This window comes from Cupriavidus sp. FW306-01-F10A (genome assembly GCF_058782785.1).
Window position 1 is genome coordinate 111841 of sequence record NZ_JBYSYA010000011.1, and the last position, 57671, is coordinate 169511.

The 57671-nt window shown below is 66.4% G+C and carries 45 protein-coding genes and 2 tRNA genes (2 of these 47 only partly in view); 28 read left to right on the forward strand and 19 right to left on the reverse strand.

The genetic code is table 11. The features are described from left to right. Positions 1–449 carry the 5' portion of a 23S rRNA (adenine(2030)-N(6))-methyltransferase RlmJ gene (locus tag AC3WLF_RS17590; RefSeq protein WP_492321397.1) on the reverse strand. The gene continues 409 nt to the left of window position 1, outside the view, so the window shows 449 of its 858 coding nt (coding positions 1–449); its start codon is at positions 447–449; the stop codon falls past the left edge of the window. A 158-nt stretch (positions 450–607) separates the two neighbouring features. Between AC3WLF_RS17590 and mnmC the strand changes: the two genes are divergently transcribed. The 9 genes from mnmC to AC3WLF_RS17635 all read left to right on the forward strand — a co-directional run bounded on the left by mnmC (position 608) and on the right by AC3WLF_RS17635 (position 11989). Next, entirely contained in the window at positions 608–2581 is a 1974-nt protein-coding gene (mnmC, locus tag AC3WLF_RS17595; RefSeq protein WP_492356304.1) for a bifunctional tRNA (5-methylaminomethyl-2-thiouridine)(34)-methyltransferase MnmC2/FAD-dependent 5-carboxymethylaminomethyl-2-thiouridine(34) oxidoreductase MnmC1, read from the forward strand. 229 nt (positions 2582–2810) lie between these two features. Beyond that, a complete protein-coding gene (gene tig / locus AC3WLF_RS17600) occupies positions 2811–4166 on the forward strand; it encodes a trigger factor (RefSeq protein ID WP_492351949.1) in 1356 nt (451 codons plus the stop codon). A 102-nt stretch (positions 4167–4268) separates the two neighbouring features. Continuing rightward, the gene (gene clpP / locus AC3WLF_RS17605) at positions 4269–4919 is read left to right on the forward strand and encodes an ATP-dependent Clp endopeptidase proteolytic subunit ClpP (protein ID WP_011615108.1); all 651 of its coding nucleotides are present in this window, start codon (positions 4269–4271) and stop codon (positions 4917–4919) included. A 230-nt stretch (positions 4920–5149) separates the two neighbouring features. Further along, on the forward strand, positions 5150–6427 hold the full coding sequence (gene clpX / locus AC3WLF_RS17610; protein WP_010810087.1) for an ATP-dependent Clp protease ATP-binding subunit ClpX: 1278 nt from the start codon (positions 5150–5152) through the stop codon (positions 6425–6427). 255 nt (positions 6428–6682) lie between these two features. Continuing rightward, a complete protein-coding gene (gene lon / locus AC3WLF_RS17615) occupies positions 6683–9094 on the forward strand; it encodes an endopeptidase La (protein ID WP_492321400.1) in 2412 nt (803 codons plus the stop codon). 190 nt (positions 9095–9284) lie between these two features. Continuing rightward, a tRNA-Val gene (locus AC3WLF_RS17620) sits at positions 9285–9360 on the forward strand. Between the two features lie 343 nt (positions 9361–9703). Continuing rightward, on the forward strand, positions 9704–10303 hold the full coding sequence (locus AC3WLF_RS17625; protein WP_492321401.1) for a DUF421 domain-containing protein: 600 nt from the start codon (positions 9704–9706) through the stop codon (positions 10301–10303). After that, entirely contained in the window at positions 10300–10866 is a 567-nt protein-coding gene (locus AC3WLF_RS17630) for a CinA family protein (RefSeq protein WP_492321402.1), read from the forward strand. Before AC3WLF_RS17625 ends, AC3WLF_RS17630 begins: the two co-directional genes overlap by 4 nt. Before the next feature lie 52 nt (positions 10867–10918). Beyond that, positions 10919–11989: a DNA topoisomerase IB gene (locus AC3WLF_RS17635; RefSeq protein WP_492351950.1), complete on the forward strand. Its 1071-nt coding sequence runs from the start codon at positions 10919–10921 to the stop codon at positions 11987–11989. 80 nt (positions 11990–12069) lie between these two features. Here AC3WLF_RS17635 and AC3WLF_RS17640 read toward each other — a convergent pair whose 3' ends face one another. Continuing rightward, positions 12070–12867, reverse strand: coding sequence for an SDR family NAD(P)-dependent oxidoreductase (locus tag AC3WLF_RS17640; RefSeq protein WP_492356303.1), 798 nt, complete (start codon positions 12865–12867; stop codon positions 12070–12072). 216 nt (positions 12868–13083) lie between these two features. Further along, positions 13084–13812, reverse strand: a complete 729-nt coding sequence (locus AC3WLF_RS17645; protein WP_492356302.1) for a helix-turn-helix transcriptional regulator — start codon at positions 13810–13812, stop codon at positions 13084–13086. A gap of 616 nt (positions 13813–14428) precedes the next feature. Between AC3WLF_RS17645 and AC3WLF_RS17650 the strand changes: the two genes are divergently transcribed. From AC3WLF_RS17650 to AC3WLF_RS17680, 7 genes are all read left to right on the forward strand, one after another. Next, on the forward strand, positions 14429–15196 hold the full coding sequence (locus tag AC3WLF_RS17650; RefSeq protein WP_492351952.1) for an SDR family NAD(P)-dependent oxidoreductase: 768 nt from the start codon (positions 14429–14431) through the stop codon (positions 15194–15196). Positions 15197–15267: 71 nt separating this feature from the next. Then, the gene (locus tag AC3WLF_RS17655; RefSeq protein ID WP_492351953.1) at positions 15268–16098 is read left to right on the forward strand and encodes an SDR family NAD(P)-dependent oxidoreductase; all 831 of its coding nucleotides are present in this window, start codon (positions 15268–15270) and stop codon (positions 16096–16098) included. Positions 16099–16130: 32 nt separating this feature from the next. Continuing rightward, complete coding sequence (locus AC3WLF_RS17660) at positions 16131–16763, forward strand: nuclear transport factor 2 family protein (RefSeq protein WP_492351954.1); 633 nt, start codon at positions 16131–16133, stop codon at positions 16761–16763. A gap of 33 nt (positions 16764–16796) precedes the next feature. Then, the gene (locus AC3WLF_RS17665; protein ID WP_492358565.1) at positions 16797–17909 is read left to right on the forward strand and encodes an alkene reductase; all 1113 of its coding nucleotides are present in this window, start codon (positions 16797–16799) and stop codon (positions 17907–17909) included. Continuing rightward, the gene (locus tag AC3WLF_RS17670) at positions 17906–19489 is read left to right on the forward strand and encodes a FadD3 family acyl-CoA ligase (RefSeq protein ID WP_492358566.1); all 1584 of its coding nucleotides are present in this window, start codon (positions 17906–17908) and stop codon (positions 19487–19489) included. Before AC3WLF_RS17665 ends, AC3WLF_RS17670 begins: the two co-directional genes overlap by 4 nt. A gap of 237 nt (positions 19490–19726) precedes the next feature. Beyond that, positions 19727–19803: transfer RNA gene (locus AC3WLF_RS17675), tRNA-Asp, on the forward strand. A 132-nt stretch (positions 19804–19935) separates the two neighbouring features. Beyond that, the gene (locus tag AC3WLF_RS17680) at positions 19936–21870 is read left to right on the forward strand and encodes a SurA N-terminal domain-containing protein (protein ID WP_492351957.1); all 1935 of its coding nucleotides are present in this window, start codon (positions 19936–19938) and stop codon (positions 21868–21870) included. A 64-nt stretch (positions 21871–21934) separates the two neighbouring features. Here the strand turns inward: AC3WLF_RS17680 and AC3WLF_RS17685 are convergent, their stop codons facing one another. Further along, positions 21935–22588, reverse strand: coding sequence for an arylesterase (locus AC3WLF_RS17685; RefSeq protein WP_492320144.1), 654 nt, complete (start codon positions 22586–22588; stop codon positions 21935–21937). Between AC3WLF_RS17685 and AC3WLF_RS17690 the strand changes: the two genes are divergently transcribed. Next, on the forward strand, positions 22587–23285 hold the full coding sequence (locus AC3WLF_RS17690; RefSeq protein WP_340526528.1) for an ABC transporter ATP-binding protein: 699 nt from the start codon (positions 22587–22589) through the stop codon (positions 23283–23285). The two genes, AC3WLF_RS17685 and AC3WLF_RS17690, sit on opposite strands and share 2 nt — an antisense overlap. Here the strand turns inward: AC3WLF_RS17690 and pgi are convergent. The 8 genes from pgi to AC3WLF_RS17730 form a co-directional block, all read right to left on the reverse strand. Beyond that, on the reverse strand, positions 23282–24925 hold the full coding sequence (pgi, locus tag AC3WLF_RS17695) for a glucose-6-phosphate isomerase (protein ID WP_492320145.1): 1644 nt from the start codon (positions 24923–24925) through the stop codon (positions 23282–23284). The genes AC3WLF_RS17690 and pgi overlap by 4 nt on opposite strands. Before the next feature lie 143 nt (positions 24926–25068). Next, the gene (locus AC3WLF_RS17700; RefSeq protein ID WP_492351959.1) at positions 25069–26031 is read right to left on the reverse strand and encodes a DMT family transporter; all 963 of its coding nucleotides are present in this window, start codon (positions 26029–26031) and stop codon (positions 25069–25071) included. Next, positions 26028–27614: an NAD(P)H-hydrate dehydratase gene (locus AC3WLF_RS17705; RefSeq protein ID WP_492320147.1), complete on the reverse strand. Its 1587-nt coding sequence runs from the start codon at positions 27612–27614 to the stop codon at positions 26028–26030. Before AC3WLF_RS17705 ends, AC3WLF_RS17700 begins: the two co-directional genes overlap by 4 nt. A 6-nt stretch (positions 27615–27620) precedes the next feature. Beyond that, positions 27621–28919 (reverse strand): D-amino acid dehydrogenase, encoded by a 1299-nt coding sequence (locus tag AC3WLF_RS17710; protein ID WP_492320262.1) that lies wholly within the window; start codon positions 28917–28919, stop codon positions 27621–27623. Between the two features lie 61 nt (positions 28920–28980). Then, the gene (locus tag AC3WLF_RS17715) at positions 28981–30291 is read right to left on the reverse strand and encodes a TRAP transporter large permease (RefSeq protein WP_010810067.1); all 1311 of its coding nucleotides are present in this window, start codon (positions 30289–30291) and stop codon (positions 28981–28983) included. Next, on the reverse strand, positions 30291–30842 hold the full coding sequence (locus AC3WLF_RS17720) for a TRAP transporter small permease subunit (RefSeq protein ID WP_492351961.1): 552 nt from the start codon (positions 30840–30842) through the stop codon (positions 30291–30293). Before AC3WLF_RS17720 ends, AC3WLF_RS17715 begins: the two co-directional genes overlap by 1 nt. Positions 30843–30928: 86 nt before the next feature. Beyond that, positions 30929–31894, reverse strand: coding sequence for a TRAP transporter substrate-binding protein (locus tag AC3WLF_RS17725; RefSeq protein WP_492320149.1), 966 nt, complete (start codon positions 31892–31894; stop codon positions 30929–30931). Positions 31895–32016: 122 nt separating this feature from the next. After that, a complete protein-coding gene (locus AC3WLF_RS17730; RefSeq protein WP_492358567.1) occupies positions 32017–33381 on the reverse strand; it encodes an amidase in 1365 nt (454 codons plus the stop codon). 249 nt (positions 33382–33630) lie between these two features. On the opposite strand from AC3WLF_RS17730, the gene AC3WLF_RS17735 reads away from it, so the two are divergent. After that, positions 33631–34236: a winged helix DNA-binding protein gene (locus tag AC3WLF_RS17735; RefSeq protein ID WP_492320151.1), complete on the forward strand. Its 606-nt coding sequence runs from the start codon at positions 33631–33633 to the stop codon at positions 34234–34236. Between the two features lie 190 nt (positions 34237–34426). Continuing rightward, complete coding sequence (gene purL / locus AC3WLF_RS17740) at positions 34427–38473, forward strand: phosphoribosylformylglycinamidine synthase (protein ID WP_492320152.1); 4047 nt, start codon at positions 34427–34429, stop codon at positions 38471–38473. A gap of 296 nt (positions 38474–38769) precedes the next feature. On the opposite strand, the gene AC3WLF_RS17745 is transcribed toward purL, so the two are convergent. The 6 genes from AC3WLF_RS17745 to AC3WLF_RS17770 all read right to left on the reverse strand — a co-directional run bounded on the left by AC3WLF_RS17745 (position 38770) and on the right by AC3WLF_RS17770 (position 42999). Next, on the reverse strand, positions 38770–39069 hold the full coding sequence (locus AC3WLF_RS17745; RefSeq protein WP_492320153.1) for a hypothetical protein: 300 nt from the start codon (positions 39067–39069) through the stop codon (positions 38770–38772). Positions 39070–39112: 43 nt separating this feature from the next. Then, positions 39113–39907 (reverse strand): peptidylprolyl isomerase, encoded by a 795-nt coding sequence (locus tag AC3WLF_RS17750; protein ID WP_492358568.1) that lies wholly within the window; start codon positions 39905–39907, stop codon positions 39113–39115. Positions 39908–39911: 4 nt separating this feature from the next. Then, positions 39912–40226: a BolA family protein gene (locus AC3WLF_RS17755; RefSeq protein ID WP_010810057.1), complete on the reverse strand. Its 315-nt coding sequence runs from the start codon at positions 40224–40226 to the stop codon at positions 39912–39914. A 42-nt stretch (positions 40227–40268) separates the two neighbouring features. Next, a complete protein-coding gene (locus AC3WLF_RS17760; protein WP_035820219.1) occupies positions 40269–40808 on the reverse strand; it encodes a septation protein A in 540 nt (179 codons plus the stop codon). 38 nt (positions 40809–40846) lie between these two features. After that, positions 40847–41311 (reverse strand): peptide-methionine (R)-S-oxide reductase MsrB, encoded by a 465-nt coding sequence (gene msrB / locus AC3WLF_RS17765; RefSeq protein WP_492358569.1) that lies wholly within the window; start codon positions 41309–41311, stop codon positions 40847–40849. 116 nt (positions 41312–41427) lie between these two features. Beyond that, complete coding sequence (locus tag AC3WLF_RS17770) at positions 41428–42999, reverse strand: protein adenylyltransferase SelO (RefSeq protein ID WP_492320154.1); 1572 nt, start codon at positions 42997–42999, stop codon at positions 41428–41430. Positions 43000–43457: 458 nt separating this feature from the next. Here AC3WLF_RS17770 and AC3WLF_RS17775 point away from each other — a divergent pair, with 458 nt between their 5' ends. The 7 genes from AC3WLF_RS17775 to AC3WLF_RS17805 all read left to right on the forward strand — a co-directional run bounded on the left by AC3WLF_RS17775 (position 43458) and on the right by AC3WLF_RS17805 (position 53155). Then, positions 43458–45083: a 3-(methylthio)propionyl-CoA ligase gene (locus tag AC3WLF_RS17775; protein WP_492358570.1), complete on the forward strand. Its 1626-nt coding sequence runs from the start codon at positions 43458–43460 to the stop codon at positions 45081–45083. A 140-nt stretch (positions 45084–45223) separates the two neighbouring features. Further along, the gene (locus AC3WLF_RS17780; protein ID WP_492320156.1) at positions 45224–46474 is read left to right on the forward strand and encodes a branched-chain amino acid ABC transporter substrate-binding protein; all 1251 of its coding nucleotides are present in this window, start codon (positions 45224–45226) and stop codon (positions 46472–46474) included. Between the two features lie 190 nt (positions 46475–46664). Next, positions 46665–47612: a branched-chain amino acid ABC transporter permease gene (locus tag AC3WLF_RS17785; protein WP_010810051.1), complete on the forward strand. Its 948-nt coding sequence runs from the start codon at positions 46665–46667 to the stop codon at positions 47610–47612. 4 nt (positions 47613–47616) lie between these two features. Further along, entirely contained in the window at positions 47617–48930 is a 1314-nt protein-coding gene (locus AC3WLF_RS17790) for a branched-chain amino acid ABC transporter permease (protein ID WP_492320157.1), read from the forward strand. Further along, on the forward strand, positions 48927–49700 hold the full coding sequence (locus AC3WLF_RS17795; protein ID WP_013956531.1) for an ABC transporter ATP-binding protein: 774 nt from the start codon (positions 48927–48929) through the stop codon (positions 49698–49700). The genes AC3WLF_RS17790 and AC3WLF_RS17795 overlap by 4 nt, the downstream gene beginning before the upstream one ends. Further along, positions 49700–50413: an ABC transporter ATP-binding protein gene (locus tag AC3WLF_RS17800; protein WP_492320158.1), complete on the forward strand. Its 714-nt coding sequence runs from the start codon at positions 49700–49702 to the stop codon at positions 50411–50413. The genes AC3WLF_RS17795 and AC3WLF_RS17800 overlap by 1 nt, the downstream gene beginning before the upstream one ends. 471 nt (positions 50414–50884) lie before the next feature. Further along, positions 50885–53155 carry a TonB-dependent receptor gene (locus AC3WLF_RS17805; protein ID WP_492320159.1) on the forward strand — a complete coding sequence of 757 codons (2271 nt, stop codon included), beginning with the start codon at positions 50885–50887 and terminating at the stop codon, positions 53153–53155. Positions 53156–53261: 106 nt separating this feature from the next. Here AC3WLF_RS17805 and AC3WLF_RS17810 read toward each other — a convergent pair whose 3' ends face one another. Continuing rightward, complete coding sequence (locus AC3WLF_RS17810; RefSeq protein WP_492358571.1) at positions 53262–54827, reverse strand: amino acid permease; 1566 nt, start codon at positions 54825–54827, stop codon at positions 53262–53264. A 490-nt stretch (positions 54828–55317) separates the two neighbouring features. Between AC3WLF_RS17810 and AC3WLF_RS17815 the strand changes: the two genes are divergently transcribed. Both AC3WLF_RS17815 and pncA read left to right on the forward strand, forming a co-directional pair. After that, positions 55318–57399 carry a 3-hydroxyacyl-CoA dehydrogenase NAD-binding domain-containing protein gene (locus AC3WLF_RS17815; RefSeq protein ID WP_492358572.1) on the forward strand — a complete coding sequence of 694 codons (2082 nt, stop codon included), beginning with the start codon at positions 55318–55320 and terminating at the stop codon, positions 57397–57399. Positions 57400–57429: 30 nt separating this feature from the next. Then, a protein-coding gene (gene pncA / locus AC3WLF_RS17820; RefSeq protein ID WP_492358573.1) for a bifunctional nicotinamidase/pyrazinamidase crosses the window boundary here: on the forward strand, positions 57430–57671 show its 5' portion. The gene runs 403 nt beyond the window's last position; the window shows 242 of its 645 coding nt (coding positions 1–242); the start codon lies at positions 57430–57432; its stop codon lies beyond the right edge, outside the window.

The window sequence follows — 57671 nt, forward strand, 5'->3', positions numbered from 1 at the left end:
AAGCCGTCGCCGTCGTACAGCATGACGCGGCGCCCGGCGCCGCGGAAGTTGTCGCGCAGCACCTGGATCTCGGTGCTGTGCAGCTCGAACAGCCGCAGCCGGTCGTGCTCGCGCAGCATCTGCCAGGCCAGCCAGGGCGAGCCGGGGTAGTGGCGCAGGTTGCCGTCCGGGTTGAGCGCGCGCACCTGGTCCAGGTATTCGTCCAGCATCGCCGGCAGCTGGGTGCCGCTGGCGGCGGCGCGCCACAGCGGCGCGATCCCGGTTTCGAATTCGGCCTTCTTTTGCGCGTAGGCGTGGTCCAGCGCATAGAGGCCGGCGCCGGCATGGGTGTCGATATACCAGAACGCCTTGTCCTTCTGCGCCAGGTGCTCGAGCAGTTGCACCACGACGGCGTGTTTGAGGACATCGGCATGGTTGCCGGCGTGGAAGGCGTGACGGTAGCTGAGCATGTGGAGCGGGGGCGCCTGGGCGGCGCAAATCAAGGGGCAGGGCGGTGCGGTCTGCGGGAAGGCCGCTATGCTACCATCCGGCGCGAATTACCAAGCCCGCTCCCACGCCCCGGCGAATCCGCCCGGGCATTTTGCTTTTCGCCGAGTTTCCCTGTCCCATGCCGCGCGCATTAGAGCCCGCCGAGCCGATCCTTTCTGCCGAAGGCATCCCGTATTCGCCCCGCTACGACGACGTCTACCACAGCACCGAAGGCGGGCTGGCGCAGGCCGCCCATGTCTTCCTGGGTGGCAACGGCCTGCCGCAGGCGTGGGCCGGTCAGCGCCAGTTCGTCATCGTCGAGACTGGCTTCGGCCTGGGGCTGAATTTCCTGGCTACCTGGCAGGCGTGGCGCGATGATCCCCAGCGCTGCGGCACGCTGCATTTCGTCTCGATCGAAAAGCACCCGTTCACCCGCGAAGGGCTGGCGCAGTTGCACGCCAGGCTGGACGGGCTGCAGCCGCTGGCGCAGGCGCTGCAGGCGCAATGGCCGCTGGCGCTGCCGGGCCTGCACCGCCTGGCCTTCGACGGCGGGCGCGTGGTGCTGACGCTGGCGCTGGGCGATATCGAGCAGATGCTGCCGCGGCTGGCGGCCGGCGCGGATGCCTTCTACCTGGACGGTTTCGCGCCGGCGCGCAATACGGAGATGTGGTCGCCGCAAGTGTTCCGCGGACTGGCGCGGCTGGCCCGGCCAGGCGCCATGCTGGCTACATGGGCGGCCGCGGGCTTTGTGCGGCGCGGGCTCAAGGAGGTGGGTTTCGAAGTCAGCAGGGCGCCCGGCTTTGGCGGCAAGTGGCAAATGACCGTCGCGCGCTTCCGCCCGCAATGGAAAGCGCGCCGCCATGCGCCGCCACTGCCGGCCCAATGGTCCGAGCGCCATGCCATCGTGATCGGCGCCGGCCTGGCCGGCTGCGCCGTGACCGAGCGGCTGGCCGCGCGCGGCTGGCGCGTGACGCTGTTCGATGGCCACGACGGGCCGGCGCGGCAGACCTCGGCGCATCGCGCGGCGGCCATGCATGCGCATGTGTCCGCCGACGACAGCCTGCTGTCGCGGCTGTCGCGCGCTGGCAACCAGTACGCGCTGCGTGCCTGGGCGGAGTTGGCCGAGGCCGGCCATGCGGTCGGCTGGCATGGCTGCGGCGTGCTGCAGATCGGCGAGGACGAAGCCGAGGGCCAGGCCCAGCGCGCCGCGCTGGCGGCGATGCGCTTGCCGGAAGGATTCGTGCGCTGGATGAGCGCTGAAGAGGCGGCAGCGGCCCACCATGCCGGCGTGCCGCGTGGCGGCCTGTGGTTCCCGCAAGGCGGCTGGGTGGCGCCGCCTGACATCTGCGCGGCGCAGCTGGCGCAAGCGGGCGCTGCGGTGACGGCACGTTTCCGCTGCCGGGTTGCTGCAATCGCGCGCGTCGACGGGCAATGGCAGGCGCTCGGGCAGGACGGCGACGTGCTGGCATCGGCGCCGGTGCTGGTACTGGCCAACGCACATGAGGCGCTGCAACTGCTGCCGCAGCAGCACTGGACCATGCGGCGCGTGCGCGGGCAGCTGACCACGCTGGCATCCGCGCAGGTGGATGCGCTCGGCGGCTGGCCGGATTGCGTGGTGACTGGTGCCGGCTACCTGCTGCCGCGCACCGCGGACGGCGCTGGCCGGGTCGGCTCCAGCTACGACGCCGACGAGGGCCCACTGGTGGAGCAGCCGGCGGTCCACGCGGCCAACCTGGCGCGCCTGACCGGCATGCTGCCGCGCCAGGCCGATGCCGTGGCAGCCATCGATCCCGCGACGCTCTCCGGCTATGTCGGCGTGCGCACGGTCACGCACAACCGGCTGCCGCTGGTCGGCCAGGTGCCTGACGAGGCCGCCGCGCTGGCGCAGGCCGCATCGCTGCGCGGCGCGCACTTGCGTGACCTGCCGCGCATGGCCGGGCTCTACGCCGCCCTTGCATATGGCTCGCGCGGCCTCACCTGGGCAGCGCTGGGCGCGGAACTGCTGGCCAGCCAGATCGAGGGCGAGCCGCTGCCGCTGGAGTCGGACCTGGCCGATGCGATGGATCCGGCACGCCTGCTGCTGCGCGCCCTGCGTCACGGGCACACGGGATAGCGCCGCGGGGCCGGCGGGCGGTTCCAGGCCCGTTCCGGGCAAAATCTGCCGGAAGCGAATGAAAACCGTGCGATAATCCCCGTTTTCCGTTTGCGCGGAGCTTCCCGTTCGCCGGTGCGCCGCCCCGGCCGTCCTGTGGTGACGGCGCCGTGGCGGTAAAGCGGGCGGTACATGCGCAAGCGGTAGCACCTACGAACACAACTACATTTTCTGGATTGGATCTACGACCATGTCGAACGTGATTGAGAACCTCGGCAAGCTGGACCGCAAGGTGACCCTGGCCATCCCCAAGGCCGAAGTGGAGAAGGAAAAGCAGGAGCGCCTGGTTCGCCTGTCGAAGACCGTGAAGATGTCGGGCTTCCGTCCGGGCAAGGTGCCGATGAAGATGGTCGAGAAGCAGTACGGCCAGCAGGTCGAGTTCGAAGTGCGCTTCGACAAGGCCGCACGCAAGTTCTTCGACATCACCAAGGAACAGGACGTCAAGGTTGCCGGCCAGCCCAAGTTCGAGATCAAGAACGAAGGCGTGGGCGAGGACGAAGTCGCATTCGACGCCACCTTCGAGGTGTACCCGGAAGTGACCATCGGCGACCTGTCGGCCGCCGAAGTCACCCGCACCGGCACTGAAATCACCGATGCCGAAGTCGACAAGACCATCGACATCCTGCGCAAGCAGCGCGTGCACTACCACGCCCGCGGCGAAGCCGGCGAGCATGGCGACGGCGGTGCCGACGTCACCGCCCAGAACGGCGACCGCGTGACGCTGGACTTCGTCGGCAAGATCGACGGTGAAGAGTTCGCCGGCGGCAAGGCCGAGGACTTCCCGTTCGTGCTGGGCGAAGGCCGCATGCTGCCCGAGTTCGAGCAGGCCGCGCTGGGCCTGAAGGTCGGCGAAAGCAAGACCTTCCCGCTGGCCTTCCCGGAGGACTACCACGGCAAGGAAGTGGCCGGCAAGACCGCCGAGTTCACCGTGACGCTGAAGAAGATCGAGTGGGCGCACCTGCCGGAAGTCAATGATGCCTTCGCCAAGTCGCTGGGCATCGCCGACGGCAGCGTCGAGAAGATGCGCGCCGACATCCGCGAGAACCTCGAGCGCGAAGTGAAGCGCCGCACGCACTCCATGCTCAAGGACCAGGTCATGGAAGCGCTGCTGAAGGCCAGCGAGCTGGACGTGCCCAAGGCCCTGATCGAGCAGGACCAGGAACGCCTGGTGGAAATGGCCCGCCGCGACCTGGAGCAGCGTGGCATGCCCAACGCCAAGGACATGCCGATCCCGGCCGAGATGTTCGCGCAGCAGGCCGAGCGCCGCGTCAAGCTGGGCCTGATCCTGGCCGAGATCGTCAAGGCCAACGGCCTGGAGGCCAAGGCTGACCAGATCAAGGCCGAGATCGAGGATTTCGCCAAGAGCTACGAAGACCCGAAGGAAGTCATGCGCTGGTACTACGGCGACCAGCAGCGCCTGGCCGAAATGGAAGCCTACGTGCTCGAAAACAACGTGGTAAATTTCGTGTGCGGCAAGGCCAAGGTCACCGACAAGAAGGTGTCCTTCGAGGAACTCACCGCCGAAGGCAACCCGCAGCAAGCCTGAGGCCGGAAGTGACCCGCAGCCCCGTGCCACGGCGCGGGGCGGGGCAGCTTCCCGAGTTACCCCGGATTGCCTTGCGATCCGACGAATCCATGGAGAACATGCATGACCCGCAATGATTTGCTTGACCGTCTCGCCACCACGCAGGCTTCGGCACTGGAAACCCAGGGCCTGGGGCTGGTGCCGATGGTCGTCGAGCAGTCCGGCCGGGGCGAGCGCGCCTATGACATCTACTCGCGCCTGCTGAAGGAGCGCGTGGTGTTCATGGTGGGCGAGGTCAACGACCAGACCGCCAACCTGGTGGTGGCCCAGCTGCTGTTCCTCGAGAGCGAGAACCCCGACAAGGACGTGTCGCTGTACATCAACTCGCCGGGCGGTTCCGTATCGGCGGGGCTGGCGATCTACGACACCATGCAGTTCATCAAGCCGGACGTGTCCACGCTGTGCATGGGCATGGCGGCAAGCATGGGCGCGTTCCTGCTGGCGGCTGGCGCCAAGGGCAAGCGTTCGGCGCTGCCCAACTCGCGCATCATGATCCACCAGCCGCTGGGCGGCGCGCGCGGCCAGGCCTCGGACATCGAGATCCAGGCGCGCGAGATCCTGTACCTGCGCGAGCGGCTCAACACTATCCTGTCCGAGGTGACGGGCCAGCCGGTCGAGAAGATTGCGCGCGATACCGATCGCGACAACTTCATGAGCGGCGACCAGGCAGTTGACTACGGCCTGATCGACAAGGTCCTCGCCCGCCGCGGCTGATGCAGCGGGCCGCCGTGGCGCAATCTGCAGCGGCGGCCGGCCAGGCTGGCACGGGCTCAAATGGCGAAGGCTGCACCGGAACGAGGCCCCGTGCCTCGTTTTTTGCTTTTGCCCCACAGCCGGGGGGAACCGCCGGTGGTGCCAATTGTTTTGGCGTATGATGCGTTTGAAGCGTATCGCTGGGAGCCTGTCGCCCCGCGGTGTGCGCCCTGCATAAGTGACTGATTCCTATGGCGGACAAAAAAGGTTCATCCAGCGAAAAGCTTCTGTACTGCTCCTTCTGCGGCAAGAGCCAGCATGAGGTCAAGAAGCTGATTGCCGGCCCGTCGGTGTTCATTTGCGACGAATGCATCGACCTGTGCAATGAGATCATTCGCGACGAGGCCACGGCATCCGAGAAAGACGCCGCCGCGGCCGCGCGCTCGGACCTCCCCACGCCCCACGAGATCCGCGAAAGCCTGGACCAGTATGTGATTGGCCAGGAACAGGCCAAGAAGATCCTGGCCGTGGCGGTCTACAACCACTACAAGCGCCTCAAGCACCTCGGCAAGAAGGACGATGTCGAGCTGTCCAAGAGCAACATCCTGCTGATCGGGCCGACCGGCTCGGGCAAGACGCTGCTCGCGCAGACGCTGGCGCGCCTGCTCAACGTGCCGTTCGTGATCGCCGACGCGACCACGCTGACCGAAGCCGGCTACGTGGGCGAGGACGTCGAGAACATCATCCAGAAGCTGCTGCAGAACTGCAACTACGAAGTCGAGAAGGCGCAGCGCGGCATCGTCTACATCGATGAGATCGACAAGATCTCGCGCAAGTCCGACAACCCGTCGATCACCCGCGACGTGTCGGGCGAGGGCGTGCAGCAGGCACTGCTCAAGCTGATCGAAGGCACCATGGCATCGGTGCCGCCGCAGGGCGGCCGCAAGCATCCGAACCAGGACTTCCTGCAGGTGGACACGACCAACATCCTGTTCATCTGCGGCGGCGCCTTCGATGGCCTGGAGAAGGTCATCATGCAGCGCTCGGACAAGACCGGCATCGGCTTTGCCGCGCAGGTCAAGAGCAAGGAAGAGCGCGACGCCAGCGAGGTGCTGCCGCAGACCGAGCCGGAAGACCTGATCAAGTTCGGCCTGATCCCCGAACTGATCGGCCGCTTGCCGGTGGTCGCCACGCTGTCCAAGCTGGACGAGGCCGCGCTGATGCAGATCCTGGTCGAGCCCAAGAACGCGCTGGTCAAGCAATACCAGAAGCTGCTGGCGATGGAAGGCGTCGAGCTGGAAATCCGCCCGGGTGCGCTGAGCGCCATCGCCCGCAAGGCGATCCGCCGCAAGACCGGGGCCCGCGGCCTGCGTTCGATCCTGGAGCAGTCGCTGATGGACGTCATGTACGACCTGCCCAACTACAAGGGCGTGCAGAAGGTGGTGATCGATGAAAATACGATCAACGGCGATGCACCTCCGCTGCTGATGTACGAAGAGCAGCAGCCCAAGGTGGCGGGGTCCAACTGACGCGAGGGCTGCCAGACGTGGTAAGTGGTCGGGACCACACCGGCAGCCGGGCGAAAAGGCCGTTCGCGTAGAAGCGAGCGGCTTTTTTTGTTTATTTCTACCGACGAGAGGGAGGAAACGCGGGTATGCTGTTTCAGAGGGGCCAGCAAGTGCAGGGAGCGGCATCTGCCTGCCTTGATGAATCGATTGGCACGTATCTTGTAATCGATTCGGGCGGCCCAATTTACGCCTTAAATGACTGACTTGGGGAAAATGATGTCCGGAACACAACTCCTCCCGGCCGAGCCGATTCGCCTCCCACTGTTGCCGCTGCGCGACGTGGTGGTGTTTCCGCACATGGTGATCCCGCTGTTCGTGGGACGCCCGAAGTCCATCAAGGCGCTTGAGACTGCGATGGAGGCGGGCAAGAGCATCATGCTCGTGGCCCAGAAGACGGCGGCCAAGGACGAGCCGACCGCCGACGACCTGTATGAGGTCGGCTGCATCGCCAATATCCTGCAAATGCTGAAACTGCCCGACGGTACCGTGAAGGTGCTGGTCGAGGGTACCCAGCGCGCGAATATCCGCGAGGTGAGCGAGGACGATGCGCACTTTATGTGCGAAGCCGTGCCCGTGCCGCCCGCACCTGGCGAAAGCGCCGAGACCGAGGCCCTGCGCCGCGCGATCGTGTCGCAGTTCGACCAGTACGTGAAGCTCAACAAGAAGATCCCGCCCGAGATCCTGACCTCGCTGTCGGGCATCGACGAGGCAGGCCGCCTGGCGGACACCATCGCCGCGCACCTGCCGATCAAGCTCGAGCAGAAGCAGAAGATCCTGGAGATGGTCAATGTGACCGAGCGCCTGGAAAGCCTGCTGTCGCAGCTCGAGGGCGAGATCGACATCCTCCAGGTTGAAAAGCGCATTCGTGGCCGCGTCAAGCGCCAGATGGAGAAGAGCCAGCGCGAGTACTACCTGAACGAGCAGGTCAAGGCCATCCAGAAGGAACTGGGCGAGGGCGAAGAAGGCGCCGACCTGGAAGAACTCGACAAGCGCATCAAGGCTGCGCGCATGCCGAAGGAAGCCAAGAAGAAGGCCGACGCCGAATTCAAGAAGCTCAAGCTGATGTCGCCGATGTCGGCCGAAGCCACCGTCGTGCGCAATTACATCGACACGCTGGTGAACCTGCCGTGGCGCAAGAAGAGCAAGGTCAACAACGACCTGGCCAACGCCGAGCGCGTGCTGGAAGAGGACCACTACGGTCTGGAGAAGGTCAAGGAACGTATCCTGGAATACCTCGCAGTGCAGCAGCGCGTGGACAAGCTGAAGGCGCCGATCCTGTGCCTGGTCGGCCCCCCCGGCGTGGGCAAGACCTCGCTCGGCCAGTCGGTGGCGCGCGCCACGAACCGCAAGTTCGTGCGCATGGCGCTGGGTGGCGTGCGCGACGAGGCCGAGATCCGCGGCCACCGCCGTACCTACATCGGCTCGATGCCAGGCAAGATCCTGCAGAGCCTGTCCAAGGTCGGCGTGCGCAATCCGCTCTTCCTGCTCGACGAGATCGACAAGATGGGTGCGGACTTCCGCGGCGATCCGTCGTCAGCGCTGCTCGAGGTGCTGGACCCGGAACAGAACCACACATTCCAGGACCACTACATCGAAGTCGACTTCGACCTGTCCGACGTGATGTTCGTGGCGACGTCGAACTCGCTGAACATCCCGCCGCCGCTGCTCGACCGTATGGAAGTGATCCGCCTGTCGGGTTACACCGAGGACGAGAAGGTCAATATCGCCCAGCGCTACCTGCTGCCCAAGCAGATCAAGAACAATGGTCTGAAGGCAGGCGAGATCGAGGTCGCAGAAGATGCGATCCGCGACATCATCCGCTACTACACGCGTGAAGCAGGCGTGCGTTCGCTGGAACGCGAGGTGTCGAAGATCGCTCGCAAGGTGGTCAAGCTGCTGCTGCTGAAGAAGGAGTCGGGCACGATCAAGGTCGATTCCGAGAACCTGGACAAATTCCTCGGTGTGCGCAAGTACGACTTCGGCCTGGCCGGCAAGGAAAACCAGGTTGGCCAGGTGACCGGGCTGGCGTGGACCGAGGTGGGTGGCGACCTGCTGACCATCGAAGCCGCGATCATGCCGGGCAAGGGCAACATCACCCGCACCGGTTCGCTGGGCGACGTGATGAAGGAGTCGGTCGAGGCTGCCCGTTCGGTGGTGCGTTCGCGGGCACGTCGCCTGGGTATCACGGATGAGATGTTCGAGAAGCGCGACATCCACATCCACGTGCCCGAAGGCGCCACGCCCAAGGACGGCCCGTCGGCAGGCGGTGCGATGACCACCGCGCTGGTGTCGGTGCTGACCGGCATTCCGGTGCGTGCGGATGTGGCCATGACCGGCGAGATCACGTTGCGCGGCGAGGTGCTGCCGATCGGCGGCCTCAAGGAGAAGCTGCTGGCGGCCCACCGGGGCGGCATCAAGCTGGTGCTGATCCCCGAGGATAACGTCAAGGACCTGGCCGAGATCCCGGACAACGTCAAGAACGCCATCGAGATCGTGCCGGTGCGCTGGATCGACAAGGTGCTGGAACTGGCGCTCGAGCGCAAGCCCGAGCCGTTGTCGGAAGAAGATGCCAAGCCCGCCGAAGTGGCGGACAAGGCCGCGGCCAAGGTGGAGCGTTTGCATCACTGACACAGCTTTGGCCGCATGAATGAAACGCCGCGGGGCAGCGATGCCCGGCGGCGTTTTTTTGCGTGCGCAGGCCTTGGCAAACCGAAATCACCTGTATTACACTTGCGCCCTCGCAACGCAAACCACGGCAACTGCCGCGAGGTGTGGAGCGATCAGCAAGTTGCAGGCAGCCAGCCTGTGATGGTCGAGCGGGTGCTTAGCTCAGTTGGTAGAGCGGCGCCCTTACAAGGCGTAGGTCGGGGGTTCGAGCCCCTCAGCACCCACCACGCTTGACTAACAAAATCAAGGACTTAGAGCGATCTAAGTCCTTTTTTGTTGGTATTTTCATCTCCCTCGGCCGAGCCGCGCGCTAAATTGCTGTTCCGCCGTTGCTCGGCATGGCGCTCCCGGCCGGAGTTTTCCCGCATCCCACAGATAAGCGCCATTCGCTCCCGATGTTGCGCGCGCTCTGGGCAGTTTTTTCAGGCCTGGCCCGGCACTGCACGTACGATTTCCCCGCATTCCCGCGCGAATGAGCGCATATGGGACGTGCACAGCAGCACGGCCCAGTGTCGTGAGCCTGGCGCGGAACTTGCTGAACTAGTCAGAAAATCGACTGCGGACACCGACATGGACAGCGTGGAAGTGATCGTCGATGCGATGCGCAAGCTCGTTGGCGAAGGTGACGACCTGGCGTGGTGGCAAGGCGCCGTGCGTGCCGCCATCATCTTCGTCGGCACTTGGGCGATGCTGCGGTTGGCCGGCAGGCGGGCCTTCGCGCAAAAGACATCGTTCGACCTGTGCATCATATTGCTGCTGGGCGCGGTGTTGTCGCGCGCCGTGGTCGGCGCCGCTTCGTTCGCGGTGGCGTTTTCCGCCGGGCTGGCATTGGTGCTTCTGCACCGGGTGGTGGGCTGGCTGTCGAGCCGTTCTCCGGCATTCGACCGCGCCACTGGCGGCCACGCGCTGGACCTGCTGCGCGAAGGGGAACTGGACCGGGAGCGCGTGAGCCACGCAATGCTGACCGAGGAAGACCTCAAGGCCAACCTGCGTGCGACGCTTCAGACCGACAGCTTCGACGACCTTACCCGGGTGGTGCTGGAGCGCGACGGCAAGGTGACGTTCGTGAAGGGGCGCGGCGGAGACGGCCGCGTACCCGCAGCACCGGCCACGCCTGCTGTATCGCGCAGCAACGGAGTGTCTGTGCAGGCGTCGGAGGCGCAGCGATGACGCTTGGGGAAAACAGCAGCGACAACGGCAGCATTGCGCGCTATTTGCTGCGCCACCATTTGCATGTGGTCACGGCGGAATCCTGTACCGCGGGGCTGATCGCCTCGCGCATTGCCGAGGTGCCGGGTTGCGGCGATGTCTTGCACTGCGCCATCGTGGCGTATTCGCCCTCGGCCAAGGAACAGTTGCTGCACGTGCCGCCTGAGACCATCAGGCGTCACGGACTGACCAGCGAGGCGGTCTCGCTGGCGATGGCGCTGGGCGCCATGGAGATCACCGGCGCCGACCTCGCGATCGCCAACACCGGCGTCGCCGATGACGGCGGCGATGGCGATATCCCGGCGGGTACGCAGTGCTTTGCCTGGGTGTTCCGCCGCCACGGCCATGCGGCGCGCGATGTGCTGCGGAGCACCGGGGGTATTGCCGCGTTCACGGAAACGCGGCGCTTTCCGGGGACGCGTAACGCCGTACGCGAAGCCGCTGCCGACTGGGCGCTGGCTCGCATTTGCCATTACCACGAACAGGCGCAGCGCGGGCAAGGCCACTGCGGCGCGCGCGCATAAAGCGCCGGAAGGCCCGGACGGCGCGCTGGCAGCCCCGGAAAGAGACCCAGCCTTGGATAGTGCTCTCCCGACTAATGGTGCCGACAAAGCGTTGCGCACGGTATTGCGCGAGGCCGGGTTGCGTTATGTCGATGACAGTATGCCGGGCATCGGGCGCCGCCGTCAGGGCGGCGGCTTTGCCTACATCGACGCCAATGGCAAGCGCGTGGACGATGCCGCCACGCTGGCACGCATCGCTGCGCTGGCGATTCCTCCTGCCTACGAGGAAGTGTGGATCTGTGCGAACCCTGCGGGCCACCTGCAGGCGACCGGGCGCGATGCGCGCGGCCGCAAGCAGTATGTCTACCACCCTGAGTGGAGCGCGCTGCGCGATTCGGACAAATACGCGCGGTTGCCGGCCTTCGGCAGCGTACTGCCCCGCTTGCGGGCGCGCGTCGCGCGCGACCTGCGCCGCAACGGCATGCCGCGCGAAAAAGTGGTCGCGGCGGTGGTGCAACTGCTCGACGCCACGCTTGTGCGCGTGGGCAGTCCGCAATATGCGAGGCAGAACCGCACCTACGGCCTCACCACGCTGCGCCGCCGCCATGTCACCGTGCGCGGCAGCCGTCTGCGTTTCCAGTTCACTGGCAAGAGCGGCATTACCCACGACGTATCGGTCAACGATCCACGCCTGGCCCGCATCGTGCGCAATTGTGCCGACCTGCCAGGCCAGTGCCTGTTCAAGTATCGCGACAGCGACGGCGAGATCCGCGAGGTCGGATCCGCCGACGTCAACGCCTACCTGCAGCAGGCGACCGGCGGCGACTTCACTGCCAAGGACTTCCGCACCTGGGCGGGCAGCGTGCATGCGCTCGCGCTGCTGCGCGCGACCGGCGCGGACGGCGAAGCAGCGCGCAGGAAGTGCGTGGCCGAGGTCATCAAGTCAGTGGCCCAGCGCCTGCGCAACACCGTGGCGGTGTGCCGCAAGTGCTATGTCCATCCGGCGGTGATCGAGGCCTTCATCGACGACGGATTGCAGGACTGCGCGCGCGTCGCCATCGTCAGCCGCCTGCGTGCCGACGAAGCACGGCTGCTGAAGCTGCTTGCAGAACGGGCCAGGACTGCACAGGGCGTCCCGCGGTGAGCCTAGGGCTGGACGTCCGGCCGGAGGATGGCGACTCAGTATGAGAATAGCCCAGCAGCCACAGGGCAGGGCGCTCCGATTCAGCGCTGCGAAGGAATGTTGCCGCCGTCGACGATGACCTCGGTGCCGGTGACGTAGCTGGCCTCGTCCGACAGAAGGAAACGGACCACTCGCCCGATCTCCGCGGGGGTGCCGAGGCGGCCCAGTTGGATGCGGCGCTCGAAGGTGCCTTCGGGCAGGGCATCGATGGCAGGTTGAAGCATCGGTGTGTGGATCTGTCCGGGAGAGACGGCGTTGATGCGGATGCCGTCGCGGCCCAGGCTGTCCGCGAGCGAGCGCACCAGCGAGAGCAGGCCGCCCTTGGAGGCGGAGTAAGCCGGAATCAGGGCGTTGCCCAGCGTGGCATTGATCGACGCGATGCCGACGACTGCCGCGCCGGGTTGCGCGCGCAGCTCAGGCAGCATGGCCTGCACCAGCAGGGCCATGGCGCGCAGGTTGACATCAAGCACGGCGTCCCAGCGCGCCTGTGTGAGGCCGTCGATCCCGCTCTGGTCCACCACGCCGGCGGCATGCACCATGCCGCCCAGCGCCGGCAGGGCGGCGCGGGTACGGACCAGCGCGTCTTCCAGGCCGGCGGGGGCGCGCAGGTCGATGCCGAGCCCGAAGGTGGGCACGTCATAACGTTCGGCGAGCGCCGCGGCGACGGCACGTGCCTTGTCCTCCTGGATATCCCAGATGGCGACCGGCCGGTTTACCGCGGCCAAGGCCGCCGCGCAAGCCTCGCCAATGCCGGACGCGCCGCCGGTCACCACGACCGCACTGGCCGGCGTGTTGAGGGCCACGCGAAAATCGCCGGTGGCAGGGTGTTGGATCGTCACTGGATGTCTCTCCCGGATGTCATGTTGTTGGCGCAGCCGCGGTAGACGCGGCTGATATGCGCATTGTTTCCGGTCACGCCGGATGCGACATAGTCCAAATGGACCAAAACAACCGCGCCCGAGACGATTTTCCGCCATGGCACCCTGCGGCCGGGGCGATGCGTCTGCTCATCGTGCCGTCAGCTCGCTGAGTGGCGTCGGCACGTCGTATTCACCTCAATCGAGCGGAATGATGCTGTGCAGGACGGTTTGCACCAGCGCCGCCTGGCGGGTCACGCCAGTCTTGGAGAACACGGCACGCAAATGCGCGCGCGCGGTATTGCGGCGGATCTCGAGTTCCTGCGCCGCTTCGTCCAGTGACAGGCCCTGGGTCAGCAACAGTACGAGCGACGCCTCCGTCCGGGTGAAATCGAACATATTGCGCAGTAGTTCGGCCGACCCCAGTGCCTTTTGATCGGGGTCGCGGATAAAGACCGCCACCGCGGGCTGGCGCGGACGCTCGGACCACTTCTGCGAGGCGATGGAACGCACCAGCAGTCCCAGCCGGGCGCGGTCGCCCTTGCGCGGCACCGACAGCCCGAGCGGGATGCCGGGCTGCGCCGAGTCTCGCAAGGCGATGGCCTGGCGGACCAGGGCCTGCAGCTTGCGGTTTTCCTGCGCCGAGTCGGCCATCAACTGGCCGTTGCAAACCACCAGACCATCCTTTTCCGCCAGCAGGGCGTCGGCCATGCCATTTGTGGTAAGGACCTGGCCGGTGTCGTCCAGGATCACCGAGCCGATCAGCAAACTGTCGACCGTGCCGGCGTAGAAGCGCCGCTCCGACTCGGTCGTGTTGAGGTTGGCGTGGATACGTACCGCGCGCTCCAGGTGCGGCACGATGCGCCGGCACAGCGCCTTGTCGGCCTCGGCGAAGCGCTCGCTGCCATGTGGGCGGCAGATTCGCAAGCGGCACTCCACACCATGCTCGGCGCGGATGTGGACGGCGGGCGTAGCACCAGGGTCACGTAGTTAGCGGCCAGCAGGTGTCGCAGCGCATCGAGCAGCGACTGCCATGGGATATCAAGCAGCGGGCCGTCGTACACCAGCCCGATCAGATCGCTGATCTCGTCCATGCCGAGTGCAGGGCGGCCAGGTAGCTGTGCGTCGATCCATTGAAGGCTTGTCATCGGTGCTCTCTCAAATCTGCGGCGCAATGCGGTCGGGGCATTGCGCCAGTCCGGCCGTCGGCGACCGGCGATCGGCTGGAAATGGTATTTGCTTCTCCATGCGGTGGTAGTGGGTGTTTTCCCCGGGCACCGGGCCGGGGACGCCTGTCGTGCTTGCCCAAGGCAATGCCAACCGCGGGCGTAGCGGGTGGGCTGCGGGGCTGTCTGCAGGAACTGCTGCGCTTCCATGTCTCCTCCGTGATGGCTGTTTGCCTGACGGACTAGATTCAACCGTTTCTGGAGCGACATGGAGGAGCGTCCGTGCGCGAATCTAGTCTGTTGGGACTATTTCCCTCCGCACGGGACCATGCCCGTGAAGTGGCCCGGCCAGAAGAATAGGGCCATGAGCGCGGGCCATGGCCGAGCGCTTTGCGGCCGAGGGCGCGGAGGTGGTCGTAATAGACCGCGACGCCGGCGCCGCGCAAGCGACGCTCGACATGATCTGCGGCGAGGCGCACGGCATGGCGCGCGGTTGCGACGTCGCGGACAGTGCGGCGGTGGGGCGGCTGCACGAGGAGGTCGCGATGCGCTGGGGGCGGCTCGACATCCTGGTCAACAACGCAGGCATTGGCCAGGTGCCGGGAGACGGCTTCGAGCACTACCAGGTGCGCGCGGCCGAGCGCGGGCGGCAGCTGGCAGCCGGCGAGACGCCCACGGTCTATACCGACATGATCGTCGACCTCAACGATGCCGGCTGGCAGCGCGTGGTGGATGTGAATCTCAACGGCACGTTTTATTGCTCGCGCGAGGCGGTACGGCTGATGACGCACGCGGGGGTGGGCGGCGCCATTGTCAATATCGCCAGCGTCTCGGCGCTGAGCGGCGAAGGGCCTCTCAGCTATTGCGCGTCAAAGGCGGCCGTGCTCGGCCTCACCCGCTGCCTGGCGCGCGACCTGGGCCCGCGTGGCATCCGCGTCAACGCGATCTGCCCGGGGCCCACGCGCACGCCGATGATGCAGTCCATCAGCGAGGAATGGGCGCGCAGCCTGGAGCGCGCGATCCCGCTGGGGCGCATGGCCGAGCCGGAAGAGATCGCGGCGGCGGCACTGTTCCTGGTTAGCGGAGACGGCATGCAGATGACGGGCCAGACGCTGTCCGTCAGCGGCGGCATGGCAATGATTTAACGGCGCAGGCGCGACGGCGACGCGTTCGGGTCGTTGTCCTGCCTCGATGGAAGGATAAAAGGGAGAGCAGCATGCGAGTAACGGGACGTTTGCAGGACAAGGTGGCGCTGATCAGTGGCGCTGGCACGGGGATCGGCGCTGCCACGGCTGCGCGCTTCGCGGCCGAAGGGGCGAGGGTGATGCTGTGCGGGCGGCGTGAGGCGCCGCTGCGCGCCGTGGCCGAGGAGATCCGGTCGCGCGGCGGCGAGGCTGCGTGGATTCAGGCCGATGTCACCAACGAGGCGGACGTGGAGCGGGCGGTGGCGCAGACCGTCGCGCAGTTCGGCGGCCTGCATGTCATGGTCAATAACGCGGTCAACTATACCTGGGGCGTGCTCGACGAGGTCAGCACGCAAGCCTGGCGGCAATGCCTGACCGGTAGCCTGGACGTCGCCTTCTTCGGCACGCGCGCGGCGCTGCGCGTGATGAAGGCGGCCGGCGGCGGCGCCATCGTCAACCTGGGTTCGGTGGCGGGCCTGCTTGGCAGTCCGGGATTGTCGGCCTATGGCGCGGCCAAGGCGGGCGTGCTCAACTTCAGCCGCGCCGTGGCGCTCGAGGGCGCAGCCCACAACGTGCGCGTCAACGTGGTGATTCCCGGTGTGGTCTGGAGCGAGGGCACGCGCGAAGCGCTTGCCAGCGAGGAGGTCGCCCGAGATACCGCACGCGCGGTGCCGCTGGGGCGCGTGGGCGAACCGCACGAGGTGGCCGGCGCCATCCTGTTCCTGGCGTCGGACGAGGCTTCGTATATCACCGGGCAGAGCCTGGTAGTCGATGGCGGCAAGACCTGCCGGCTCGACGTGGGCGCAACCGACTACGTGTCGGAGCCGTCAGCCGAGCGGCGCGCCGCGCCGCAGGCAAGCTGAGCGCACCCCACTGAATGAGCAAGGAGAGGCAAGTGGCATCAGACATGGAATCGATGCAGGCCCGACTCGATCGACTCGAGTCGGTCAACGAAATCCGCATGCTGCCGGCCAAGTATGCGCTGGCGCTCGATATGCGCGACCTCGATGCCTGGACCAGCCTGTTTCCCGAGGACGTGGCGGTGGGCAAGGACCAGGTGGGCCGCGAGCACCTGCGGCGCTGGATAGACGAGACCCTGCGCAACCAGTTCACGGTGACCTCGCACCATATCGGCGGACACATCATCGAGTTCCAGGATGCGGACCATGCGAGCGGCGTGGTGTATTCGAAGAACGAGCATGAGACCGGCCCGGAATGGGTCATCATGCAAATGCTCTACTGGGACGACTACGAGCGCATTGGCGGCTGCTGGTATTTCCGGCGACGGCTGCCATGCTATCTCTACGCGAGCGACCTCAACAAGCCGCCCATCGGCGACAAGAAGATGCGCTGGCCGGGCCGTGAGCCCTATGAGGGTTCCTGGCATGCACTGTGGCCCTCGTGGAAAGCGTTCTGGAACGCCAAGCCGAATGAAGCGCTGCCCGGCGTCGCCGAGCCGGTGCCGCTGGATCGCTTTCTCGAGTCGATGCGTCGCGGTTCGTCACTTCCCAAGGTCCGCACGCGCTGACGCAATGCCGAAACCGATCAAGGGATCATCAAGATGAGCGCCAGCCTGTTCGAGCCACTGCAGCTCGGCGACATTGCACTCGCCAATCGCATCGTGATGGCGCCGATGACGCGCAGCCGCGCCGGCGCGGGCGACCTGCCCACCGGCCTGCACCAGGCGTACTACGCCCAGCGCGCGGGCGCCGGGCTGATTATTGCGGAGGGCACTTACCCTAGCCGGCATGGCAAAGGGTACTGCCGCACGCCGGGCATCGAGACCACCGCGCAGATCGACGCCTGGCGCGACGTGTCAGGCTCCGTGCGCAGCCAGGGCGCGGCGATGGTGCTGCAGCTGATGCACGTCGGGCGCGTGGCGACGCGCCATAACAAGGCGCCAGACGCACAGACGGTGGCGCCGTCGGCGATCCGCGCGCGCGGCACCATCTATGCCGACGGCCACGGGCTGGTCGAGATGGAGGTGCCCCGCGCGCTGGCGGCACATGAAGTCACGGCCGTGATCGACGAGTACCGCCAGGCCGCCGTCAATGCGCTGGCCGCCGGGTTTGACGGCGTCGAGCTGCATTGCAGTAGCGGCTACCTGCCGATGCAATTCCTGCTTTCTTGCACCAATCAGCGCCCGGACGGCTACGGCGGTTCGCTGATGGCGCGGCTGCGCTTCGTCGTGGAGACGCTCGAGGCCATCGCCGGGGCGATCGGGGCGGGGCGCGTGGGTCTGCGTATCTGTCCCGGCAACCCGTATAACGACATGCACGATGACGATCCCACCGCCACGTACAGCGCGCTGCTCGATGCCGTGGCGCCGATCGGGCTGGCCTACCTGCACGTGAGCCGCTCGCCGGATCCTGCGCTCGATGCATTTGCGCTGGCCCGCCGGCGTTTTGGCGGTGCGGTCATCGTCAATGACGGTTTCGACGGCGCTAGCGCCGCGCGTGCAGTGGCCGGCGGCGTCGGCGAGGCGGTTTCGTTCGCCCGCCATTTCATCGCCAATCCCGACCTGCCTGAGCGCCTGCGGCACGGTGCGCCGCTGGCCGCGTTCGACCGCACGCTGCTGTATACGCCGGGAGCGCATGGCTACACCGACTACCCGGCCGCCGCGGAGCTTGCCGCGAGTGGCCAGATCCTTCCCCAGGGAGGCTTGCAACCGTGAGCGACTGCCTCGCACCGATTTCAACCATACCCAATGCCGTGGCACACACGGCGCGGCTGCGCGCGGATGCGGTAGCCATCGAGGAAGACGGCCTGTCCTTGCGCTATGGCGCGCTGCATGAGACGGCGCGAGTCGCAGGGCGTGCGCTGATGGCGCTGGGCGTAGCGCCCGGCGAGCGCGTTGCCATCTGGGCGCCTAACCTGCACGAGTGGATCGTCGCAGCGCTCGGCATCCAGATGGCCGGCGGCGTGCTGGTACCGCTTAACACCCGGCTCAAGGGCGGGGAGGCCGCCGATATTCTCGGGCGTAGCGGTACGCGGGCGCTGATCTGCATCGGCGAATTGCTTGGCGTCGATTATCCCGAGATGCTGTGTGGACATGCGCTGCCGGCCTTGCGCCACCGCGTCATTCTGCGCGGCGAACGCGAAGGCGCTTTGTCTTGGGAGGCTTTCCTCGCCCGCGCCGAAGACACACCCGAGGCCATGCTTGACGCGCGCATCGCCGCGCAGACACCGGACAGCCCGTCCGACCTGCTTTACACATCCGGCACCACGGGGCGGCCCAAGGGCGTGATCACCACACACGGGCAGAATCTGCGCGCCTTCTCCGACTGGTCGGGCATCGTCGGCCTGCGCCCCGGCGACCGTTACCTGATCATCAATCCCTTCTTCCATGCCTTCGGCTACAAGGCCGGCTGGCTCGCGGCCCTGCTTCGCGGCGCCACCATCCTGCCGCTGGCGCAGTTCGACGCCGAAACCGTGCTCGCTCGCATCGAGCGGTACCGCGTCAGCTTCCTGCCCGGCTCGCCCACGCTCTACCTGAGCTTGCTTGCCCATCCGCGGCTGGATGCATACGACTTGTCATCGCTGCGCGTGGCGGTCACGGGGGCGGCGTCGATCGCGCCAGAACTGATCCGGCGCATGCGCAAGGTGCTTGGTTTTGACGTGGTGCTCACTGCTTACGGACAGACCGAGTGCTGCGGCCTGGCGACGGTCTGCCGGCTCGGCGACGCGCTGCAGACTATCGCCAACACGAGCGGGCGTGCGCTCGCCGGTGTGGAGATTCGCTGCGTAGACGCTGAAGGAAACGACGTCGCCGCCGGTGAACCGGGCGAAGTGTGGATCCGCGGCTACAACGTCATGCGTGGGTACTTCGACGACGAGGCCGCCACACGCGAGGCCATCGACGACGCGGGGTGGCTGCATACAGGCGACATCGGCAGCGTCGACGCCGACGGAAACCTGTGTATCACCGGCCGGCTCAAGGACATGTTCATCGTGGGCGGCTTCAACTGCTATCCCGCGGAGATCGAGCACCTGATTGGCACGCATCCGGCGGTGGCCCAGGTCGCGGTGGTCGGCGTACCCGATGCGCGCCTGGGCGAGGTTGGCCGCGCCTTCGTGGTGTTGCGCGAAGGCGAGAGCATGAGTGGGGAGGCATTGCTGGAATGGTGCAGAGCCCGCCTGGCAAACTATAAGGTGCCGCGTTCCGTGGCCTTCATGGCGGCCCTGCCGATCAATGCCGCGGGCAAGGTCGTCAAGCACGAGCTGACGGCGCTCCAGGCGCGCATGTGCGCCTGAGCGTGCAGGCGGACTTGGCAGCCGAGGGTACAAGATTGAGTCATCCGGGTATTGCGCAGAAGATGAACACAAGCTATAGTTCGGCCTCTTGCAGCAGGGCACGGTCGGCAAGCGAAGGTTGGTAGGCGTTGTAGGCTTATGATTTGTAAGGAAATTTGTTCCCTTGCAAGGCATCCTCAGCACCCACAACTCTCCATCGCAAGGACATGTGCATTGCCGGCAGCAAGCACCGACACAGGAGTGGTAGTTCAGTCGGTTAGAATACCGGCCTGTCACGCCGGGGGTCGCGGGTTCGAGTCCCGTCCACTCCGCCAGTTTTAAGGAAACGCCCGCATCAGCGGGCGTTTTCATTCATGTTTCCCACCCTGCACAAAGGGTGCGCGCCCAGCGGCTCCTGATAGAATCGTGGAGTTTGTCTTTCGTGCCAATCCACTACCCGAATCCGCATGCTTGATTTCGTACGCAACAACCGGCGCCTGATGCTCTTGCTGCTGCTGGTGCTTGTTTTCCCGTCGTTCGTGTTCTTCGGCGTGGAAAGCTATTCGCGCTTCATGGACAGCTCGCACGATGCCGCCAAGGTCGACGGCCGCGCCATCAGCGTGCAGGAGATCGACAACGTCGTGCGCGACCAGAGCGAACGCGCGCGCCAGGTCCTGGGCGCAAGCTATGACCCGCGCCAGTTCGAAGGCCCGGACGCCCGCAAGGCCGTGCTGGACCAGCTGATCCTGCAACGCGTGATGGCCAGTGCCGTGGCGCGTGAGCACCTGACCGTGTCCGACGCCAAGCTGCTCGAGGAAATCAGCAACCTGCCGGCGATCGCGCAGTTGCCGCGCACCAAGGACGGCAAGGTCGACGACAAGGCCTACCTGCAGCTGCTGCAGTCGCAGGGCATGACGCCCGAGCAGTTCGATGCCCGCATGCGCTTCGAGCTGGCCACGCAGCAGCTGGGCGCATCGGTCGCCGCGACGGCCTTCGTGCCCAAGTCGCTGCTCGATCGCCTGATCGCCGTGCGTGACCAGCAGCGCGATGTGCAGGCGCTGCTGTTCAAGCCGGCCGGCTACACCGCCAAGGTGCAGCCCGATGCAGCCGCGCTGAAGGCCTACTACGACAGCCACCAGCAGGCCTTCTCGGTGCCGGAACAAGCCAAGGTCGAGTACCTGCTGCTGTCGGGCGAGGCCCTGGCCGCGACGCAGGCGGTCACGCCCGAAGAGCTGAAGTCCTACTACGACAGCAATATCGCGCGCTTCCGTATCGACGAGCAGCGCCGCGCCAGCCATATCCTGATCAGCGCGCCGAAGGATGCGCCGGCCGCCCAGCGCCAGGCCGCGAAGGACAAGGCCACCAAGCTGCTGGAGGACCTGCGCAAGCACCCTGACACCTTCGCCGACGTGGCGCGCAAGAACTCGCAGGATCCGGGCTCGGCCGAGAAGGGCGGCGACCTGGGCTTCATGGGCCGCGGCGCGCTGGTCAAGCCGTTCGAGGACGCCATGTATGCGCTCAAGGATGGCCAGGTCAGCGACGTGGTGGAAACCGACTACGGCTACCACATCATCAAGCTGACTGGCATCAAGCCCGCCGAGACCAAGCCGCTGGAAGCCGTGCGCACGGAACTCGAAGCTGAGCTGCGCAAGCAGTTCGCCGACAAGAAGTTTGCCGAGCAGGCCGATGCCTTCGGCAACACCGTCTATGAGCAGGCTGACAGCCTCAAGCCCGCAGCCGACAAGTTCAAGCTGACCATCCAGACCGCCGACAACGTCACGCGCCAGCCGAACCCGGCGCTGGGCGCGCAGAGCCCGCTCAACAACGACAAGCTGCTCAAGGCGCTGTTCAGCGACGACGCGATCAAGAACAAGCGCAACACCGAGGCCGTCCAGGTGGCCCCGAACACGCTGGTGGCCGCGCGCATCGTCGAGTACCGCCCGGCGGCCGTGCGCAAGTTCGAGGAAGTCGAAGCCAAGGTGCGCGAGGGCTATATCGCCCAGCAGGCGGCCGAACTGGCGCGCAAGGACGGCGAGGCCCGGCTTGCCGCGCTGAAGAAGGCAGACAGCGCCGACGGCTTTGGCGCGGTGCAGACCGTGTCGCGCGCCAAGGCCGAGGGCATGGCGCCGAAGGCGGTCGAGGCGGTGCTGCGCGCCGACGCGAACAAGCTGCCTGCGGTGGTGGGTGTCGACCTGGGGGCCGAAGGCTACGCGGTCTACCGTATCACCAAGGTCAGCCAGCCGACGCAGGCCAACCCGGCGCAACGCCAGGCCGAAGCGCAGCAGCTCTCGCAACTGGCCGGCCAGACCGACCTGCAGGCCTTCTATGAAAGCCTGAAGGCCCGCTCCAAGGTCAAGATGCTGACGCCGGTGGGCGCCACGCAGGCGCAAGGCGCCGAGTAAGCGCCAGATCAGCGCCGCTGCAAGCAAGAACCCCTGCCAGACGGCAGGGGTTTTTTATTTATGCTTACTTCGTGCCACGCTTGAGCATCGGCTTGAGCTGCGGCCACACCGTATCGAGCAGCGCCGGCTGTGCCGCGGCGGTCGGGTGGATGCGGTCGGGCTGGAACCAGTCCTGCCGCGCGATGACCTTGTCGAGGAAGAACGGCACCAGCCGCACCTTGTACTCGCCGGCCAGCTTCGGATACAGCGAGACGAACTTCTCGGTGTAGTCCTGCCCGTAGTTGGGTGGGATGCGCATGCCGATCAGCAGCACGCCCGCGCCGGCCTTCTGTGCCGTGCTGACGATGTTGCGCAGGTTGGCCTCGGTGGTCTGCAGCGGCAATCCGCGCAGCGCGTCGTTGGCGCCAAGCTCCACCACCACGATGGCCGGGCGGTGCCGCGACAGCAGCTCCGGCAGCCGCGTCTTGCCGCCGATGGTGGTCTCGCCGCTGATGCTGGCATTGACAACGCTATAATCGAAGCGCTCCTGCCGCAGGCGGTCCTGCAGCAGCGTAACCCAGCCCGCGCCGCGCGCGATGCCGTACTCGGCGGAGAGGCTGTCGCCAAGCACCAGCAGTGCCGGGGCCGCAGCCTGGGCTGAGGCCCCGGCCGATATCGTCAGTGCCATGCCGGTTGCCAGCAGCAGCCGGCGCCATTTGCCTCGGATCCCAATATCCATGTCTTCTTCCATTCTCGCTGTCGAGTCCCTCGGAAAGACCGTTGCCGACACGACCGGTTCGCTGACGATTTTGCACGACGTGACCTTTTCCGTCACGCCGGGCGAAACGCTCGCCATCGTGGGGGCGTCCGGATCGGGCAAGTCGACGCTGCTCGGGCTGCTGGCGGGGCTGGACCTGCCCAGCACGGGCACGGTACGGCTGCAGGGCCAGGACCTGTTCGCGCTGGACGAGGACCAGCGCGCCGCCGTGCGGGGCCGCCATGTCGGCTTTGTGTTCCAGTCGTTCCAGCTGGTCGGCCACCTGACCGCGCTGGAAAACGTGATGCTGCCGCTGGAGCTGCGCGGCGAAACGTCGCAGGTGCGCGAGCGCGCCCTGGACATGCTGCAGCGCGTGGGCCTGGGCGCGCGGCTGGGGCACTATCCGCGCACGCTGTCGGGCGGCGAGCAGCAGCGCGTGGCGCTGGCGCGCGCGTTCGTGGCGCGCCCGGACATCCTGTTTGCCGACGAGCCCACCGGCAGCCTCGATACCGCCACTGGCGAAGCCGTGATCGCGCTGATGTTCGAGCTTAACCGCGATGCCGGCTCAACGCTGGTGCTGGTCACGCATGACCGCTCGGTGGCGGCGCGCTGTGGCCGCATCCTGACCATCGACGCCGGCCGCGTGGCCAGCGATGAATGGATGGGCGCGGAGGTCTAGCTGGCGGCGCCCGCCTTCAGCACCGCGCGGGCGCGCTCGATCAGCGACGTGGTGGAGGCATCGTGCTGGCCGACGGCATTCCCGGTCAGCTCGGCCTCGATCGGTCGGGCCAGGATCTTGCCCAGCTCGACGCCCCACTGGTCGAAGGAATTGATCTTCCAGACCACGCCCTGCACGAAGGTGCGGTGCTCATACAGCGCAATCAGCGCACCCAGCACATGCGGCGTCAGGTTTTCCATCAGCAAGGTGTTGCTGGGGCGATTGCCCTCGAACACCATATGGGCGATGCGGACTTCGTCCTTCAGGCCGGCGGCACGCAGCTCATCGGCGCTGCGCCCGCGCATCAGCGCCTCGGCCTGCGCAAAGCAGTTGGCCAGCAGCTTGGCGTGATGGCCTGCCAGCCGGCGCGGCGGCACCAGCGGCGCGACAAAATCCACCGGCACCACCTGCGAGCCCTGGTGGATCTGCTGGAAGTAGGCATGCTGCCCGTTGGTGCCGGCCGTGCCCCACACCACCGGCGAGGTATGCGTGCGCACGGGCTGCCCGTCAAGCTGCACTGACTTGCCGTTGCTCTCCATCTCCAGCTGCTGCAGGAAGGCGGGAAACAGCTCCAGCGAGGTGGAGTAGGGCGCCATGCAGCTGGTCGGCAAATGCCAGAAATTGCGGTACCAGATGCCCAGCATGCCCAGGATCACCGGCATGTTGCGCTCCAGCGGCGCGGTGCGGAAGTGCTCGTCCATGGCGCGCGCGCCGGCCAGCAGGTCGGCGAAGGCATTGAAGCCTACTGCCAGCGTGATCGACAGGCCGACCGACGACCACAGCGAGAAGCGTCCGCCGATCCAGTCCCAGAACTCGAACATATTGGCCGGGTCGATGCCGAACTCGCGCACCGCTTCGGTATTGGTCGAGACTGCGACGAAATGCTTGGCAAGGTCATGCTCGGCCACGCCGTTGGCGACAAACCAGGCGCGCGCGCTGCGCGCGTTGGCCATGGTTTCCAGCGTGGTGAAGGTCTTGGAGCAGACGATCACCAGTGTCCGTTGCGGGTCTAGCCGCACCAGCGTCTCGGCCAGGTCGGTGCCGTCGACGTTGGAAACAAAGTGCATGCGCGGCGCGGCATTGCCATCGGCATCGGCCAGGTGCGACAGCGCGCGGCACACCATGCGCGGCCCCAGGTCGGAGCCGCCGATGCCGATATTGATGACATCGGTGATGCGCTCGCCGGTGGCACCCTTCCAGGCGCCGCTGCGCACGCGTTCCGAAAAATCGCGCATGCGTACCAGCACCTTCTGGATTGCCGGCATGACCTGCTCGCCGTCGACCTTGTAGCCGGCGCCGGCGGTCGCGCGCAGCGCTACGTGCAGGGCCGCGCGGTCTTCAGTGGTGTTGATATGCTCGCCCGCGAACATCGCGTCGCGGCGTCTGGTCACGCCGGCCTCGGCTGCCAGCTGCACCAGCAGGCGCATGGTTTCGGGCGTGATCCGGTTCTTCGAGTAGTCGAGATAGAGCCCGGCGGCTTCCAGCGAGAATTGCGCGACGCGCTGCGCGCCTTCGCGATCGAACCCGTCGCGCATCTGGGCGTCGCGAAGGGTGTCGTGGTGCCGCAGCAGGGCGTTCCAGGCGTGAAGGTCAGTGGGCATGCAGGACAATCGATGTTGCGCGAGCCGCGTGGCGTTGCCGGCTCACAAGGCAGAGTTGCAAGTATATCGTCAGCGCTGCCGGGATCCGGCCTGGCGGCGGCGTCATATCGTTACCACTTGCAACATACCAGCCTGGGCGCAGGCTAAGTATCGGACATTGTCTGACGGCGCGCGCCGCCGAGCCGGGCCGCGATGGCGCGTAGCACGGGTTCTCCCCCAGCCACGCACAAGCCTCCCAGGCAGATGATGCCGATGCCGATTGCGGTGGTCCAGTCGGGCAACTGGCCGAAGGCCAGGTAGCCGATCACCGTCGCGGACAGGATCTGCAGGTAGAGGAAGGGGCTCAGGAAAGACGCATCCGCGTACTGGAAGGCCCGGATGACGAAATAATGGCCAAGTGATCCGGTGATCCCCGCGGACAACAGCAGTGCACATTGCATCGGCGTAGGCCAGGCGCTGAACCAGAAGAAGGGCACGATCAGCGTGGTCAGGCAGGCGCCGGTTACGCCGCTCTGGATCAGCGTGGTCATCGGTGTGTCGTGCGCGGCAATGCGGCGTGTCAGCATCTGCATCAGCGCGAACACCAGCGCCGACACCAGGCCCAGGCCGACACCGAGCGGACTGAGCTGGCCGCCCGGGCGCACCACCACCAGCATGCCGGCAAAGCCGACCACCACACCGGTCCAGCGCATCCAGCGGGCATGGCGCCCGGGGCGCTCGCCCAGCAACCACGGCGACAGTGCCACCACGAACAGCGGCGCGCAGAAATTCAGTGCCGTGGCCTGCGCCAGCGGCATCAGCATCAGCACGCTGAAGAACACCAGCGTCGAGACCAGCATCAGCGCGCCCCGCAGCCACTGCAGCCCAGGCTTCGCCGGCCGCCACTGGCGCCGCCAGCCGGCGGGGCCGAGCAGCAGGAAGATCGCGACCACATGCCCGACATAACGCACCCATGCCACGGCCACCAGCGGCAGTCCTTGCTGCGTCAGGGTCTTGCTGGTGGCATCGAGCAGGCTGAGGATCCATTGCCCGATGACCAGCAGGGCGATGCCGGTGAGCAGGTGGCGACGGTCGGCGGGATCGCGCAGCAGCGCGCCGCGCATCATGCGCGGGTCCCGGCCAGCAACTGGTTGAAGAGGGTGCGCGCGGGCGCGTACAGTTCGCTTGCGGTGACGCCGGCCGGCCCGGTGCCCTGGGCGACAAGGGCATCGGCGGCACGCCCGTGGATCCACACCGCCGCCTGGGCCGCGGCCAGCGGCGCCATGCCTTGCGCCAGCAGCGCCCCCAGCATGCCGGCCAGCACGTCACCGGTGCCGGCGCTGGCAAGTGCGGCATTGCCGGTCGGGTTGAGCGTGCATGGACTGCCGTCAGGCGCCGCGATCACGGTGCCCGATCCCTTCAGCACGACCACGGCCTGCCATTGCGCAGCCAGTGCCGCGGCAGCAGCGGGCCGGTCGCGCTGCACCTCGGCGACGGGAACGCCCATCAGCCGGGCGGCTTCGAGCGGGTGCGGTGTCATCACGCAAGCCGCGCCGCTGGCGGCCAGGGCCCCGGCCAGCGCCGGATCGGCGGCCAGCAGGTTCAGGGCATCGGCATCCAGCACACGCGGCAACGGCGCGGCTTGCAGCAGCCGCGCAAAATGCTTGTGTGCGTTGGCGTCCGTGCCCATGCCAGGACCGATCACCAGCGCCGACATCGCAGCGAGGGCCAGTGCGTCCACGGCATGCAGCATCAGCTCCGGATGCAGCGGATCGAACAGCGGTGCGGGCTGCGCCAGGAAGCCGATATGCACCTTGCCCGCGCCGAGGAACTGCGCGGCCCTGGCGCCCAGCAGCGGCGCGCCGGTCATGCCCAGGTTGCCGCCGATGACCGCCAGCGAGCCATGCGTGCCCTTGTTGCTGGCATGGTGGCGGCGCGGCAGCGCCGTGCTGAACAGCGCCGGGCCGTTTACCAGGCAATGGGGCGCTTCGTCCGGCGGATAGTCAAGGCCGATCGGCGCGATATCGACCTCGCCGGCGCAGTCGCGCCCGTCCAGCGTCAGCAGCCCGGGCTTGGCGGCGATAAAGGTCAGCGTGCGCTGCGCGCGCACTGCCGGCGCGCCCGCGCCGGTGTCGGCGAACAGGCCGCTGGGGATGTCCAGCGCAAACACCGGCAGCGCGCTGCGGTTGATTTGTCCGATCCACCACGCCATGGTGCCGTCGGCGGGGCGGTTCAGGCCGATGCCGAGCAGGCCGTCGACGAGCGCAGCGGTGCCCGCGGGCCAGTCCGCGTCATGCGAGGCAGCCATGCCTGCGACCACGCTGACCGGGACGCCGGCTGCGTGCGCTTGCTGCCATGCCGTCGCGGCGTCGGCGGGCAGGTGCTGCGGGTCCGCCGTCAGCCATACCTGCACTGCACGGCCGGCGCCGTGCAATTGCGTGGCGGCCACCAGCGCATCGCCGCCGTTATTGCCGGGGCCCGCCAGGAACAGCAGCGGGCCGGCGGGTGCATGGCAGGCCAGCCAGCGCGCGGCCGCGGCGCCGGCGCGCGACATCAGCGTAAAGGCGGGAAGTTGCGTGAAGGCGGCGTTCTCGATGCGGCGGATGGCGGCGACGTCGTACAGCGGAACCGGTGCGGAGGCGGCGGCATCGAGTGCAAACCAGCCGTCGCCGCTTGCGGGCGAGGTGGCGGTAGAGGCAGAGGGTGTCATGTCTGGTTATCTTGCCGGCCCCAGGCCGTAGCGGTCGGGCAGCAGGCCCTCCATGTCGATGTCCGGGCCACCATGGGTGCCGGCGCTGGCGGCGATCTGGTCAGCCGCAATCTTGCCCGATCCGCAGCTCATCGCCCAGCCCGTCGAGCCATGGCCGAGGTTGAGGAACAGGCCGGGCACGGCTGTTGGGCCGATCAGCGGCGGCCCGTCCGGCAGCATCGGCCGCGCGCCCGCCCATTGCGTGGCTTCCTGGTAGTTGCCGGCCACCGGGAACCAGTCGCGCGCGACCTTGACCAGGGTGTTCAGGGCGGCCGGCCGCAGATCAAGCGCGCGTGAGCCCAGCTCGGCCGTGCCGGCCACGCGCAGGCGGTTGCCCATGCGCGTGATCGCGACCTTGTAGGACTCATCCATCAGCGCGCCCAGCGGCGCCTGCAGTTCGTCGCGGACCATCACCGTCACCGAGTAGCCCTTGACCGGATACAGCGGCACGCGCAGGCCCAGCGGGCGCAGCAGCGCGGTGCTGTCGGCGCCGGCCGCGACCAGCACGCGGTCGGCGCTCAGCACCTGGCCAAGGCGCTTCTTGTCGGAGTGCTGCAGCTCGACCTGCAGCTTGCCCGCGTTGTCGGGCCTGACGCGCGCCACCTGGGTGTCGAAGCGAAACGACACGCCCGCGGCCTCGGCATGCCGGTGCAGCGCGCGCACGAACATCGGGCAGTTGCCGGATTCGTCTTCAGGCAGGTGCAGCCCGCCGGCCAGCGGCGTGTCGGCAGCCAGGCCCGGTTCGATGCGGCGGCATTCCTGCGCGCTGACCAGCCGGTGCGACACGTTGTTCTCGCGCAGCAGGGCCACGGCGGGCGCGGCCAGGTCGAGGTCGCGCGCGGCGCGGAACAGCTGCAGGTAGCCTTGCGACTGCTCGTAGTCGATCTCCAGCTCGCTGCGCAGCCGGTGCAGGCACCCGCGGCTGTAGAACGCCAGCCGCTGCATGCGCAGCTTGTTGGCGCGGTAGCGCTCCAGCCGGCATTCGCGCAGCCAGCGCGCGATCCAGCGCCACATGGCCGGGTCGGCGGAAGGGCGGAACAGGACCGGCGCCTCGCGCGCAAAGAGCGTGCGCAGGATCTTGCCGGGCATGCCCGGCGCCGCCCATGGCGTGACGTAGCCGGGCGCGATCACGCCGGCATTGCCGAAGCTGGCTTCCTGCGCCGGCGCGGCGCGGCGTTCGAGCACGGTCACGTCGAAACCGGCCTGCCGCAGGTACCAGGCGGAACTGACGCCGATCGCGCCGGCGCCGATGACGATCACATGCATCGGACTGGGACCCTCCATATTGCCGCGCCGGCAGCAAATGGCCGGGCTGGGCCGGCCAATGCTATTTGACTTCCTGCTGCATGACAATGTCCGGCAGCCAGGTGACCACGCCCGGCCAGATCGTGACGATGGCGATCGCCACCACCATCATCATGAAAAAGGGCAGCGAGACCCGTGCGATGTAGTTGCTGTCCTTGCCTGTCATGCTCTGCAGCACGAACAGGTTGAAGCCCACGGGTGGCGTCACCTCGGCGATCTCCACCAGCAGCACGATGAAGATGCCGAACCAGACCAGGTCGAAGCCGGCCGCCTGCACCATCGGCAGCACCGTCGCGGTGGTCAGCGCGATCATCGAGATGCCGTCCAGCGCCGTGCCCAGCACGATGTAGATCACTGTCAGCACGGCAATCAGCGCCCACGGCGACAGGTGCATCGCCGCCACCCATTCCGCCAGCGCGCGCGGGATGCCGGTAAAGCTCATGGTCACCGACAGGAACGAGGTCGCGCCCAGCACGAACATGATCATCGCGGTCAGCCGCGTGGCCGACATCAGGCTGTCCCAGAACGCCGCGCGCGTGAGCGAGCCGCCCGCCCACGCCAGCGCCAGCGAAGCCACCACGCCATAGGCTGCGGCCTCGGTCGCGGTGGAGTAGCCGGTCACCATGATCACGGTGATAAAGGCGATCAGCACGATGCACGGCAGCAGCTGGCGGATCGATGCCAGCCGCGCACGCCAGTTGAAGTGCTCCGACGGCGGGGTCTTGTCCGGGTTGGCCAGCGCCCAGACCACGATGTAGCCGGAGAACAGCAGCATCAGCAGCAGGCCGGGTATGAAGCCCGCCAGGAACACGCGGATGATCGACACGTCCGCCGACACCGCGTACACCACCATCGTGATCGACGGCGGGATCAGGATGCCGAGCGTGCCGGCGCAGGACAGTGAGCCGAGCGTGGTGCGCTCGTCGTAGCCGCGCCGCGTGAGTTCCGGCAGCGCCGACTTGGCGATGGTGGCGCAGGTGGCGGCTGACGACCCCGACACCGAGCCGAAGATGCCGCAGCCCAGGATATTGACGTGCATCAGCCGCCCGGGCAGCCAGCTCAGCCACGGCGACAGCCCGCTGAACATCTGCTCGGACAGCTTGGTGCGGAACAGGATCTCGCCCATCCAGACAAAGAGGGGCAGCGACGCCAGCGTGTAAGAGGCGCTCGACGACCACCATGCGTTGGCCAGGCTGACCAGCGCCTCGCGGTCCGAGAACACCACCAGCCCGACCCATGAGGTGACCGCGATGGCCACGGGGATCCACGCGCCGATCGCCAGGAAGACGATCATCACCAGCAGCAGGATCAGTGCAACCACGACTGTGCTCATCAGACCGTCTCCCCGAAATCGCCGGCGGCGAGCTTTTCTTCATGGGCCACCTGGTAGCGCGGCTTGTGCCCGCGCACCACGCGCAGCCATTCATCGGCGACCGCCAGCAGGAAGCCGACGCAGCCAAGCACCGCGAAGCTCTGCGGAATCCACAGCGGGATCACGATCTGGCCCTGCGAGACATCGCCGATTTCCCAGCTCTGCCACGCAAAGGTGCCCAGTGCCCAGGCCGCGTAGGCGGCAAACGCCAGGCAGATGGTCAGCGAGACCAGCTCCAGCACCCGGCGCCGGCGCGGGCCCACGGCCCCCAGCAGCATCTCGACGCGCACGATGCCGCCATGCTGGAAGGTCTGGCCAAGGATCAGGAAGGCGGACGCCGCGCACAGCCAGGCGACGATGTCATCGCCACCCTTGAAGATCACCGAGGTCTCCCGCGACAGCGACATCAGGATCATGATCACGCAGACGGCGAGGATGCACAGCGCGCCGAGCACGGCAAAGAGGTCAAGCAGGCGGTCGAGCCAGCGCTTGGAGGAGGGGGCAGTTGGCATGATGGACGGCGTCAGGGAGGGAGGGGCTCCCCGCCATGCCAGCCTGCGCGGCAAGGGCGGGGAGTTCATGGAGGCGGGCAGGCCGCCTACTTGCGGTAGGCGTCCAGGATGGCCTTGCCGTCCTCGCCCGCGCCCTTGGCCCAGTCATCCACCATGGTCTGGCCCACCTTCTGCATGTCGGCCTTGAGCTGCGGCGACGGCGGCTGCACCGTCATGCCGTTGCGCGACAGGGTCGCCAGGTACTCCTTGGTCTTTTGCTCCGACACCTGCCAGCCGCGCTTCTCGGCGTCGGCGACGGCCTTGAGCAGCGCCTCCTGGGTCGGCTTGTCCAGTGCCGCGAACGCCTTCTTGCTGACCACCAGCATGTTCTTGGGCAGCCAGGCGTCCACGGTGTAGAAGTACTTCACGCTCTCCCACACCTTGGTGTCGACGCCGGTGGCGCCCGACGACATGAAGGAGTTGACCGTGCCAGTGGCCAGCGCCTGCGCCAGGTCGGCAGCCTGGATGGTCACCGGCTGGGCGCTGACCAGCTCGGCGATGCGCGAGGTGGCCGGGTTGTACGCGCGCCATTTCAGGCCTTTCATGTCCGCGGCCGAATTGATTGGCTTGTTGGCATAGATGCCCTGCGGCGGCCAGGCCACCGCGTACAGCAGCTTCATGCCCTGCTTGTCGAGCACCTTCTCGGTGACCGGGCGCGAGGCCTGCCACAGCTTGTAGGCATCGGCATAGCTGGTGGCCAGGAACGGCACCGCATCGACGCCGAACACCGGATTCTCGTTGGCCAGCAAGGACATCAGGATCTCGCCCATCTGCACCTGGCCGGTCTGCACGCCGCGCTTGATCTCGTTGGCCTTGAGCAGCGAGCCATTGGGGTGCAGCACGATCTTGAGCTTGCCGCCGGTGGCCTTGTCCACGTCGTTGGCCATCTGCTGCAGGTTCTCGGTGTGCAGGTTGCTGGCCGGATAGCCGGTCGGCAGGTCCCACTTGGTATCCGCCTGTGCCGCCACGGCGGCCAGCATCAGGCCGGCCGCAACGATTGCCTTGACTCGCATCTCGATCTCTCCTGGTGTGCGCGCGGGGGCGCGGTGGTACTGCTGGTTGCGTACTACCTGGTGCCGGTCGCGCCCGCATTGGCGGGCACGCCGGCGCAAGATCAACGGCGCGGCGGCAGGGCTCAGTCGTCGCGCTGTGAAGGTTGCACGATGCGTTCCAACGCAAGGGCCGTGCCCAGCAGGTCGGCATCGCGCATCGGGCCGTGCGACAGCATCAGGCCCACGGGCAGCTCGTCCGGCGCGTGGCAGGGCATCGAGATCGAGCAGCCGTCAAGGAAATTGAAGGCCGAGGTATTGCGCAGCAGCAGGGCATTGACGCGGAAGAACTGCGCATCATCGGTGCGCAGCGGCGCAATCTCGGGCGCGACCATCGGCACGGTCGGGCAGACCACGGCGTCGAAGCGGGCCAGGCGCGCTTCCATGCGGGTGATCCAGTCCAGCCGGGCGCGGCCCAGGTCGATATAGTCGGCGGCGCTGACATTGGCGCCGCGGTCGATGCGCGAGGCCACGCGTGGGTCGTACAGGTCGCGCCGGGCGGCCAGCAGGTGGCGGTGGATGGCAAAGGCTTCAGCCGAGCTGAAGCCGCCCTGGGCGTTCAGGCCCGCCAGTTCGCCGAGCTCGGGCAGGTCGACATGCTCCAGCTGCACGCCGGCGGCCGACAGCCGGCCCAGCGCGCGGTCAAAGGCGCGCGCCACCACCGGGTCGAGGTCGTCCAGCAGGACCTGGCGCGGGATCGCCAGCCGCGTCGCGGCGGGGTTGGTGACGCGCGGGATCACTGCGCTGTCCGCGATCACGCTGTCCACGGCAATGCAGTCGCTGACCGTGCGCGCCATCGCGCAGGCGGTGTCGAGCGTGTAGGACAGCGGAAAGGCCCCCGTCAACGGCACGCGCCGCGCGGTGGGCTTGAAGCCGGTGATGCCGCACAGCGCGGCGGGGATACGGATGGAGCCGCCGGTGTCGCTGCCAAGCGCCGCGACCGCCAGCCCCAGCGCCACCGAAACGGCCGCACCCGACGACGAGCCGCCCGGGATGCGCGCCACGCCATCGGTGCCGGCCGGGTTGGCCGGCGTGCCGTAGTGGGGATTGATGCCCACGCCCGAGAACACGAACTCCGTCATGTTGGTGCGCCCGACCAGGGCTGCGCCTGCAGCGCGCAGGCGGGCGACCACGGTGGCGTCCGCCGTGGCCGGCGCGGCATCCTTGCGCACCAGCGAGGCTGCGCTGGTGACTTCGCCGGCCACGTCGTAAAGGTCCTTGACCGAAACCGGCAGACCCGCCAGCGGATGCAGCGCCTTGCCGGCGCGGCCGGCGGCATCGGCTGCGCGCGCGACCTGGGCCGCGGCCTCGAAGGTGCGGTGCAGGAACACGGCCTCGGCAGCCGGCGCGGCCGCAAGCGCGGCCGCCTGCTCGATGATCTGCGCACGGCTGGTGGCGCCGTCGCGCAGGCGGGTGTTCAGGGTGTCGAGGTCGGGAAGCATGGATGGCATGGGTCTGCAAACGGGGTGCGAGGGCGGGGCGGGCACCGCCATGGTGGCGGCCGCCTGCCGGCACGGGGAAGGGCGCGGTGCACATGCGCAGGGCCAGTCGTGGCCGGCGTCCTCCCTCATGCTTTACCTGTATTTATTAGGTGTTCATGCTCATAATTCGCCAATAAACTGTCAAGCTAAAATTGCCGGGGCGCGCTCCGGGCTTATACCTAGCACGCCAGCGCCGTCCCATCGAAAGGAGTCTCCCGCATGCCACGCAAGCCAGCCGAGAGCGGGCATACCGCCGCCGCCGTGGCCGATGCCCCTGCCGTTGCCGATAAGGCAAGGCCGGCCACCGCGCTGTCGCGCGCGGCCGGGGCCAATATCGTGTCGTCCTCGCACCTGGTGTCGGTGCGCAGCCCCGAGTTGTCCGAGTTCGAGTTCGGGCTGAATACCGCTTACAACGCCTACAGCCGCTGGGTGGTGCGCTGCATGGGGGCGGCGGGGGTGCGCGACCTGACCTTCCTGGACGTGCTGGTGCTGCATCACGTGAACCATCGCGGCCGGCCCAAGCGGCTGGCCGATATCTGCTTCGTGCTGAACGTGGAAGACACCCACCTGGTGACCTACGCATTGAAGAAGCTGCAGGGGCTGGGGCTGGTGAGCGGGGAGCGGGTCGGCAAGGAGGCCACTTATTCGACCACCCCGGCCGGTGCCGAGGCCTGCGCACGCTATCGCGAGATCCGCGAACAATGCCTGACCAGCAACTTCACCGAAGGCAGCGAAGAGAATGCCGAGATCGGGGAGCTCGCCCGGCTGATGCGGGTGCTGACCGGCCTGTACGAGCAGGCCGCGCGCTCGGCGACGTCACTCTGAGCCGTCCATTCGGTAAAAGTGACGCATAAGCATTATCATGATGGGGAGTAACACGGCGCCGTCGTGATGTCGCAGTGCAAAATCCGGGTGCCGGCAAGGTACAATAGCGGTTTCCCGCCAGTCGGCACCCCATGCAGCGGTGCCGGCTAAGCAGCAGCCCCTACCTCACCGCCTCCCGACCGCTACGATCATGGCGCATTTCTCGTGCTTCCCCGGCGCTTTGGCGCTTTCCGCCTTCCGTCAGCAACGCCTGCTCACCGCCCTGCGGCAGATCGACGCCGATATTGAATCGGTGCATGGCCAGTTCCTGCACTTTGTCGACGCACAGACGCCGCTGTCGGCCGAAGAGCAGTCCCGCGTGGCGGCGCTGCTGACCTACGGCGCACCGTTCGCCGATCAGCCCGACGGCGACCGCTTCGTGGTGATCCCGCGCTTCGGCACGATCTCGCCGTGGGCCAGCAAGGCCACCGACATCGCCCATAACTGCGGCCTCACGCATATCCACCGCATCGAGCGTGGCATCGAGATCACCGTGATCTGCAAGAAGGGCCTGCTGCGCGGGCGCAAGTCGCTGGACGCGGACACCCGCGCCGCCGTGGCCGCGCACCTGTTCGACCGCATGACCGAGACCGTGGTCGCCACGCGTGACGAGGCGGCCGGCCTGTTCCAGGAACTGCCGGCCAAGCCGCTGCGCTTTATCGACATCGCCGCCGGCCGCAGCGCGCTGGCCGCGGCCAACGTCGAGATGGGCCTGGCGCTGTCCGAGGACGAGATCGACTACCTGGTCGATGCCTACGGCAAGCTGGGGCGCAACCCGACCGACGTCGAGCTGATGATGTTCGCGCAGGCCAATAGCGAGCACTGCCGCCACAAGATCTTCAACGCCACCTGGACCATCGACGGCGTGCAGCAGGACAAGTCGCTGTTCGCGATGATCCGCAATACGCACCAGCTCAATCCGCAAGGCTCGATCGTGGCCTACTCGGACAACTCGGCGGTGATGGAAGGCGATGTGGCCGAGCGCTGGTTCCCGCGCGGCAACGACCACAAGTACGACCGCCACGAGGCGCTGACGCACACGCTGATGAAGGTGGAGACGCACAACCACCCGACCGCGATCTCGCCGTTCCCGGGCGCTTCCACCGGCGCCGGCGGTGAAATCCGCGACGAAGGCGCGACCGGGCGCGGCGCCAAGCCCAAGGCCGGCCTGACCGGCTTCACGGTGTCCAACCTGATGCTGCCCGACGCCGTCGAATCGTGGGAAAACGACCGCGACGCCGCCCAGCCGGTGGCGCACCGCAACCCCGACGACAAGCCCGGCGTGACCGGCAAGCCCGACCGCATCGCCTCGCCGCTGCAGATCATGATCGACGGCCCGCTGGGTGGCGCCGCGTTCAACAACGAATTCGGCCGCGCCAACCTGGGCGGCTACTTCCGCGTCTACGAGCAGAACGTGGGCGGCACCGTGCGCGGCTACCACAAGCCGATCATGATCGCGGGCGGCATCGGCAATATCGACGCCTCGCACACGCACAAGAACCCGCTGCCGGCCGGCACGCTGCTGATCCAGCTGGGCGGCCCGGGCATGCGCATCGGCATGGGTGGCGGCGCCGCCAGCTCGATGGCGACCGGCACCAATACCGCCGACCTGGACTTCGATTCGGTCCAGCGCGGCAACCCCGAAATGGAGCGCCGCGCGCAGGAAGTGATCAACGCCTGCTGGCAGCTCGGCGATGCCAACCCGATCCTGTCGATCCACGACGTCGGCGCGGGCGGCATCTCCAACGCCTTCCCTGAGCTGGTGGACGGCGCCGACCGCGGCGCGCGCTTCGACCTGCGCCAGGTGCACCTGGAAGAGTCCGGCCTGTCGCCGGCGGAAATCTGGTGCAACGAGTCGCAGGAGCGCTATGTGCTGGCGATCGCGCCGGACAGCTTCCCGCAGTTCCAGGCCATGTGCGAGCGCGAGCGTTCGCCGTTCGCCGTGGTCGGCATCGCCACGGAAGAAAAACAACTGCAGTTGGTCGACGCCGAAGTCGACGCCGCGCTCAAGGAACACTTCGCGGTCAATATGCCGATGGACGTGCTGCTTGGCAAGCCGCCGCGCATGCACCGCGACGTCAAGCGCGTCGAGCAGGCGCTGCCGGCCGTCGACGTGACCGGCATCAGCCTGGAGCAGGCCGTGCGCGACGTGCTGCGCCATCCGACCGTGGCCAACAAGTCGTTCCTGATCAGCATCGGCGACCGTACCGTGGGCGGCATGAACGCGCGCGACCAGATGGTCGGGCCGTGGCAGGTGCCGGTGGCCGACGTGGCCGTGACCACGCTCGACTACAAGGGCAATGCCGGTGAAGCGATGACCATGGGCGAGCGCACCCCGCTGGCCGTGATCGACGCGCCGGCTTCGGGCCGCATGGCGATCGGCGAGGCGCTGACCAACCTGGCCGCCGCGCCGGTCAAGGACCTGGGCAAGGTCAAGCTGTCGGCCAACTGGATGGCGGCCTGCGGCGTGGAAGGCGAGGACGCAAAGCTCTATGACACCGTGCATGCGGTCGGCATGGAACTGTGCCCGGCACTGGGCATCAGCATCCCCGTCGGCAAGGATTCGCTGTCGATGCGCACCAAGTGGCAGGATGAAGGCGTCAACAAGGAAGTGGTGGCGCCCGTGTCCCTGATCATCTCGGCCTTCGCCGCGGTGGACGACGTCAACCGCACGCTGACGCCGCAACTGCGCACCGACGCCGGCGACACCGTGCTGATCGCCGTCGACCTGAGCCGCGGCAAGAATCGCATGGCCGGCAGCATCCTGGCGCAGGTCATGCAGCAGGTCGGTGACAGTGCCCCGGACGTGGACAATGCCGAGGACCTGAAGAACTTCTTCAACGTGATCCAGCGCCTGAACCGCGAAGGCAAGCTGCTGGCCTACCACGATCGTTCCGACGGCGGCTTTATGGCCACGCTGGCCGAAATGGCCTTTGCCGGCCATTGCGGTGTTTCGCTCAACGTCGACATGCTGGCGCTGGATCCGCAGCAGGAACAGGACTACGGCGACGCCAAGAACTGGGCCCAGCAGATCGCCGAGCGCCGCAACGACCAGACCCTGCGCGCGCTGTTCTCGGAAGAGCTGGGTGCCGTGGTGCAAGTGCGCATGCAGGACCGCGACGCGGTGTTCGCGGTGCTGCGCGAGGCGGGCCTGTCGGCGTGCAGCCACGTGGTCGGCAAGCCCAACACCACCGACCAGGTCGAGATCTACCGGGATGCCAAGAAAGTGTTCGGCGCCTCGCGTACGGACCTGCAGCGCAACTGGAGCGAAGTCAGCTGGCGCATCGCGCGACTGCGCGACAACCCGGCCTGCGCGGACAGCGAGTACGATCGCCTGCTGGATGCTGCCGACCCTGGCATCAGCCCGGTGCTGACGTTCGATCCGGCGGAGGACATCGCCGCGCCGTTTGTCGCCACTGGCGCGCGTCCGCGCGTGGCGATCCTGCGCGAGCAGGGCGTCAATTCGCAGATCGAAATGGCGTACAGCATGGACCGCGCCGGCTTCGATGCGCACGACGTGCACATGAGCGACCTGATCGCCGGCCGCGCCAATCTGGCCGACTTCTCCGGCTTTGTCGCATGCGGCGGCTTCAGCTACGGCGACGTGCTGGGCGCGGGCGAGGGCTGGGCCAAGACCATCCTGTTCAACGGGCAGATGGCCGAGCAGTTCGCGGCCTTCTTCAACCGCCAGGACACTTTCGCGCTGGGCGTGTGCAATGGCTGCCAGATGATGAGCAACCTGGCCCCGATCATCCCGGGCGCAGGTGCATGGCCCCAGTTCACGCGCAACCAGTCGGAGCAGTATGAAGCGCGCTACGTGACCGTGGAAGTGCAGTCCTCGCCGTCGATCTTCTTCGCCGGCATGGAAGGCAGCCGCATCCCGATCGTTGTCGCCCACGGCGAAGGGTTTGCCGACTTCTCGCAGCAGGGCAATATCGACCAGGCCCACGTGGCGCTGCGCTTTGTCGACAACTACGGCGCGGTCACGCAGGCCTATCCGCTCAACCCGAATGGCTCGCCCGATGGCATCACCTCGGTGACCACCGTCGATGGCCGTTTCACCGTGCTGATGCCGCACCCGGAGCGTGTATTCCGCGCCGCGACGATGAGCTGGGCGCCGGACGCGTGGAAACAGGTTGCCGATGGTGGCAGCCCGTGGATGCGGATGTTCCGGAATGCGCGGAAGTGGGTGGGGTAAGCATCAGCTGCAGGTTTGCGTCGCCCGCTGTTTTCTCCCTCTCCCGCGTGCGGGAGAGGGAGTACCCAGTTGGTCATCCTTTGTCAGGAACGCACCCAGAGCCACCGGCAGCGCCGGTGGCTTTTTAGTTTTTCGGCGATGCAAGCGGCCAAAGCCCAAATGGCGACGGCCATACCCGACCTGGGCCAGCGCGGAAACGGGCAGCAAGATGCTGGACGCGCTGGTCGGACTGGTGACAGTATCAGGCAGCTCGACGAAACCGGGTGGCGCTACGACCTGCGCCAGTGAAGGCTGGTTCAGCCGGCAAGCGGAGGGAGCAGGCGTGAACTCCACGACGCATACGCATAAGTCAGCATCCGCCCGGCTTCAAAACCAGGGGGCGGCCTGATCTCGCCGCGAGCCTCCTTGTACGCCACCACGGCGTGCAGGATCTTCTCGGGCGCGTAACGGTCACGCAACGGGAGATAGGGGTGGAGCTGGCGCCAGCCGGGGGCGGCGCCATCCAGGGTCGCCCAGGCCAGTGCGCAATAGCACATGCCCCGGGATGAGAGATGCCAGAGTTGCCAGTAGCGGCCAGTCGACTCCACGCGCTGCATCCTTGAATCTTGCAGGACCGGCGGGGGGCGACCGGACCGTGCCTTACTGGATCTTGGCCTTGTCCTTGAGTGACTTCATCATGGCCTGGAACTGCTCGCGCTGCCAGTTCTGGTCCCCCATCAGCATCTGCGTGAGCTGCGGCTTGACCTCTTCGAACGACGGGATCTTGGCGTCGCGCACGTCGACCAGTTCGATGATATGCCAGCCGAACTGGGTCTTGACCGGGGTATCGGTCAGCTGGCCCTTTTTCAGGCCGGTCATGGCAGCCGAGAACTCAGGCACGTAGCTGCTGCTGTTGGCCCAGTCCAGGTCGCCGCCGTTGGCTGCCGAGCCCGGGTCCTTGGACGAGGCCTTGGCCATGTCCTCGAACTTGGCGCCGCCCTTGATCTTGGCGATGATCGCCTTGGCGTCGGCTTCCTTTTCCACCAGGATGTGGCGGGCGTGGTATTCCTTGCCGTTGCCGAACTGCGACTTGATCTTGTCGTACTGCTTGCGCAACTCGGCGTCGCTGGCGCCGTGGGTCTTCACGTAGTCTTCGAACACGGCGCCGGCCAGCACGTTCAGGCGGGCCTGTTCCAGTTGTTCCTGCACGTCGTCGCGATGGGTCAGGCCGCGCTTGTTGGCTTCCTGCACGAGCAGTTCGCGGTCGATCAGCATGTTGCGCGCGCGCGAGCGCAGCTCCGGGTTGTCGGGCTGGCCGGTGCCGGCGATCAACTTGTCCAGCTTTGCCGACGAAATGGCCTTGCCATTCACGACGGCGGCATTCTGGGCGATGGCCGGCAGGCTGCCGGCAGCAAGCACAGCCGCCAGGCTGAACGAGAGGACGGTGGTCTTCATGGAATCAGGTCTGAGAGTTGCTGGAAGAATCGCGTGATGATGCGCGGGATTGGTACTCTTGGTCGGTGAACGCAGTCACGGCAAGTGCGTGGATCTGCGCGGGGAACAGACCGCGCAGCGCATCATACACCATGCGGTGTCGCGCAACCCGGCTGTGACCCGTAAAGCGCTCGCTGACGATTGTCACGTCGTAATGTCCGCCGCCCGATGCGGCGCCGGCATGTCCGGCGTGCAGCGCGCTGTCGTCGCGCACGGCCAGGTGGCTGGGGGCGAGCGCTTCGCGCAGCATCGCCTCGATAGTGGCGGGATCGGCTGCCATCAATGGTTTCCTTCAGTTCGTGGGGTGCGGGGGCGGGGGGCGTCAGTCCTGGCTGTTCTCGGGCATGTGGCGCGACAACCAGACGCTCTGGGCGACGATGAACACCAGCATCAGCCCCATGCTGCCGAACAGCTTGAAGTTGACCCAGGCCTCGGTCGAGAACTGGTAGGCCACGTACAGGTTCAGCACGCCCATGGCGGCAAAGAAGCCGGCCCAGGCGGCGTTCAGGCGCGCCCACACCGGGTCGGGCAGGGTCACCTGTTTCTCCATCATGGCGCGGATCAGGTTCTTGCGCCAGCCGATCACCGAGCCCAGCAGCGCCACCGCGAACATCCAGTAGAGCACGGTCGGCTTCCACTTGATGAAGGTCTCGTTGTGCAGCACCAGCGTGGCACCGCCGAACACCGCGATGATCAGCAGGCTGACCCACTGCATCGGCTCGACCTTGCGGTGGCGGAACCAGACCCAGCCGATCTGCAGCACGGTGGCGCCAATGGCCACGGCGGTGGCGGTGTAGATGTCGGCCAGCTTGAAGGCGGCAAAAAACAGGATGACCGGGAACAGGTCGAACAGGAATTTCATGCGGTACCAGGTTGTGTCCGGCGTGCTTGCCGGAGCATTCAGCGCTGCGGGCCGCGCCGGGGTTTGTCGTCGCTGCCGGCAGCGTGGGCCTCATCCGCCGCACGCTGTGCCGGGTCGCGATCATCGAATTTTAGCGCAGCCGAGTTGATGCAATAGCGCAGGCCGGTCGGGGCGGGGCCATCCTCGAAGACATGGCCGAGATGGCTGCCGCATTCCTTGCAGCGAACCTCCACCCGCGTCATGCCGTGGCTGTGGTCGACGTGCTCGGCAATCACCTCGCCGTTGATGGCGCGGAAATAGCTGGGCCAGCCGCAGCCGGCATCGAACTTGGTGGCGGATTCGAACAGCGGCGTGCCGCAGCCCACGCAGTGGTAGATGCCGTTGTCCCAGTGGTCCCAGTAGCGGCCGGTGAACGGGCGCTCGGTGGCGGCCTCGCGGGTCACGCGGTATTCGATGTCGGAGAGTTGTTCACGCCACTCGGCGTCGGTCTTGGTGGTGGTCATGGTCTTGTCCTCGCAGGGCTTCCTCGGCTGGGTTCCTCAGTTAAGGCATTGGTCGTGCAAACTGCGCGAACCTTACACCGGCTGGGGCCGGCGTGCAGGGCGCGGATGACATGGCGTCACGACGAGCAACTGACCTCCAGGCCGGAGGCCCAGTCCGGCGGCAGCGCCGCGTAGTGCTCTGCTTCCGGCTGCTCGTCGAAGGGGCGCGACAGCACTGCCAGCAGGCGGTCCACTTCGGTGAAGTCCTTCTCGCGTGCGCGCTGGATCGCGGTTTCGGCCAGGTGGTTGCGCAGCACGTACTTGGGGTTGACTGCCAGCATTTCCAGTTCGCGCGCGGCGTCGTGCGACTGCTCGGCGCGCAGGCGCGCGCGATAGTCGGCCACCCATGCGTCGAAGGCGGCGCGGTCCAGGAACAGGTCGCGCACCGGCGCGTCGCGCGAGGCATCGGCGGACGAAATGCCGCACAGCTTGCGCCAGAACAGCGTGTAGTCCACGCGCTGGCCGTGCAGCAGCTGGAACAGGCTGGTCAGCAGCGGCTCATCGCTCTTGTCATCGCCGCCGGCGGGCGGGCGCAGGCCCAGCTTGGCACGGTAGTGGCGGAAGAATGCCGCGGCATAGCGGTCGCGGAACGGGTCCAGCGCCGCGCGCGCGGCTTCCACGGCGGCGTCGCGCGCGCCTTCCTGGTCGGCATCCTCTGGCGGCAGCCACAGCGGCAGCAGCGCCTGCGCCAGGCAGTGCAGGTTCCAGAATGCCACCTGCGGCTGCTGGCTGTAGGCGTAGCGGCCCTGCGTGTCGGAGTGGTTGCAGATATGGTTGGCGTCGAACGCGTCCAGGAAGCCAAATGGACCGTAGTCGATGGTCAGGCCCAGGATCGACATATTGTCGGTGTTCATCACCCCGTGGCAGAAGCCCACTGCCTGCCAGTGCGCGATCAGGTCGGCGGTGCGCAGCGAGACCTCGCGCAGCAGCGCCTGGTAGGGCTGGGTGTCGTCGCGGCAGGCGGGCATGAAGTTGTCGATGACGAAATCCGCCAGCTTGCGCAGCGCGGCGACGTCGTCGTGCGCGGCGAAATGCTCGAAGTGCCCGAAGCGGATAAAGGTCGGCGACAGCCTGGTCACCACCGCGGAGGTTTCGATGGTCTCGCGCCGCACCGGCGCGTCCGAGCCCATGATAGACAGCGCACGCGTGGTCGGCACGCCCAGTGCGGCCATGGCTTCGGAGCAGAGGTACTCGCGGATCGATGAGCGCAGCACCGCCCGGCCATCGGCCATGCGCGAGTAGGGCGTCAGGCCCGCGCCCTTGAGCTGGATTTCCCACGGGCCGGTGGCGGTCTCGGCCTGCGCCAGGCGGATGGCGCGGCCGTCGCCGAGCTGGCCAGCCCAGACCCCGAACTGGTGCCCGGAATAGACCGTGGCGAGCGGGTCGGCCCAGTCCGGCACCTGGTTGCCGATAAAGGTCTCGATGAAGTCCTGCTGGCTGCCGATGCCGGCATCCCAGCCGAGCAGGGCCGCAGCGGCCGGCGCCACCCCCACCAGGTAGGGTGCTGGCAGCGGCGTCGGGCGCAGCCGCGTGAAGAACTGCGCGCCGAGTTCGGCGAAGCCGGGCGCGGTGCGCCAGGGCGCGGACAGCGTTGCCGGCGTGGCTGCGTCGGAGGGCTGCGGAGCTTGTGACTGGGGCGTGTCTGGCATCGCGTAGGGGCGCCTCGGGGCGCAAGGGGCGGTGCGAATTCCGTGCGCTCGTCGATGTGCGGCGAACCGCGTAAAAAGCGGTGCAGCGCGGCATGCCGGGGGCACGAAAATGCGGTGGTGGCTAGGGAAAACGACATGTTGAGGTGCAACATGCCACGCAGTATTGTACGTCCTCAACGGCACTCGACCGCTCGACCGAGTTAATGCCGCCATGCACCGCACGGTTATTTTCCTCCTTCAGTGCGCACATGAATCCGGTGCATGGGCTTTTCGCAGAATTGCGGCCCCGAATTCGATGGCAATACCGGCGGCAACCCCGACGGCAATACACAACGACAGTACAGCAGTGCACAACGAGATCGGCCGGACGCCGATTTGGTGCATGGAAACGACCGCCAAAAAATAGTACGGTTGTTCGTTTTCAGGCGAACTAGACAAGACTTTCAGGAGGCAGGTTCATGGCATTGATGGGTCAAATGATGAGCGCGCCGCTGCTCATTTCCTCCATCATCAAACACGCCGCGCGTTATTACGGCAGCACCGAGATCGTCTCGCGGCGCACGGAGGGCGACCTGCATCGCTACACGTACCGCGATTGCGAACTGCGCGCCCGCAAGCTGGCGCAGGCGCTCGGCGCACTGGGCGTGAAGCGGGGCGAGCGCGTCGGCACGCTGGCCTGGAACGGCTACCGCCACCTCGAGATCTACTACGGCGTGTCCGGCATGGGCGCCGTCTGCCATACCATCAACCCGCGCCTGTTCCCCGAGCAGATCGCCTATATCGTCAACCACGCGGAAGACGGCTATATCTTCTTCGACCTGACCTTCCTGCCGCTGGTGGAAGGCGTGGCGCCGCATTGCCCCAACGTCAAGGGCTGGGTGGCGATGACCGACCGCGCGCATATGCCGGCCGAATCGAAGGTGCCGCTGCTGTGCTACGAGGAACTGGTCGACACGCAGGACGGCAACTACGAATGGCCGCAGTTCGACGAGGACCTGGCGTCGAGCCTGTGCTACACCTCGGGCACCACCGGCAACCCCAAGGGCGCGCTGTACTCGCACCGCTCGACGGTGCTGCACTCGTACGCGTCGGCACTGCCCGACGCGCTGGGCTGCTCCGCCAGCGACGTGATCCTGCCCGTGGTGCCGATGTTCCACGTCAATGCCTGGGGCCTGCCGTACTCGGTGCCGCTGGTCGGCGCCAAGCTGGTGCTGCCCGGTGCCAAGCTGGACGGGGCCTCGATCTATGAACTGTTCGAGCAGGAGAAGGTGACCTTCTCCGCCGGCGTGCCGACGGTGTGGCTCGGCCTGCTCCAGCACGTGCAGTCGAACCAGCTCAAGTTCTCCAGCTTCCGCCGCACCGTGATCGGCGGCTCGGCCGCGCCGCCGGCGATGATCCGCGCACTCGAGGCGCTGGATGTGGAGGTGATCCACGCCTGGGGCATGACCGAGATGTCGCCCCTGGGCACGTCGTGCAAGCTGCTGGCCAGGCACCAGGACCTGTCCGACGCCGAGCGCCACAAGATCCAGGAAAAGCAGGGCCGCGTGATCTTCGGCGTCGACATGAAGATCGTCGATGGCGACGGCAACGAGCTGCCGTGGGACGGCAAGGCCTTCGGCGACCTGATGGTGCGCGGGCCGTGGATCATCGACCGCTACTTCCGCAACGATGACAACCCGCTGGCCGACGGCTGGTTCCCGACCGGCGACGTCGCCACCATCGACGCCGACGGCTTCATGCAGATCACCGACCGCAGCAAGGACGTGATCAAGTCCGGCGGCGAATGGATCTCGTCGATCGATATCGAGAACGTCGCCGCCGCGCACCCCGCGGTGCATATGGCGGCCTGCATCTCGGCCTACCACCCCAAGTGGGATGAACGCCCGCTGCTGGTGGTGGTGAAGAAGCCCGGCGCCGAAGTCACCCGCGAAGAACTGCTGCAGTTCTTCGAAGGCAAGGTCGCCAAGTGGTGGATCCCGGACGACGTGGCCTTTGTCACCGAGATCCCGCTGACCGCCACCGGCAAGATGCAGAAGCTCAAGCTGCGCGAGCAGTTCAAGGACTACAAGCTGCCGACCGCCTGACGCCGGCACGCGCTTTCCGGTGCGCCATGCCTGCTTGCGGCATGGCGTGTTCGGGGCCGGCTGCACGGCGTGGCATGGAGGACGCCGCGCAGCCAGCCAAATTCGACGACAAGCCAACGACAAGAGTGAAGGAGACAGGTATGACCAAAATGCGTCCGCTGGTGGCCGGTGTGGCCGTGTTTGCCGCACTGGGTTCTGCGCTGGTTTCAGGTACCGCACTCGCGGATACGGTGAAGATCGCCTTCATTGACCCGCTCTCGGGGCTGATGGCTCCCGTTGGGCAGAACCAGCTCAAGAGCTGGCAGTATGTCGCCGACATCGCCAACCAGAAGAACTGGGCCGGCGCGCACAAGTTCGAGGTGGTGGGTTTCGACAACAAGCTGTCGCCGCAGGAAAGCCTGACCATCCTCAAGCAGGCGGTCGACCAGGGCATCCGCTATATCGTGCAGGGCAACGGCTCGTCGGTCGGGCTGGCGCTGCAGGACGCGGTGGCCAAGCACAACGAGCGCAACCCGGGCAAGGAAATCGTCTACCTGAACTACGCCGCGGTGGACCCGGACATGACCAATGCCAAATGCAACTACTGGCATTTCCGTCTCGACGCCAACTCGGACATGAAGATGGAGGCGCTGACCACCTTCCTGGCCAAGGATCCGAACGTCAAGAAGGTCTACCTGATCAACCAGAACTACTCGTTCGGCCACCAGGTGGCGCGCGCCGCCAAGGACTACCTCAAGCGCAAGCGCCCGGACATCCAGATCGTCGGTGAAGACCTGCACCCGCTGGCGCAGGTCAAGGACTTTGCCCCGTACGCGGCCAAGATCAAGGCCTCTGGCGCCGATACCGTGATCACCGGCAACTGGGGCAGCGACCTGGCGCTGCTGATCAAGGCGGGCAAGGATGCCGGCCTGACCGCCAACTACTACACCTACTACGCCGGCACCACCGGCGTGCCCACGGCGATGGGCGCCACCGGCGCCGAGCACGTCAAGTATGTCGGCTACTACAACCCCAACAACAAGGGGTTCAAGGGGGCTGATGTCATCGAGGGCTTCAAGAAGAAGTACAACGACGACTTCTACGTGATGGCCTCCTACACCGGCATTGCCATGCTGGCCAAGGCCTTCAAGGACACCGGCTCGACCGATCCGACCAAGGTTGCCAAGGCGCTCGAGGGCATCAAGGTCGACAGCATGAACGGCACGGTCGAGATGCGCAACTCGGACCACCAGGCGCAGCAGTCGCTGGTGGTCGCCACCTGGACCAAGGTGGACGGCAAGGAAATCAAGTACGACCAGGAAAACACCGGCTACGGCTGGAAGACCAACGCGCTGATGGACCAGTACGTGTCGGCGCAGCCGACCTCCTGCCAGATGAAGCGGCCGGGCTGATCCTGTCCGTGACGGGCCGGCCACGCTGACAAAGTGGCCGCCCGATCCTGCATACTTTCAGTCTTTTTCGGTCGATACCGGGGAGCGTCCGGGGCGGGCATCCGCCCCCGGAGGGCGACGCTCACCCTCAATCCAACCGGACGGACGCCGGCATGCCCACGCATGGCGGCGCCAGCTTGAAGGACACGCTGTGGAATTCTTCGTCATCTCACTGCTGAACGGCATCAGCTACGGGCTGCTGCTGTTCATGCTGTCATCGGGCCTTACGCTGATCTTCAGCATGATGGGCGTGCTCAACTTTGCCCATGCCAGCTTCTACATGCTGGGCGCCTACTTTGCCTACACCATCGCCAGCAAGGTCGGGTTCTGGCCGGCGCTGATCTTCGCGCCGCTGCTGGTGGCCGGCGCGGGCGCGCTGGTGGAGCGCTTCGGCCTGCGCACGGTGCACAAGTACGGCCACGTGGCCGAACTGCTGTTCACCTTCGGCCTGGCCTACCTGATGGAAGAGGGCGTCAAGCTGGTGTGGGGCCTGGCGGCGGTGCCGTACCGGATTCCCGCGGAGCTGGACGGGCCGCTGTTCACGGTGTTCACCTCGTCCTTCCCCAAGTACCGCGCCTTCATGATGCTGGTGTCGCTGGGCATGCTGGTGGCGATCTACCTGGTGCTGACGCGTACCCGCATCGGGCTGGTGATCCAGGCCGCGCTGACGCACCCGGAAATGGTCGAGGCGCTGGGCCACAACGTGCCGCGCGTGTTCATGATGGTGTTTGGCGGCGGCGCCGCGCTGGCCGGGCTGGCGGGAGTGATCGGCGGCAATGCCTTCGTCACCGAGCCGTCGATGGCCGCGGCGGTCGGGTCGATCGTGTTCGTGGTGGCGGTGGTGGGCGGCATGGGATCGCTGGTGGGCGCCTTCATTGCGTCGATCCTGATCGGCGTGCTGCAGACCTTCGCGGTCACCATCGACGCCTCGCTGGCGGGCCTGATGACCAGCCTGGGGCTGGCCGTCAGCGAGGCCACGCCGTTCTATTCCTTGTGGAAGCTCACGGTGGCCCAGGTGGCGCCGGTGCTGCCGTACCTGCTGCTGGTGGTGATGCTGATCTTCCGCCCGCGTGGACTGATGGGAACCCGGGAGAGCTGACGCCATGGAGCAAGCGATGCAACAACCCCGCGAGCCGGTGGTGACCGGCCGCACCCTGCGCTACCGCCCGCTGAACCTGGCGCGCTGGATCATCTGGAGCCTGACCGTGCTGGTCATGCTGGTGCTGCCGCTGATCTTCACCGGGGGCTTCGCCATCACGCTGATGTCGCAGATGGGCATCATGATCATTTTTGCGCTGTCGTACAACATGCTGCTCGGGCAGACCGGCATGCTGTCGTTCGGCCACGCGGTCTACTCCGGCCTGGGCGCGTTTATCGCCGTGCATGTGCTGAACATGGTCGGGGCGGGCAAGGTCTGGCTGCCGGTGTCGATGCTGCCGCTGGTGGGCGGCGTGGCCGGCGCCTTCTTCGGCGTGATCTTCGGCTACGTCACCACCAAGAAGTCCGGCACCACCTTTGCCATGATTACCATGGGCATCGGCGAGATGGTGTTCGCCAGCTCGCTGATGTTCCCGGAGTTCTTCGGCGGCGAGGGCGGCATCTCCACCAACCGCGTGGTCGGCGACCCGTTCCTGGGCATCACCTTCGGGCCCGGGCGCCAGGTCTACTACCTGATCGCGGCGTGGTGCCTGCTGTCGATGGTGGCGATGTACGCCTGGACGCAGACGCCGCTGGGCCGCATCGCCAACGCCGTGCGCGACAACCCCGAGCGGGTCGAGTTCATCGGCTACAACACCCAGCGCGTGCGCTACCTGGTGCTGATCCTGTCGGCATTCTTCGCCGGTATCGCCGGGGCGCTGGGCGCCATCAACTTCGAGATCGTCTCGGCCGAGAACGTCAGCGCGGTGCGCTCCGGCGGCGTGCTGCTGGCGGTGTTCATCGGCGGCGCGGGCGTGTTCTTCGGGCCCATCATCGGCGCGGTGGTGTTCGTGCTGTTCGCGGTGGCGCTGTCGGACCTGACCAAGGCCTGGCTGCTGTACCTGGGCCTGTTCTTCGTGCTGATGGTGATGTTCGTGCCGGGCGGGCTGGCCAGCCTGCTGCTGATGCAGGTGCCGCTGCTGGGCAAGGGCAAGCTGGGCCGCATGCTGCCGTCCTATGCGCGTGCCGGCGGCGCCGGGGTGGTGCTGCTGCTGGCCATGATCCTGACGGTCGAGCTGGTCTACAAGGTCCAGGTCGACAGCGCCAACGGCACCACGATGTCGCTGTTCGGCGTCGGCTTCGATGCCGCGAGCTGGGCGCCATGGCTGGTGGCGGCCGCGCTGTGGGCGGCTGGCCTGTTCGCGTGGCGCCTGGCGGCGGCGCGGGTGCGCAGCGCGTGGGACAAGGTACAGATGGAAATCGCAGGAGGCAGGGCATGACAGCGGCACTGGAACTGACCGATGTACGCAAGAAGTTCGGCCAGACGGAGATCATCCGCGGCGTGAACCTGAGCATCCCGAAGGGTGAGCGCCATGCGCTGATCGGGCCGAACGGGGCGGGCAAGTCGACCACCTTCAACCTGATCTCGGGGCGCTTTGCGCCGACCAGCGGCACGGTGCGCCTGAACGGCGCGGAGATCGGCGGGCTGCAGCCCTTCGTGATCAACCGCATGGGGCTGTCGCGCAGCTTCCAGATCACCAACATCTTCCATCGGCTGTCGGTGTTCGAGAACCTGCGCTGCGCGGTGCTGTGGTCGCTCGGCTACAAGTATTCGTTCTGGCACCGGCTCAAGGGCCTGCGCGACACGCGCGAGCGCGCGGAGGAGGTGCTGGAGCTGATTGGCATGCAGCACCGCCGCGACAGCCAGGCGGGCCTGCTGACCTATGCCGAGCAGCGCGCGCTGGAGATCGGCATCACCATCGCCGGCGGCGCCGAGGTGATCTTGCTGGACGAGCCCACCGCGGGCATGAGCCGCTCCGAATCCGATCACGCGGTGGAGCTGATCCGCAAGGTCACCGTCGGCAAGACGCTGGTGATGGTGGAGCACGACATGAGCGTGGTGTTCGGCCTGGCCGACCGCATCTCTGTGCTGGTCTACGGCGAAGTGATTGCCACGGATACCCCGCAAGCCATCCGCAACAACCGCAAGGTCAAGGAAGCCTACCTGGGCACAACCCTCGACGAGGAAGCCACCGAAGGAGCGCACTGATGGGCAAGCGCATGCTGAACGTCCAGGGCCTGCACGCCTACTACGGCAAGAGCCACATCCTCCACGGCGTGGACGCGCATATCGGCGAAGGCGAGATCGTCGCGCTGCTGGGCCGCAACGGGGTGGGGCGCTCGACCATGGCCAAGGCCATCCTCGGCATGGTCAAGGCCGAGGGCTCGGTGCGGTTTCGCGACGAAGAGATCCTGGGGCGGCGCACCTTCGAGATCGCGCACCTCGGGATTGGCTATGTGCCGGAGAACCGGGACATCTTTCCGACGCTGACGGTGCGGCAGAACCTGCTGCTGGGGGAGAAGCGCAACCCGAGGCAGGCCAGGCCGCGATGGACCGTCGAGGACATGTTCAACATGTTCCCGCGGCTGAAGGAGCGCGAGAACACCTCGGCCGGCGTGCTCTCCGGCGGCGAGCAGCAGATGCTGACGTTGTGCCGCACGCTGATGGGCGACCCCGACCTGGTGCTGATCGACGAACCCACCGAAGGCCTGGCGCCGATGATCGTGGCCTTGGTCGGGGACTACCTGAAGACGCTGAAGGAGCGGGGTATTTCCGTGCTGCTGATCGAGCAGAAGCTGGCGATTGCGCTGGATATTTCCCAGCGCGTCTACGTGATGGGGCACGGGCATATCGTGTTCGAAGGCACGCCCGCGGAGCTGAAGGCCAACTCGCAGGTGAGAAAGGAGTGGCTGGAGGTTTGATCCGGCGCTCGCCGTGGATATGCGCCGGGTCTGCCTCGACCCGGCGCCAAGGCCCCGCCGCACCCTGCGGCACAGCTTCAGCCGGGCTGAAACATCAGAAAAATCAATGGTTTGTCAGCCCCTGGCAGTGACGGGAAATCCCCGCCGCGCGGGCACTCCTACAGGCGCCAGGCGCGCCCGCTGCTGCTAAGTAGACTAGTCAACAAGCTGCCGCGTATTACCGAAAAATGACTATATTGTCACGAAAAAAGTGGCATATGCAGCCATTTCTGCCATTTCCGACCGTATATTCGATATTTTTAGTGATTGAATAGGAATGATTCTTGTTTGTGTTTTGATTTCGGCCATCTTATAATCGCCCGCCGTTATGGATGACATGAATCAAAGCTTTCACGCTGCCTGAGCCCTGTCTTCATGACCACGCACAGATCGAGTCAAGAAAACTACAAAGCAACAAAGGGAAGGTAGATCGTGAAACAACAACAGGACACGTTCCGGCTGAATCCGCTTGCCGGGGCGCTGGCCGGCGCCGTGGCAGTGTTTGCCATGCAGGGCGCTGCGGCACAGGAGAGCCAGCCTGCCGCCGCGGCCAGTGCCGACACCAAGCCCGTGACGCTGCAAAGCGTGACGGTGACAGGAGCGAAGGATGATGGTTACAAGGTGGACGAGGCCCAGTCGGCCAAGTTCACCGCGCCGTTGCTGGATACCCCCAAGTCCGTCACGGTGGTGCCGGCACAGGTGGTGCAGCAGACCGGTTCCAACTCGCTGCAGGACGCGCTGCGCACCACGCCGGGCATCACCTTCGGCGCCGGCGAAGGCGGCAACCCGATCGGCGACCGTCCGTTCATCCGCGGCTTCGACTCGATGTCGAGCATCTATGTCGACGGCGTGCGCGACACCGCTTCGCAGACCCGCGACACCTTCAATATCGAAAGCATCGAAGTCATCAAGGGCCCGAGCTCGGCCTTTGGCGGCAAGGGCTCGGCCGGCGGCATGATCAACATCGTGTCGAAGCTGCCGACCAGCGAGAACTTCGTGCAGGGCTCGGTGGGCGTGGGCACGGACTCGTATTTCCGCGCCACGGCAGACGGCAACTACGTGCTCAACGACAATACTGCCGTGCGCCTGAATGCGCTGGGGTATACCGCCAACGTGCCCGGCCGCGACGAGGTCGACCAGAACTCCTGGGGCTTCGCGCCGTCCGTGACCTTTGGCCTGAACTCACCCACGCAGGTCACGCTGTCGTACTACCACCTGCAGGGCAACGGCATGCCGGACTACAGCATTCCGTATTCCCGCCCCGCCAGCCAGTCGAGCAAGGCCAACCCGTCGCAGCCGGCCAGTGTCGACCGCAACAATTTCTACGGCCTGACCAATCGCGATTTCCAGAAGACGCAGTCCGATATCGCCACGGCCACGGTCAAGCATGACTTCCGCAACGGCCTGGTGTTCAGCAACACCACTCGCTGGGGCCGCGCGACCAACGACTACATCGTCACCAACCCTGACGACAGCAAGGGCAACGTGCCGCGCGGCTTTGTCTGGCGCAACACCAAGAGCCGCGATTCGGCGACCGAGACGCTGACCAACCAGACCGACCTGAGCGCCAAGTTCGACACCGGCAGCCTCAAGCACACCGTGCTGTTCGGCTTTGAGTTCAGCCGCGACGATACCGATAACACCCCGTACAACGTGGTCTCGGCCAACCGGGCGGCGGCAGCGGGCATCTGCAACGCGTCGCTGGTGGCCAGCTTCGACTGCGCGCCGCTGGCCAACCCGAACCCGAACGACCCGTGGCGCGGCAGCATCAGCAAGATGCCGGTCACTACCACCACGACCACCAACACGCAGTCGGTCTACCTGTTCGACACGGTGGAGATCACCAAGCAGTGGCTGGTCAACGGCGGCATCCGCTACGACAACTACGACACGCACGCTTTCGCCAACGCGTACACCAACCCGAACACCGGCGCGGCCGTGGCGCAGCTGGATGTCCGCAACAAGTCGCACTTCTTCAACTACCAGGCTGGCGTGGTGTACAAGCCGGTGGAGAATGCCAGCATCTACGTGTCGTACGGCACCTCGTCGACGCCGCCGGGTTCGACCAACGGCGACGGCGCCGACAATATCACCGCGGCGCAGCGCAACCTGGAGCCGGAGACCTCGCGTTCGGTGGAAATCGGCACCAAGTGGGACCTGCTGGCCCGCCGCCTGTCGCTGACCGGTGCGATCTTCCAGATCGAGAAGAACAACGCGCGGGTCGCGGTTGACGCCAACACCACGATCAATGCCGGCAAGCAGCGCGTGAAGGGCTTCGAACTGGGCTTTGCCGGCAACCTGACCGACAAGTGGGGCGTGTTCGGCGGCTATACCTACCTGAACAGCGAGCTGATCGACAACGGTCCGCAGGCAGTCAACGCGGCCAACAACGGCAACCAGTTCCCCAATACGCCGAAGAACAGCTTCAGCCTGTGGACCACCTACCAGCTGCTGCCGGCGCTGACGGTGGGCGCGGGTGCGTATTATGTCGACAAGGTCTATGCCAACCCGGCCAACTCGCTGTATGTGCCGTCGTACTGGCGCTTTGACCTGATGGGCGCCTACAAGGTGAACAAGAACCTGTCGCTGCAGCTCAATATCCAGAACCTGTTCGACAAGACGTACTACACCAAGGCGCACAACCACTACGGCGCACTGGGCGCAGGGCGCTTTGGCATGCTGACGGCGAACTTCAGGTTCTGATTGCTACTGCGGCCGGAGTTCGACAACCACGGCCTGCACAAGCTGTGTGTTTCCCTCTCCCGCTTGCGGGAGAGGGTCGGGGCGAGGGCGGGGCGCCCCGGCTAAGTCATTCCGGTGACATGCCAGCGCCGGCCCTCACTCCCTGCCCGTCACCCGCAAGCGGGAGACGGGAGCGATCCGGTGGCTTCGGCAAGTCAAACGGCATATCGTCGTAATCAATCAGCCGCGACTTCTTCACGGCCCGGTATCCCCACCACAGCGCCAGGAACGCCGGCACGCCGATATGGGTCGCCACGATCTCCGGCCACCGGTTCGGAATATCCGCAAACGCCTGGTAGTTCTGCCCGGCCACGATCACCACGCACAGCACCACGGTAAAGATGGGGCCGAAGGGATAGAGCGGCGAGCGGTAGGCCAGCATGCCCACGTCATAGCCCTGGTGCACCAGCCCGCGACGGAAGCGGTAATGGCTGATGGCAATGCCCAGCCAGGCAAAGAAGCCGGTCATGGCCGAGGTGTTGAGCAGCCACAGGTAGACCGCCTTGTCCCCGAACAGCGAACTGAAGAAACACAGCGCGCCCACGGCGGTGGTGGCCAGCAGCGCGTTGAACGGCACGCCGCTCACGGTCAGCTTGCCGAACGCGCGCGGCGCGCGGCCGCTGACGGCCAGGCCGTAGAGGATCCGGGTCGATACATACATGCTGGAGGTGCCGGCCGAGAGCAGCGCGGTCAGCACCACCGCGTTCATCAGTCCCGCGGCAAAGGCCAGGCCGGCGTGGCGGAACACCAGTGCGAACGGGCTCACGCCCACGTCGGTGACGTCGTTGCGCAGCAGGCTGGGATCGGTATAGGGAATCAGCACCCCGATGATCAGGATCGCGACCACATAGAACAGCAGGATGCGCCAGAAGGTCTGCCGGATCGCGCGCGGGATGGTCCTGGCCGGGTTCTCCGCCTCGCCGGCGGCCACGCCCACCGTTTCCGTGCCCTGGAAGGAGAAGCCCGCGATCATCGCCACGCCGATCATGGCCGGGATGCCGCCGACAAAGGGCGCGTCGCCCATGGTGAAGTTGTGCCAGCCGGACTGCGGGCCGCCTTTCATGATGCCGAAGATCATCAGCAGGCCCACGCCGAGGAACACGATCACGGTCACCACCTTGATCAGCGCGAACCAGTACTCGGCCTCGCCGAAGCCGCGCACCGAGAACGCATTGAGCCCGAACATCAGCAGCAGGAACGCGGCGCTCCAGACCACGCCGGGCATTTCGGGGAACCAGTACTGCATCACCAGCTGCGCCGCGGTCAGTTCCACGGCGATGGTCACCGCCAGGCTGAACCAGTAGTTCCAGCCCAGCGCGAAGCCGAAGCCTTCGTCGACATAGAGTGCGCTGTAGGTGACGAAGGAGCCGGCCACCGGCATATGCACCGCCAGCTCGCCCAGGCTGGTCATCAGGCAATAGACCATCAGCCCGAGCAGCATATACATGAGCAGCGCGCCGCCGGGGCCGGCCTGCGCGATCGAGGCGCCCGAGGCCACGAACAGCCCGGTGCCGACTGCGCCGCCGATGGCAATCATGCTCAGGTGGCGGGCCTTGAGCCTGCGCTTGAGGTGGTCGTGCTCGACCACCGGGTGCTGGTGCTCGTGGGCGTGGGAGTGTGAGGGGGAAGACATCAGGGTCGCTGGACCTTCCGCCGATCCGGCATCTTGTGGAACCCGGACGGCAAAAAACGAAAAGCCGCGAGTTTACAGGGTCGGCCAGCGCGATTTGTCCGTGTCGGACAAATAAAGTCCGATACTGGTTTAGAGGCGGCACTCAGTCGCAGTCGGCAAGTGCTTTATCCGCCATGGCAGGGCGATTTGGCACCGGTTTAGGCGCCCCCGCCATGCATCGCGGTCAGGGGCGGCATTCGCGCCGCGCATGTCGTCGGAAAAGTCCGAAAATTGAAATTGAACGACCGTGCTATTTTGTGTATGCTTGTTTCGCCCAAGCGCCGGAAGGCGTTGCGGGGCGCGGGAAAGCGGCAGGTCGGGCGGAGGGTTTACCCGCTCATGACGGCCGCCTCCCGCAGCAGTCGTCGGCCGCCGCCGGCCGCGCCGTGCAGTAAAAAATGAATTCGAGAATTCGAATCCCGAGACAACTTTTGACACCAAAGGAACCAGCATGACAGCGCAGTATCAGGTTCAGGGCGGCGTAGCCGTCATCACGCTCGACAATCCCCCTGTCAACGGCCTGGGTCACAGCACCCGGCTTGGCATCGTCGAAGGCATGACCCGTGCGCTGGACGATGCCGCCGTCAAGGCCATCGTCATCACCGGCGCTGGCAAGGCTTTCTCGGGCGGCGCCGACATCCGTGAATTCAATACGCCCAAGGCCATGCAGGAGCCGACGCTGCACTCGGTGATCCGCGTGCTGGAAGGCTCGTCCAAGCCGGTCGTGGCCGCCGTGCACTCGGTCGCCATGGGTGGCGGCCTGGAGCTGGCGCTGGGCTGCAACTACCGCGTGGCGTCCAAGGGCGCCCAGATCGCGCTGCCGGAAGTGAAGCTGGGCCTGCTGCCGGGCGCCGGCGGCACGCAGCGCCTGCCGCGCGTGATCGGCCTGGAGGCCGCGGCCAACATGATCGTGTCGGGCACCCCGGTGCTGTCCGAGAAGTTTGCCGGCACCAAGCTGTTCGATGAAATCGTCGACGGTGACGTGCTGCCCGCCGCGGTCAAGTTCGCGCAGAACGTTGGCGCCGCCACCGGCCCGCACCCGAAGGTGCGCGACCTGAAGGTGCGCCACGAGAACCCCGAAGGCTACCTGGGCTTTGCCCGCAACACCGTGGCCGCGATGGCCAAGAACTTCCCGGCGCCGCTGAAGTGCCTGGAAGCGGTGGCCGGCTCGCTCAAGCCGTTCGAACAGGGCCTGAAGCAAGAGCGCGAGGGCTTCCTCTACCTGGTCACCACGCCGGAATCGCGCGCGCTGCGCCACGCCTTCTTTGGCGAGCGTGCCGCCAGCAAGATCCCCGATGTGCCCGAAGGCACGCCGACCCGCAAGATCGAGAAGGTCGCCGTGATCGGCGCCGGTACCATGGGCGGCGGCATCAGCATGAACTTCCTCAACGCGGGCATCCCGGTCACCATCCTGGAAACCAAGCAGGAAGCGCTCGACCGCGGCGTCGGCATCATCCGCAAGAACTACGAGAACAGCGCCAAGAAGGGCAAGCTCACGCAAGAGAAGGTCGAGCAGCGCATGGGCCTGCTCAGCACCACGCTGTCCTATGACGATCTCAAGGACGCCGACCTGATCATCGAGGCCGTGTTCGAAGAGATGGGCGTCAAGGAGACCGTGTTCAAGAAGCTGGATGAAGTCGCCAAGCAAGGCGCGATCCTGGCCTCGAACACCTCCACGCTCGACGTCAACAAGATCGCCTCGTTCACCAGGCGTCCGCAGGACGTGGTCGGCATGCATTTCTTCAGCCCGGCCAATGTGATGAAGCTGCTGGAAGTGGTGCGTGGCGAGAAGACCGGCAAGGACGTGCTGGCCACGGTCATGCAGGTCGGCAAGAAGATCAAGAAGACCGCGGTGGTGTCGGGCGTTTGCGACGGCTTTATCGGCAACCGCATGATCGAGCAGTACAGCCGCCAGGCTGGCTACCTGCTGGACGAAGGCGCGCTGCCGGAGCAGGTCGACAAGGCCATCGAGAAGTTCGGCTTTGCCATGGGCCCGTTCCGCATGGGCGACCTGGCCGGCAACGACATCGGCTGGGCCATCCGCAAGCGCCGCGCGGTGGACAAGCCGGACATCCAGTATTCCAAGACTGCCGACCTGCTGTGCGAGATGGGCCGCTTCGGCCAGAAGACCGGCGCGGGCTGGTACGACTACAAGGCGGGCGACCGCAAGCCGTACCCGAACCAGCAGGTCAACGACATGATCGTGCAGCACTCGAAGGACCTGGGCATCACGCGCCGCAAGATCTCTGACGAAGAGATCGTCGAGCGCCTGGTGTTCGCGCTGGTCAACGAAGGCGCCAGGATCCTGGAAGAAGGCATTGCTTCCAAGGCCTCGGATATCGACATGGTGTACCTGACCGGCTACGGCTTCCCGCTGTTCCGCGGCGGCCCGATGCTGTACGCGGACCAGGTCGGCCTGTACAACGTGGCGCTGTCGATGAAGCGCTACGCCAAGGGCTACCACGGTGAAGCGTGGCAGGTCGCGCCGCTGCTGCAGAAGCTGGCGGACGAAGGCAAGGGCTTCAACGGTTAATACCGCCACACGGTTCAGCCTGGAGCTGAGATGAACACCACCATCGGACCGGACGATTGCCTGCTGGTGATCGACGTGCAGAACGACTTCATGCCGGGCGGCGCGCTTGCCGTGCCCCACGGCGATGAAGTGGTGCCCGCCGTCAACCGGCTGGCGCGTGCGTTCGGTCATGTGGTGCTGACGCAGGACTGGCATCCCGTCAGCCACGTCTCGTTCGCGGCCAACCATGCGGGCACGCAGCCGTTCCAGACGCTGACGCTGCCGTATGGAGA

What these genes read in the sequence shown, in the direction of transcription:
- msrB (WP_492358569.1), bottom strand. Translation starts at nt 41,311, where the DNA reads ATGACCACCACCAAGACCGACGCCGAGTGGCGTGAACAACTCTCCGAC.
- AC3WLF_RS17780 (WP_492320156.1), top strand. Translation starts at nt 45,224, where the DNA reads ATGACCAAAATGCGTCCGCTGGTGGCCGGTGTGGCCGTGTTTGCCGCA.
- mnmC (WP_492356304.1), top strand. Translation starts at nt 608, where the DNA reads ATGCCGCGCGCATTAGAGCCCGCCGAGCCGATCCTTTCTGCCGAAGGC.
- AC3WLF_RS17680 (WP_492351957.1), top strand. Translation starts at nt 19,936, where the DNA reads ATGCTTGATTTCGTACGCAACAACCGGCGCCTGATGCTCTTGCTGCTG.
- AC3WLF_RS17655 (WP_492351953.1), top strand. Translation starts at nt 15,268, where the DNA reads ATGCGAGTAACGGGACGTTTGCAGGACAAGGTGGCGCTGATCAGTGGC.
- AC3WLF_RS17790 (WP_492320157.1), top strand. Translation starts at nt 47,617, where the DNA reads ATGGAGCAAGCGATGCAACAACCCCGCGAGCCGGTGGTGACCGGCCGC.
- AC3WLF_RS17775 (WP_492358570.1), top strand. Translation starts at nt 43,458, where the DNA reads ATGGCATTGATGGGTCAAATGATGAGCGCGCCGCTGCTCATTTCCTCC.
- AC3WLF_RS17810 (WP_492358571.1), bottom strand. Translation starts at nt 54,827, where the DNA reads ATGTCTTCCCCCTCACACTCCCACGCCCACGAGCACCAGCACCCGGTG.
- tig (WP_492351949.1), top strand. Translation starts at nt 2,811, where the DNA reads ATGTCGAACGTGATTGAGAACCTCGGCAAGCTGGACCGCAAGGTGACC.
- AC3WLF_RS17795 (WP_013956531.1), top strand. Translation starts at nt 48,927, where the DNA reads ATGACAGCGGCACTGGAACTGACCGATGTACGCAAGAAGTTCGGCCAG.
- lon (WP_492321400.1), top strand. Translation starts at nt 6,683, where the DNA reads ATGTCCGGAACACAACTCCTCCCGGCCGAGCCGATTCGCCTCCCACTG.
- AC3WLF_RS17650 (WP_492351952.1), top strand. Translation starts at nt 14,429, where the DNA reads ATGGCCGAGCGCTTTGCGGCCGAGGGCGCGGAGGTGGTCGTAATAGAC.
- pgi (WP_492320145.1), bottom strand. Translation starts at nt 24,925, where the DNA reads ATGCCCACTGACCTTCACGCCTGGAACGCCCTGCTGCGGCACCACGAC.
- AC3WLF_RS17755 (WP_010810057.1), bottom strand. Translation starts at nt 40,226, where the DNA reads ATGGCAGCCGATCCCGCCACTATCGAGGCGATGCTGCGCGAAGCGCTC.
- AC3WLF_RS17705 (WP_492320147.1), bottom strand. Translation starts at nt 27,614, where the DNA reads ATGACACCCTCTGCCTCTACCGCCACCTCGCCCGCAAGCGGCGACGGC.
- purL (WP_492320152.1), top strand. Translation starts at nt 34,427, where the DNA reads ATGGCGCATTTCTCGTGCTTCCCCGGCGCTTTGGCGCTTTCCGCCTTC.
- AC3WLF_RS17745 (WP_492320153.1), bottom strand. Translation starts at nt 39,069, where the DNA reads ATGCAGCGCGTGGAGTCGACTGGCCGCTACTGGCAACTCTGGCATCTC.
- clpP (WP_011615108.1), top strand. Translation starts at nt 4,269, where the DNA reads ATGACCCGCAATGATTTGCTTGACCGTCTCGCCACCACGCAGGCTTCG.
- AC3WLF_RS17700 (WP_492351959.1), bottom strand. Translation starts at nt 26,031, where the DNA reads ATGATGCGCGGCGCGCTGCTGCGCGATCCCGCCGACCGTCGCCACCTG.
- AC3WLF_RS17625 (WP_492321401.1), top strand. Translation starts at nt 9,704, where the DNA reads ATGGACAGCGTGGAAGTGATCGTCGATGCGATGCGCAAGCTCGTTGGC.
- AC3WLF_RS17710 (WP_492320262.1), bottom strand. Translation starts at nt 28,919, where the DNA reads ATGCATGTGATCGTCATCGGCGCCGGCGCGATCGGCGTCAGTTCCGCC.
- AC3WLF_RS17800 (WP_492320158.1), top strand. Translation starts at nt 49,700, where the DNA reads ATGGGCAAGCGCATGCTGAACGTCCAGGGCCTGCACGCCTACTACGGC.
- AC3WLF_RS17665 (WP_492358565.1), top strand. Translation starts at nt 16,797, where the DNA reads ATGAGCGCCAGCCTGTTCGAGCCACTGCAGCTCGGCGACATTGCACTC.
- AC3WLF_RS17720 (WP_492351961.1), bottom strand. Translation starts at nt 30,842, where the DNA reads ATGCCAACTGCCCCCTCCTCCAAGCGCTGGCTCGACCGCCTGCTTGAC.
- AC3WLF_RS17630 (WP_492321402.1), top strand. Translation starts at nt 10,300, where the DNA reads ATGACGCTTGGGGAAAACAGCAGCGACAACGGCAGCATTGCGCGCTAT.
- AC3WLF_RS17725 (WP_492320149.1), bottom strand. Translation starts at nt 31,894, where the DNA reads ATGCGAGTCAAGGCAATCGTTGCGGCCGGCCTGATGCTGGCCGCCGTG.
- clpX (WP_010810087.1), top strand. Translation starts at nt 5,150, where the DNA reads ATGGCGGACAAAAAAGGTTCATCCAGCGAAAAGCTTCTGTACTGCTCC.
- AC3WLF_RS17685 (WP_492320144.1), bottom strand. Translation starts at nt 22,588, where the DNA reads ATGGATATTGGGATCCGAGGCAAATGGCGCCGGCTGCTGCTGGCAACC.
- AC3WLF_RS17770 (WP_492320154.1), bottom strand. Translation starts at nt 42,999, where the DNA reads ATGCCAGACACGCCCCAGTCACAAGCTCCGCAGCCCTCCGACGCAGCC.
- AC3WLF_RS17715 (WP_010810067.1), bottom strand. Translation starts at nt 30,291, where the DNA reads ATGAGCACAGTCGTGGTTGCACTGATCCTGCTGCTGGTGATGATCGTC.
- AC3WLF_RS17735 (WP_492320151.1), top strand. Translation starts at nt 33,631, where the DNA reads ATGCCACGCAAGCCAGCCGAGAGCGGGCATACCGCCGCCGCCGTGGCC.
- AC3WLF_RS17750 (WP_492358568.1), bottom strand. Translation starts at nt 39,907, where the DNA reads ATGAAGACCACCGTCCTCTCGTTCAGCCTGGCGGCTGTGCTTGCTGCC.
- AC3WLF_RS17730 (WP_492358567.1), bottom strand. Translation starts at nt 33,381, where the DNA reads ATGCCATCCATGCTTCCCGACCTCGACACCCTGAACACCCGCCTGCGC.
- AC3WLF_RS17760 (WP_035820219.1), bottom strand. Translation starts at nt 40,808, where the DNA reads ATGAAATTCCTGTTCGACCTGTTCCCGGTCATCCTGTTTTTTGCCGCC.
- AC3WLF_RS17815 (WP_492358572.1), top strand. Translation starts at nt 55,318, where the DNA reads ATGACAGCGCAGTATCAGGTTCAGGGCGGCGTAGCCGTCATCACGCTC.
- AC3WLF_RS17690 (WP_340526528.1), top strand. Translation starts at nt 22,587, where the DNA reads ATGTCTTCTTCCATTCTCGCTGTCGAGTCCCTCGGAAAGACCGTTGCC.